The organism is Acinetobacter sp. YH01007, from assembly GCF_013420425.1.
Classification (GTDB): domain Bacteria; phylum Pseudomonadota; class Gammaproteobacteria; order Pseudomonadales; family Moraxellaceae; genus Acinetobacter; species Acinetobacter towneri.
Window position 1 is genome coordinate 1 of the sequence record NZ_VOYC01000018.1, and the last position, 57,671, is coordinate 57,671.

Genomic DNA, 57,671 nt, shown 5'->3' on the forward strand with positions numbered 1-57,671 from the left:
CTACTGTACCACGACCAGAAATAGAGAATACGTCTTCGATTGGCATTAAGAATGCTTGGTCGATTGCACGTACTGGCTCTGGGATGTAAGTATCAAGCGCTTCAACAAGAGCAACTACAGCATCTTCGCCATATTGACCTGATTCACCGTTAAGTGCAGCAAGTGCTGAACCACGGATTACTGGAGTGTCGTCGCCTGGGAAGTCGTAAGTAGAAAGAAGTTCACGAACTTCCATTTCAACTAATTCGATTAACTCTTCGTCGTCTACGATATCGCATTTGTTTAAGAATACGATGATGTAAGGTACACCTACCTGACGAGAAAGAAGGATGTGTTCACGAGTTTGTGGCATTGGACCATCAGTCGCTGAACAAACAAGGATCGCACCATCCATCTGAGCAGCACCAGTGATCATGTTTTTAACATAGTCGGCGTGACCTGGGCAGTCTACGTGCGCGTAGTGACGAGTTGGAGAGTCGTATTCTACGTGAGAAGTATTAATTGTAATACCACGTGCTTTTTCTTCTGGTGCAGAGTCGATAGCAGCGTAATCTTTCGCTTCACCACCAAACTTACGTGCACATACTGTAGCAATCGCAGCTGTTAAAGTTGTTTTACCATGGTCAACGTGACCGATTGTGCCCACGTTAACGTGTGGCTTATTACGTTCAAACTTAGCCTTAGCCATGTTCATCTTCCTCGTTTACGTCGAACACAATGCTGAGTAAAACTCTGCCCCGACATATCGCCTAAAAAACTAGACACCTAATACTTGAAAAGCAGACTAATAAGCCTGCTTTTTGAAAATCTTGTGCGAATAATCGCTAAACTGTATCTGGAGCTCTTATCGAGATTTGAACTCGAGACCTCTCCCTTACCAAGGGAGTGCTCTACCACTGAGCTATAAGAGCGACAAATCCTTCGATGGAGCGGGAGACGAGGATCGAACTCGCGACATGCAGCTTGGAAGGCTGCCGCTCTACCAACTGAGCTACTCCCGCATCTATGTTGGTAATTACCACTTCTATCGAAGTTAATGGTGGTGGGAGAAGGATTCGAACCTTCGAAGCTTACGCGGCAGAGTTACAGTCTGCTCCCTTTGACCGCTCGGGAATCCCACCATTTTCACACTTACTCAGTGTTCGTTCTTTACTTAACAACTCAAACTCCCTAAGATGGTGCCGGCACACGGATTCGAACTGTGGACCTACTGATTACAAGTCAGTTGCTCTACCAACTGAGCTATGCCGGCGTTTCTTAGTGTTTCGTACGTTTCGTATCGGAACGGTGTGCAGTTTAGCAAAACTTGAAATCCGTGCAAGTGTTTTTTTCAAAAAAAACGCTAAAAACTCATAAAATCAATCCATTTGATGATAATTCAACCGCTTTGATCACTGCGCGAGCTTTTATTTGGGTTTCATTCCATTCAGATTCAGGATTTGAGTCCGCAACTAGACCTGCGCCTGCCTGTACATAGACCTTATTTTGACGAATAACACAGGTACGAATCGCAATCGACATGTCCATTTCGCCATGCCAGCCTAAATAACCAACAGCACCACCAAAAACACCACGTTTTACAGGCTCAACTTCATCAATAATTTCCATGGCACGAATTTTTGGTGCACCCGAAAGTGTCCCTGCAGGGAAAGTTGCCTGAAAAACATCCAAAGCATCGACATCGTCACGCACTTCACCTTGCACATTGGACACAATATGCATGACATGCGAATAACGCTCGATCACCATTTGATCAGTCACTTGTACTTTACCAATTTTGGCGATACGCCCGACATCATTACGCCCCAAGTCAATCAGCATTAAGTGTTCGGCAATTTCTTTTTCATCCGACAACAAATCTTGCTCAAGTGCCAAATCTTCTTCTTTGGTTTTACCGCGCGGGCGTGTGCCTGCTAAAGGACGCACAGTGGCAATACCATTTTCCAAACGCGATAAAATTTCAGGTGATGAGCCGACAATATGAAATGGCTGATCATCGCCCAAAGTTTTGCCTTGTACCAAGAATAAGTACGGCGATGGGTTGAGATGGCGCAAAGCACGATAAACCTGTAACGGCTCACCATCAAAATCTGACACCATGCGATGTCCAGGCACCACTTGCATAACATCGCCTGCACGAATGTATTCTTTGACGGTATCAATGGTCGCCAAGAATTTTTCTTTGCCTGTAAGCGATTCAAAATGTGGTGGCGTATGTTTTTCTGCTTTTAGACTAATCGGGGTTGCTAAAATTTCTTCTAGTGCATCGAGTTGTTGTTGTGCCTTGTCATAAGCATCTGCCTGCGCTGCATCGGCATGCACAATTAAGAACAAGGTATCTTTTAAGTTATCAAACACGATGACTGTTTTAGACAACATCATCCAAATATCAGGCAAACCGACTGGATCTGCTGCAGGCACGTTTTTTAAACGCGGTTCGATATAACGCACTGCATCGTAACCAAAATAACCCACCAAACCACCTGTAAAGCTTGGCAATTCAGGCAAGTCAGCTTGCGTAGGCACTTTAAATTGCGCTTGAAAATCGCGGATATACTGAAACGGCTGTGCACAAGTTTGTTTTTCGATTGAACCGTCAGCATGTTGGATGGTGAGTTCACCCGCATTACAGGAGAAAACTGTAGATTCACCCAAACCAATAATTGAATAACGTGCCCAGTTTTCACCACCTTCTACAGACTCAAACAAATAGGCTTGTTGATGCTGCTTCAAACGTGCAAATACCGACAATGGAGTTTCGGTATCGGCCAAACGCTGGCGATATACAGGAATGAGGTTGTAGCCTGCTGCTTTAAGTTGTTCAAATTGAGTCAGAGTGGTCATGTGAAGCTCTCTATATTTCGATGTAGCAATGTTTTCGATAAGACGAAGTGAAGGACGGTTGTAGATTGACTAGCGTCGCCATCGAAATATGGGCATTACAGCCTGACTCATATTGATATCCTTTATAGCAATTAGCGTAAAATTATTTGATTTTTGAATCTTAAATATTTAACAATTCAGTTAAATTATCCACAATTTGTTGCGGCTGACAATTGGCAATCGGCTCACCATGATTATAGCCGTAGCTGACCACAATACAATCAATCCCCGCTCGACGCGCGGCTTCAACATCATTAGAAGAATCACCAATCATCAAGACTTGAGACTTCTCCACTTGATAATGTTCAACACAATGCAGCAATTGACGCGGGTGTGGTTTACGCTCCTCAAAGCGATCTCCACCAATCACATCAGCAAAATAGTGTTGCATCTCTAATGCTTCAACAATGGCACGAGCAGGTAGTTCAGGTTTATTGGTCACACAAACTAAGGTTTTTTGTTGTACTTTTGCCCAGTCCAAAAATTCAATAATGCCCGGGAATGGTTGTGTGTCGATACACGGATCGGCATTATAAATTTCTAAGAAGGTGTTCAGTAGCTGTTGTTGCTGTTCAGGATGAACTTCGCCCATTAAGTGCGATAAGACACTATTGCAAAATACCGCAGTTCCCTTCCCCACCCAAGTTCGCACTTGTTCCAGTGTTACCAAAGGCAGTTGCAGTGCATTTAAACTCATGTTCATGGCGCGGTATAAATCTGTCGCAGAATCGACCAAAGTGCCATCTAAATCAAATAAAATGACTTGACGTGTATCAAGCTGAGCAATAGACATTCTTCCCCCTAAATGAACAAAGGCATGCGATCGCATGCCTTGATTGTAAAGCAAAGGCTGCTTATTTAAACAATAGCCAAGCCAAAACTGCCAAAATCACCAAGACAATCAGTGAAATCAAGCCAACAGAAGCATTTTTTTGCTGTTCTTTCTCTTGTTCCACACGAGAAACAGGCTGCTCGACAGACACAGGTGTTGGCTCTGCTGGAACTGCATGAATATCCACGCCTTCTGGAATAGGTGCTGGTTTTGGTACTGCCACGCCTTGCGGCATACCATCACGGTTTAATTGCACAGAACTGTCACGTTGATTCAATTCAGGCATTCCCTGCTCGTTCATTTGCTGTGCAGGTGTTTTTTCTGTTTGTGCTGTGACTTTTTCAGCAGTTTCGGCGATATCTGCCGCATGTTCCAATTCAACCGCAGGCGCAAATACTGAAAACTTTAAGCTGGCAAATTGGACGATATCACCTTCTTTAAGTAAGGTTTCATCGGCAATGCGTAAATCATTTACAAAAGTGCCGTTGGAAGAATTTAAATCTTGCACATACAGCGCTTGTTCTTTAAGTAAAAAAGCCGCATGTTTACGTGAAATTTCTGCCGATTGCAGCACCAAATCTGCACTTTGATGACGCCCCACCAACATATCACGGTCGATACTAATTTCTTGGCCAGTAAATTCACCGCTAATTGCTTGTATTTTCCAAGTCATAAATAACTTCTCTCGTGTGATTTGGCGACATCATAACATGCCCTCAACCACAATCTGCGCAGGATACGATTAAGGTGTAGCGCGAATTGTGGTCGTAGTGACTGTATTTTTAGTTTTGCTGACTTCCTGCTGCGGCAAAACTACGTTTTGGCGCTGTACCGCAGGCTCAATCGCAACAGGGGTGCTCACCACCGTTGCTGTGCGGTTTGCAGACACTGCTGATGGTAAGGTTTGATAAGTTCCTGTTTGCGGCGCAACTCGAGATACAGGCAAACGCTGCTGATAAACATCGCTAACATTCTCAGGCAGTTTAGCAAAGCTACCATCGGCATCCATTGCCAACTGAAGGCTATACAATTGGCTATAACGCTGCTGCGAAATACGGCGAATATCCTGACTATCTCCCACAATGGTTGGGTGAATAAAAATCAATAAATTACGTTTTTGATTAGATTGACCATCGGAACGGAATAAACGCCCCAACCCTGGAATAGCACCCAAACCTGGCACAGCCTGACGACTATAAACCGAGTTATCAGAAATTAAGCCACCTAAGACAATGGTTTGTCCGTGCTCGGCCAAAATAGAAGTTTTAATTGCGCGTTTGCTGGTGACTAAATCCTGCGCCTGACCTTTATTGGCTTTGACATCTGACACTTCTTGTTCAACTTCCAAGCGTAGTGTTCCGCCTTCACCAATATGTGGCACGACTTTTAAAGTAACCCCGACATCTTTACGTTCAATAGTGGTATACGGATTTGCCACACCACCATTGGTAGATAATGAACCTGTTACAAAAGGAACGTTTTCACCAACCACAATATAGGCTTCTTCATTGTCCATGGTCACAATAGATGGCGTAGACAATAAATTGGATTTGGTTTTTTCCTTCAAGGCCTGAATCATCGCACCATATAGCTTGCGTGAACCATCACGACCTTCACGATAATCACCCAACACCAATGACGTACCTGCACCAATCGCACTGCCTGCGCCTGCTGCACCACTAGTTAAATAGCCTGCAGCAACATTTTTTAAACTTGCACCAATATTGTCAAAATTAATTAGACCGATACCGCTGCTTAAATCGCCCAATGCCCACTGCACACCCAATTGGTCGGCATCGGTACCTTCCACTTCTATAATCGCAGCTTCAATCAACACTTGTTGACGACGGGTATCTAGTTGCTGAATGGCCGATTCAATTTCACGCATCAACTGCGGATCGGCTTTGACCACCAAAGCATTTTGCGAGCCATCGGCAATAATACTGACACCATTACCATTAAAACTGGTGATGTTGTTTTGATTGTTGCTATTCGAGCTGCCACCCAAATTAATACTTGGGGTGGAAATAGTCGATGAATTACCTGTGTTGTTATTGGTGCTGCTTAAATTACTAGCACTGTTGTTGTTACTGTTGCTATTTGCATTAGAGCTGCTGCTCACCGCCTGTCCTGAAACCAGACCTTGCAATATTTCTGCTAAATTCTGTGCACTGGCATATTTCAAGCGAAAAACCTTCAAACCACCCAAACGATCTGCCGCAGGCACATCCATCATTTCAATCATTTGACGAATGCGTTTACGTGTTGCGGTATCGCCTTTGATGATAATACGATTGGTACGGTTGTCCGCCACAATACGCACACGCGAACCTTTAACATCTTTCGCTGCCCCTGTCGAACTCATCGACTCAAGCAAGCCAATGACTTCTTCGGCTTGACTGGATTGCAGGCTAATCGCTTCAATGTCATTTTGCCCCGTACCATCTAGGTTACGAATAATGCTTTCTAACTGATAAATGTTACTGGCACGATCAGACACGATTAGAGCATTGGTGCCCCCGACCGCAGACAAATGCGCAAACTGCGGCATGAGCGGACGTAAAGCAGGAATCAGGTCATTGGCATTGGTATTTTCTAGCCAAATCACTCGCGTTACAATTTGGTCACCACGCGCATTTTGACGACCATCATAGGGAATGCCTGAGCTTTTTACATTGCTGTCAGGTACAAGGCGAATGGTATTGCCTGATGGTATTGCCACCACACCATTCACATTCAATACGCCTAAAAACAGGTCATAGACTTCATTTTTATTCAGGGCTTTGTTGGAAATCACCGTGACATTGCCACGCACACGCGGATCGACTGCAAAGTTCTTACCCGTAATATCGGCCACTTCATTAATAAATGCAGTTAAGTCCGCATCACGTAAATTAATTTTCCAGGTTTGCGCATGACTTGCAGTACTCACCATTGCAACAAGCGGTGCAGCAGCCAGTAATGCCCAAAATGGACGCTCATAATTCAATAAAGCCATAATCTACTGTGTTTCCTAACCCTAAATATGTCTCTGCATGTAGTTACGATGCCGATCCATTTAAAAATTTTGTTGTATGGTCATCACTTGATCACCACGTTTTATTTCTAATTTCACTTGACCTTCACGACGTGCCTGTTCAAGCAATTGTGCATCGCTTTGTCCTTGCCCGACGTTTTGCCCATTTAAAGACAAAATACGGTCACCTGGCTGTAAACCCAGTTTATTTCTTAAAGCGGCTGGCGTACGTGTAGTCACTTCATAACCATTGCCCGTATTTGCTTCAACACCCATCTCTTTTAAGTATTGTTCGCGATCTTCCTGTATGCGCTGTACTGCCTGTCCAATGGCATTATTCGGTTGTGCGGACTGCGTAGGTGCAGTTACAGGAGCTTGATTACCACTTGGAATTAAAGGTGCGATAGGTTGATTTAAACCATTTTCAATACCTTTAAACAATACTTCACGCGTCGCGCCACTGCTATGACGTAAAATCACCCGATCCCAGTAAACTTCTGCCAATTGGTACTGACTCAAATCAATCACATCACCCACACGGTAACGCTCTGCCACCTCATTCACTTTAATGACCGCAGAAGAAAACTGACTCGGCTGCCCAACCACTACACCTTGCAAAGTCATATTTAATTGATCATCGGCAGTGTTGCTGCGCCCAAGTTCTTGAAACAATGCAAAGGAGGTAATATTCGGGATTTGTGGTTGCTGTGAACCCAACTCCACCCGATCAATTTGCATGACTTGGGGCGGCGCAACAACCCACCAAAATAAACTCGCCAGTTTCCAACACAGATACAAAATCAAAAAAGCTAAAAATACTGGCGCAGCACGATCAAACTGCTTCCAGTGCAAATTCCCTAATCGTTCAGAGAGTGTACGCATTAGAAACCTCCTTTTAATAGAGGTTGGCGAGTGCTGATCACATAGGTATCTAAGCCCGCTTTGCCTTCATAAGAGGCGATATTCATCAATAAGCGTTGCGTGAGTTGCACATCTAGCATCAAGCTTTGATCAAGCGCAATGTTCAACATCTTTTGTTCACGTTGATCGCGAATATCAAATAACAGTTTGCCATTTTCATCGGACAAGCTGCCTTTTAACGCGGGGATATTCATACGGTCTTGGCGCTGAGCAAAACGATACAGCAATTCACCACCCGCCCACTGCAGTTGTCCTTTGGCTTTGGTGAAGCCTTGTTGTTTTTTAAAATTCAAATGGATATCTTTGAGTTGAATTGCATTACTTGGCCACTGCCAGTCCACGATACTTTTTAAGGTTTCTGGCGCAACCTGTCCATCTAAAGATTGCACCAAGACGCTACCAAAACGATAGCCAACAATACCTTCGAGTTTAGTATTGCCACTATGCACTTCAACATCGGCAGCGACACGCAATAAAACTAAATCTAAAGGACGTGTATTCCAACTTAAAGAACCACGTAACTGTCCCTTATGCCAATCGGCTTGCCCCTTCCAGATATTGCCACTCACATTATGTAAGGTCTGATTATTTTTATAAAATTTTGAAATTAACCACGCTGCTGGAATTTGTAATAACACAAAAAACAAAAATGCAATGAGGGCGAAAATCCACCACGTGATGTATTTGGGTTTCTTTATCATGCCACCACGACCAACCTTACTAATTTTTCTATGAATGACTTTTTATAACACTCACACATTATGCACACTTTTTCGGCGTCGCCAATTGATACAGATAAAAAAACCAAGCCGTATTGCTTGGTTTTTGAACTCTAAGTCAAATCAATGACAAATTGATGAAGCTTAGATTAGAAAATCTTCAAGTTTTGCGCCTTTTTCTAATTCAGCGACTAACCAGCGTGGTTTTTTACCACGACCAGTCCAAGTATCTGTAGGATTTGTTTTGCTACGATAACGTGGCGCTACTGTTTTACGCGGGCTTTTCTTACGCTTGCTTTCGCCAACTTCCAAAATCTGCTCAATGCTTAAACCCAAATTGTCTGCAATCGCTAAAATTTGATTATAGGCATCTTCAATCGCTTGATCTTTTTTCGTGGCAATTAATGCTTCCGCTTCAGCTTGTAAACGCTTTAACTGTTCTACAGACAAATTGCTAATATCAGGCATCATACTTACTCCAAAAACTATGCTTTTTATATTCAGTTATTAAATTAAGCAGATTCATTCTATTTTTATCAAACCGAAGCGTCAATAAAAAATCCACTACTCTACATATAAATAACAGTCGGACATATTATGAACTGATTATTAAGATTTAATCAAGAATATGCTGTACGGTTTTTTCTATTTTATGAATACCCGCGCGTACATTTTCAGGGATTAAGGTTTTTTGCATATTGACGCGATCTACACATACAATCACCGCATCTGCCTCTGCCACCACCATTTGCTGTGCTTCACTGTAAATTAAATAATGCATACGCATGGCACTATTACGCAATTCTTCTACCCGAACACCAATTTTTAAAATATCAGGATAAACCACAGGGCGCATATATTTGCACTGATTTGAGGCAATCACAGTCAAAACATCTTGCTGTAAAATTTTTAAATGGTCTAAATAATATAAACGCGCACTTTCAATATAACGGTAATAGATCACATTATTGACATGCCCAAAAGCATCCATATCTCCCCATGCGACACGCTGCTCAAAAACAATTGGATAATCTGCTAGTGTTAACACAACTCACCTTTAAATTTTAATTTCGACAAAATTAGAATTATTTTCAAAGATTAAATTTAACTGTTTTAATAAATCAGGCTGATCTTTTAAATTAGATTTAACTCTTAAATAACTCATTAATACGTGTTCAGGATATAAATCCAGTAATTGCTCGGCTTCTGAATAACGCGCTGTTGCTGTAAAAATATGCCATTTGGCAAAACTAAATACAGGTAATGCAGGGTATTTCTGTTCCCACAGATTTATTTGCTTTTCAATTTTGGCATAATCAGGTTGTTGTTTTAACAACTGCTGTTGGAACCATAAATAAAACACTTCCTGATTAAACTGTTCACTCAACATCTGTACCGCAAGACGTTCATGTTGTGCGGCCAAATCAGGCAGACGCGACAATAACTTCAACCACAACACCTGAATGGCATAAGACTGACTGAAAATCTGCTCACTTAAATCACTATAACGCTGCTGCAAAGCCTGTAAATTTTCTGCATCAGCCTGCTCAAATTGGGTTAATAACTCAGTCAGCCACTTTTGCTTGGTGTCTGCATCTAAATGCCCGTATTTGGTCGAACGTAAATAATGCCAAGGATATTGCGTGGCAAATTCGCCCCACAAGGCAATTAGACGCTTTTGATAAGCCGTTTTGACTTTAAATAACCACGGCGATAATTCGTGCTGATTCAAAAACTCTAAATGCGTCAAAGCTTGTTCAGGTTGTTGCTGCGCCAAATAAATTTCAATACGCTGTATTTCTGCCAACTCAAACGCCATGGCACTGCTTTGATTTAAGGCAGCCAACGCTTGCGGATATTGCTGTTGGATGGAGTGCATACGTGCTTCCATCACTCCTTTGAGCAAACCTGACTGGGCAAACACCTGTCGAATAAACTGGTGTTGATCTTCTGCAGCATCTAGCAACCAAATGACCGCGAATTGCTCATAAGGATGCAGATTTTTAAAGTTAAATACTGTTTCAACCTTACGCTGCTCACGGCTAAAATAGCGCTTTAACAACAACCATAAAATTTGTAGTGAAACACTGATCGATAAGAAAAAGAACAACAACAACCAAATATTGGTTTGCAATTGCCATTCGCGCCAATACACATAAACATAGCCTGAACCATGCCCATAACTCAGTACGCTCAGCAAAGCGACCAGTACAATACTGACCACCACATAGGCGAGTAAAATCTGTTTCATTTATACCGCCCCCAATAAAGCACGTGTTTTTAAACTTGGCGTTGGAACGATATTTAAATTTTTAATTTTTTCTAATTGCTGAACCAATTGCTGTGCTTTCTGATCAGGCAATTGTTGTAATAACTGAATAATGTCATTCACTTCTTGTTGATATTGCACATATTGACCTTGTATAAAGATTTGTCGAGCCAGCAATAGACGCAATTGTGCTTCTTTTAAAATAATCTGGCGCTGCATCAACTGTGTCGCAGGTTGCTTGGCAGATTCAATACTCAGCCATTTTTGCCAAAAATAACGATCATCGACATCGGCAGGGTTCAGCTCAGGTTGTTGAGCTTGCTGTTTTAATTGTTGATCTAATTGCTGCAATAACTGACTTACTTGTTGATATTGCGCATCACGTGTTGTTATAAATTGTTGAATTTGTTTCTGATCTTGCTGAACAACTTGGTGCAAACTTTGTTTCAAAGCAGGAGCTAAAGCATATTCGTTTAACTCACGGTCTAAATGAGCTAGCTTTTCAGTCGCATAGTGAAACTGTTGTTGTTGTAAGGAAAATTCCACCAAGTCCAATTGCTGCGCCACCATATCTACTGGTTGAATCGCATCTTCTTGCTGCACAGCGCTGGATACTGCGGACTGTTCTGGCGCATCTTGGGTATAATTACGGCGCTGCAAAGCCACCAACTGATCATTTAAATTGGCATTGGTTTTTTCTGCAAGATGCAAACTTTGACTGAGTTGCTGTTGTTGCGCTGAAATTTGCATCACATCAAAACTTAATTTGACGATCCAGACCAAAGCGATCAACACCACTATCACAACCAGTTTTTTCATAGTTTTCCTTGCATGCGCATCATTTGCTGCAATATTAATTCTGTTTTTAAATGGGTCAACTTGAATACGTTATATTTTGTATGATGCTGCGTTTGATAATCGAGCAAAATTTTCTCTAAACGATCACCCAATACCCAATAATGACCTTTGTTCAGTAGATCGAAATCCCGCTGAATTAAGCTTAGCCAGTTTAACCAACTGGCTTCACTGCTGATCATCATGATAAATTCTGAAGATTGTATTAAACGCGCGCGTACTGCCTGCATTTTTTCAATAGAACTGGCAGGACACTCCCGCCGATACAACACAAAATTATGGATCTGCATCCCCTGATCAAGCAGCGTTTGCATCATGAATTGCCGCCCGCCCTCTCCACGCCAAAAGGCAATTTGTGTGCCGACTTTCAAATTTTGTAAACACGGCAAACTCAGCATCCCTTCGGAAGTTTCAACCTGCGGGACTTCACTGTGAAGACCATATCCACTTAAAACTTCTGCAGTTTTTTCGCCCACAGCCACCCAACGTATACGTTGCAAGTCCTGCAATGATATTTGGCTTTGGGCTAAATATTGCATCCCAATATCGACAGCAGTAGGACTAACCACCACAATGATATGCGTGTTAGGCAACTGGTCATATAAATTAGCCAGCTGCTCCGACCACGGCTGTGCAGAAAGCTGCAACAAGGGCAAATCAATGACTTCAATGTGTTGTTGCTGCAAAGCCTGAGTTAAGGCCTCTGCACGATCTTGAGGTCGGGTATTAATGAAGAGCATAGGCTTTTGACGCAATATGGACTATTGATACAAGGCTTTGAGCAATTCACCCGCACCTTGTGCCAATAAAGCTTTTGCCAATTCTTCACCTAGCATTTCAGCCTGCTCAGGTGCGCCATATTGCACAGCTTTAAGAATGGTTTGCCCATCGACACTACCAACACGACCTTCAATCTGCAACTGACCATTCTGCAAAGTTGCGTAGCCTGCAATTGGCACCTGACAACCACCTTCCAAATAGGCATTAAAGGCACGTTCCGCACGTACACACACATTGGTGTCTGCATCCATCAACGGTAAAATCAAATCCAATACCGCCTGATCTTGGCTACGACACTCCAAACCTAAAGCGCCTTGCCCAACAGCAGGTAAGCTCAGATCAGGCTGAATAGTATGACGAATACGCTGCTCCAAACCTAAACGTTTCAAACCTGCACTGGCCAAAATAATGGCATCATATTGACCATCATCCAGTTTAGATAAACGTGTTCCCACATTGCCGCGTAAATCTATAATTTCTATATCTGGGCGCGCTTTCAAAATTTGGCATTTACGGCGCAAGCTTGAAGTTCCAACTTTAGCGCCCTGTGGTAAATCTGCAAAACTGGCATAGTGATTCGATACAAAGGCATCAAGCGGGTCTTCACGCTCACAAATGACCGCCAAGCTCAAACCTTCAGGCAATGCCATGGGTACATCTTTCATAGAGTGTACGGCTAAATCGGCACGACCATCCATTAAGGCGGCTTCTAATTCTTTGACAAATAAGCCCTTCCCCCCAATTTTTGCCAATGGGGTATCTAAAATTTTATCGCCCTGCGTGACAAAGGTCACCAACTCAACAGTTAAATCGGCATGCATCGCCTCTAAGCGGGCACGAATGTGTTCAGCCTGCCATAACGCAAGCGGGCTTTGTCGAGTTGCAATTTTCAGGGTTTTCATCATAGTGGCTAAGCAAGATAAATAAGTTCATCTAAACTTAACCTGATCCCCTAAAAATGCAAGTCTATTTCTTTACCGATTTATCAATCTGTTGCGTATTCATCTGCGATGATGCTGACAAATTAGAGTTTTTGGATGCGTTCTCGCAATAAAGGCAAATGTCGTCGGCTAACAGCCAAACGCTCATCTAGCTCACGGCAACGTACCTGATACTGTCCTGAATTGACCACTTCTAGCCCCTCCAAAAACTGAATCGAGACCAAGGCATTTCGGTGAATCCGAATAAACTGATCACCAAACTCGGTTTCTAAATCTTTCAGCGTTTCATCAATCAGGACACTGCCATTTTTATGACGCACAGTGACATATTTCTGATCAGCTAAAAAATAGTAGATATTTTCTATTGGCACCAATTCTACACCGCGATAGGTTTTCGCCGCGATTTGGTGACGTTTTATTTTTAATTCGTCCATATTTTCTTTTTGTTTTAAATGACTCATCTGCGCTTGCGTGAGTTTTGTTAAATGATCTAAAACCTGTTGCAATTCCTGTTGCATTATCGGTTTTAACAAATAGCCTTCCGCATTGGATTTAAACGCATCAAGTGCGTGTTCATCATAAGCGGTACAAAACACAATGGCTGGCATAGGGTCAAGCTCACGCAAATGTTGAGCACAACTTAGACCATCCATTCCCGGCATTTGAATATCTAATAATATGACATCCGGCTGATGTTCATCCGCCAGTTCAATCGCCTGTTGCCCATGAGCTGCCGTTGCCACCACATGATGCCCCAGTTGAGTGACCAAACGTGATAATCGCTCTCTAGCTAGAGGCTCATCATCACAAATTAGGATGTCCATTTTTCCTCCTTTTTAAGTCAATAACTTTATTTTTATCAAGTCTAGAAAAATCAGAGCAATCACAGCTTATTTTATTTATAACGGTATTGCAGCACCGTGGTGTACATACCATTCCCCGCATAATTTTTGAAAGTAACACTGCGCCCATAATACGCTTTTAAGCGCTGTTCCACGTTTTGCAGTGCAATCCCATGTCCAGATCTTAAATTTATTTTATCGCTGACATACGGATTTGTAATGACAATATTGACTTGGTTTTGCAATATTTCGATCAATATACTTATCGTACTCTTTGCTAAAACTTTTTCAACTCCATGAAAAATACTATTTTCTAGCAAGGGTTGTAAAGTTAATAACGGAATTTGTACCTGACTGAGCAGTTGCGGTTGTTCAATTTTCCATTCTACCGCCAACCGATCACCCAAACGAATTTGTTCAATCTCTAAATATCGCTGGCAAAGTTCAATCTCATCTTTCAGGCTCACCAGTTTTAATTCCTGCAAACTGGCACGGAATAAACGTGATAAATTCAGCAGCATCTGCTCGGCTTTATCGGGATCAATTGCAATTAGACTGATCACATTATTTAAGCTGTTAAACAAAAAGTGTGGATGAATACGGGCCTGCATAGCATGCACCCGCGCTTGCAATTCGCTATGCCGCTGCTGAATAGCTTGTTCTCGGACATAGATATAACGAAAACAAAACGCACCCAAAATCACACCATAACTCAAATGCAGTCCAATCCCATGCATGAGTTCAGCCAGACTAAACTGCTGTAAATGAAAATTTTGCCCAAAATGCAATAAGGTATTTAAACTGAGTGTCGTGACCAATACGATGGTTTGCAGCAAGATAAAACTCACCATAAACGATAGCGCCAAGCCCATGCGTAAAAAACGTGCCTGAAAAAATTCAACCAAAGCCGCAAAACACAATACCACCCAGTTGATATACAAAATATATTGCAGCACCCGAGTAAAACTTAAACCTTGCCAGCCCTGTGCTTCAGCCAAAGCCAAGACCATTGCCAAAGCATTACTGCCAATAAATAGTTCAATTAGATATTGCCAACGCCCTATTTTCGTAAAAAAATACACATAATTTTGTTCTGCCTGCGTATCAGCATAAGTTTGATTGGCTTGTTCTTCGGCAAGTGAATCTGAATTTGTTATACTCTTGTCCAAATCACCGCTTTTTACTTTATTGAGCCGATATGACCACATCTTCTAATTCCTCAAATCCGTCACAAGCCCAAACTTCGGGTATGTGGGGCGGTCGTTTCTCTGAAGCGACTGATGCTTTTGTTGCTGAATTTACAGCATCTGTTCAATTTGACCAACGCTTTTATAAACAAGATATTGCTGGCTCAATTGCACATGCAACGATGCTTGCCAAAGTAGGCGTACTTACGACTGAAGAGCGTGACGATATTATTCAAGGTTTAAATACCATTCAGGCTGAAATTAAAGCAGGTCAATTTGAATGGCGTATTGACCTTGAAGATGTCCACATGAACATCGAATCACGCCTTACTCAACGTATTGGCATTACAGGTAAAAAATTACATACAGGTCGTAGCCGTAACGACCAGGTGGCAACCGATATTCGTTTATATGTCCGTGACGAAATTGATGCTATTTTAGAATTATTAAAAAAATTACAACACGGCATTTTGAGCTTGGCAGCCAAAAACACCCACACCATTATGCCTGGTTTTACCCATTTGCAAACCGCACAGCCTGTGACTTTTGGTCATCACCTTATGGCGTGGTTTGAAATGTTGGTACGTGACTCTGAGCGTTTAATTGACTGCCGCAAACGTGTTAATCGTATGCCTTTGGGTTCTGCTGCTTTGGCAGGTACCACTTACCCAATTGACCGTGCTTTTACCGCAGAATTGTTGGGCTTTGAAGCTGTATCTGAAAACTCGTTAGATGCTGTATCAGACCGTGATTTCGGGATTGAGTTTAACGCTGCTGCATCTTTAATTATGATGCACTTGTCGCGTATGTCTGAAGAACTGATTTTATGGACATCGGCACAGTTCAAATTTGTGAATATTCCAGACCGTTTCTGCACTGGCTCATCCATTATGCCGCAGAAGAAAAACCCAGACGTGCCTGAATTGGTGCGTGGTAAAACAGGTCGTGTTTATGGCGATTTAATGAGCCTGTTGACCCTGATGAAAGGTCAACCGCTTGCCTACAACAAAGACAACCAAGAAGACAAAGAACCTTTGTTTGATGCAATTGATACCGTGCGCGGCTCGCTCATGGCATTTGCCGATATGATTCCTGCTTTAGTACCAAACATTGCAGAAATGCGTGAAGCTGCATTACGTGGTTTCTCTACGGCAACTGACCTTGCAGATTACTTAGTAAAAAATGGCGTGGCATTCCGCGATGCACATGAAATTGTAGGTAAAGCCGTAGCATTGGGTGTACAAGAAGGCAAAGACTTGTCTGAGCTTAGCCTAGAACAATTACAGCAATTCTCAGATTTAATTCAAGCTGATGTATTTGAAAAAGCACTGACTCTTGAAGCCTCTATAAATGCACGTGATCATATTGGTGGTACTGCGCCTGCACAAGTTGCAGCGGCAATTGAACGTGCCCAAACACGTCTTGCTCAACTTTACGCATAATCAGGAAGTGAGAGATGTCTAAACAAGTATTTTGTCGTAAATATCAAACCGATATGGAAGCGATGGATTTCGCTCCTTTTCCGGGTGCCAAAGGTCAAGAATTACTTGAAACGGTATCTAAACAGGCTTGGCAGGAATGGCTAAAACACCAAACCACGCTCATTAATGAAAAGCGTTTAAATGTGTTTGAACCTGAAGCGAAAAAGTTTTTGGAAGAACAACGCGAGAAGTTTCTCAACAATGATGCCAGCTTGGAAGTCGCAGAAGGCTTAAAACCTCAAAACTAATCCAAGTACTGTTTTTCATTTTAGCAAGTACTGTTTTTCATTTTAGAAAATTCAAACCTTGTTCGCATTATCATTAAAAGAGTCTTTACGAAGGCTCTTTTTTTATAATCTTATTTATGATGAATTACAACAACAGTACTTTAAATAAATGAAAATAGATTCAAAAAGTTAAGCTAATTTCCTATTTTTATTTCTCGATTGAAGCGTATATTTTATAGTCACAACAAAACACTTAACAATAGATTAATTATTGATTTCAAAAAGAATAGTTTAAAAAATAATCACACTAAAAATAATGTAATTTAAAAATACATTTGCATATAAAACGCTACATTCCACTACAATAAACCACATGATTCTTGAGTGTGATTTCCCTATACTTATTTTCAAGGAGATAAGCAATTATCTCTCACTATAATAAATATCCCCGATTTCAATCTCAGATTTCCCCCAAAGTCTGAGATTTTTTTTATCCAAAATTCAGGTTATTTCAAAATCTTAAAGATCAGCAAAAATCAAAAAGACTCATTCAAGCCATAAAAAAAAGCCCCATCATTAGATGAGGCTGAATATTCAAAAAAAAGCTGAACTTAGCGTTCCTGTACTTTTTCTTCAATTTCTTTGACGCTGGTATGACGTACGTCAAAACCTTTGACCATATAAATCACTTGTTCTGAAATATTTCGTGCGTGGTCACCAATACGCTCTAATGAACGTAACACCCACATCACATTAATCACACGTGAAATATGACGCGGATCTTCAATCATATACGTCATAAGAGTACGTGTTGCAGATTGATATTCACGGTCAATATCGGCATCGGCAAGTAAAACACGCAGTGCTTGATCGACATCTAAACGTGCAAAAGCATCCAGTGCATCGTGAATCATGACGCGCACTTGGTTACCAATATGACGTGTTTCCATATAGCCGCGTGGCGAACCACCTTCTTCACATAAGTTTTGGGCAATACGGGCAATTTTTGCAGCTTCATCACCAATACGCTCTAAGTCAGTATTGGCTTTAGACATGGCAATCACCATACGCAAATCAATTGCGGCTGGATGACGACGCGCCAAAATCAACGTTAAGGCTTCATCAATTTCGGTTTCCATGCGATTGACAACATTGTCTTGGAACTGAACTTCTACCGCCAAGGCTGCATCGGTATCCAAGAGTGCGTGAATCGAGTTGGCAACCTGCTGCTCTACCAAACCACCCATGGCCATAAATTTGGTATTTACATCCTGCAAATCTTCATTGAACTGAGAAGAAATATGGTGACTTAACACAGGATTATTCGTACTCAAGGAATACACTCCACAACAAAAGGATAGACTGACGCAATGATTGAATATTAAAGCACAGCAATGATGACGTTTTTATGACATTTTCTCACCAAACTCTCAAGTCTGATCGTTTCTGTCTTTAAACAGCATAAGCCATTCAGATGACAAAATGACTTGGGTCTGTTGACATTTCGTCTATGTTTGCGGCAACGCATATTTTTTAGCTGATATAAGGCATGGGACAGGAAATTTAGTCATTCTAAATGACTGACTCATAAAGCAATAGTAGCAAAAATATGCTCGCCCCCTTGCGCAGCAAACAAAGCAACGCTTTGTTCTTGCTCATGTGGCTAAAACTTTCTCAGATTGCGTTATGAAACTTGGCAATAGTCTCGCTATTCCCTGCGTTTCATGCCTGATCTGCTCAGTTTTAGCCTACAGCGCAAGCCATTTATGAAATGTCAACAGACCCTATATGGCTTTCCGAATCAACCAAGCATTCATTTCCTGCACATCTTGTTCAGTCAATTGCCCAACGGCTGCTTTCAACTGTAACACATGCTTCAAATAGTCATACTGTGCATTGAGATAATCCTGCTTGGCAGAAAAGGCGTTACGCTGTGCCAACAGTACATCCACCATGGTTTTTAAACCTTCCTGATATTGCGCTTTGGATGCTCGTGCCACTAAATCTGCTGAATTCATTGCAGCCTGTCGCGCCTGCAATTTGGCTTGATCAGTTTCGACTTGTAAATATGCCTGTTTCACATCGGTATTGGCTTTACGGATTGCTGCATCTAGCTCGGCTTCAGATTTCTGTACCAAAACCACTGCTTTTTGCACATTTTTATTGACCCGCCCACCGCTAAACACATTCCAGTTCATTTCAATCCCGACCTGGTCGAACTGACCATCGGGCGACATGATACTTTCAGGGCTTTGTTTGGCATAACCATAACTGCCCACAGCTTCTACCTGCGGATAACGTGCTGCTTGTTCAACCCGACGTGCATCTTCGGCATATTGTCGCTGCAAACGTGCCTGTTGAATAGCCAAATTTTGAGTTTGTGCCAATTGCGACCATGCCTCTAAACTTTCAGGCACAGGTTTTTGAAATTGAAAGTCATCTCGCAAAACTGCCAAACTTTCTTGATATGGCCCAATCAATTGTGCCAACTGCTCTTGTGCCAAAACCAACTGCACATGTGTTCCAATCCTGTTCGCTCGTGCATTTTGATATTGCGCATTGGCTTCACTGACTTCACTTTTAGCCACCAAACCTTCACGCAGTTTGGCATTCATCATATTGAGCTGTTCCAACAAAGCTTTTTCTTCTTGTAAATATGCTGTTGTTAAAGACTGCTGTCTCAGCACATTAAAATACGCTTCTGATACATTCAAAATATGTTGCTGTTGTTGTAAACGTAAGGTGACTTCACTCAGGCTTAACGAGGTTTTGACTTGTTTCAGGGCTTGCCAAGCATCCCAACGAAATAAAGGCTGACGTGCTGTTAACGCGACTTGACGTGAAGTTGAAGATGAACTGCTTAAAAGCTCTGGCGAGGAACTGGCAATATTGACTCGACTCATTTCCTGACTTTTACGGGTGATATTGCCCGACAGAGTCACAGTTGGCAGTAAATTGCCTTGCGCAAGCCCTAAATTTAATTGATCGGCCTGATATTGTAATTGCTGTGCGCGCCAAGTCGGATCGCTATTTTGAGCACGCTGATAGGCTTGCATTAAATCCAAAGCAAAAGCGCTTGAACTCATCCAACATAAGCATGTCACTAACATCATTTTTTTCATTATTTTTCGATCAACCCACTCTGTAATTTCGTCAATCCTACTGCAATGTATTTTTACACCGCCCATACTAAAGCGAATTTGCATTTTTTTCGTATGATTTTCATTAATTTTGATAATTTTTCATATTATTTCAATTCATTGCAATAATTAAGCAAAGCCATACACGTGCTAACAATCGCTGCATAAAGTGGTACTTACTCACAGGCATGTAACCAAACTCTAGCAGAATACTACAATTTACTCCGTGGCTTTGACTTTACAATGCAAGCTCTCCCCTCGTCCTTCGACCCAAGCTTCTAAAACCGTGTGCCTCACAGCGGATATTTTAAATTTAGAATTTTGGTATGAATGACTCATTTTGAATTTTTGGAATCCATAGTGCCTAAATGAAGGCACTAGATGATGAATGAATACTCATGTTGAATTGCTGTAATGGTTAAATTTCTTCGCGCCAGTAAACTTGCCCTACTGCTTGGCAGTTGTCTGTATTTGCTCGCCTGCCAAAATTCAGATACACCTCCCGTAGCTGAACCACCAAAGGTACAGGCCAGTGCCAGCGAGCCTGTGGATTTGACCCAAATGTGTGAAAATATTCAGCACAATATGCAGCAAATTGACAATACCCGCACCACGTTTGCGCTAGAACAAATTAATCAGGATTTAAAAGTCTGCCTACCCTTGCTGCCTTTGAATGAGCAATTAAATTTGCTCAATCTTTCGACCCAAATGTATCAACGCTTTTTGCATGTAGAACGCAGCGCTGCAGAACAAGCTGCCTTTGACCAACACGCTTTTGATATGGCACAGCATCCGACCATTCAGCAAAGTCATTTTGAAAACTTTGCCTTGCGTGATCAATATTTATTGAAACATAAGGGACAAGCCTATTTAGAGCTATACGATGCAGGTGAAGCACAGTTGGTTTATCGTCGAAGCCCGCAATACTTAGCCATTATTTTTGCGCCTTACATGCCCGATGCCGAGCAGATTTTTATTGAAAGAATGGCCAATGACAATATGCAGCACAGCCTGCGTGATGGTGGACTCACCCTTGATGCTGCCGATTTGACTGAACGCGCCTTATTTTGGGAAGATTACGTGCAGCGTTATCCTAAAAGTCACTTTATACGGGATGCACGTTATCTAGCCGAAGTGTATGCCTTGCTGCTGTTTAAAGGCACAGTCAACAGTCCTGTTTCTCAGGATTATGTCGATGAATACAGTATCCAACCTGCCGTATTATTTGAAATTAAAAAACTGGCAAAGTTGCAAAAATCTCCCTTAGCACAGCAAGCGCGTAAATTCCTTGCCTTTTTACACATGAGCAGTGAACAACGACTCACTGAAATTGCAGCACAGCCCACTGCACGTGAACAGCGTGAATATGGCGATGATGCTTTAGTACATGCACAGTTGCATCAATATTTAAATTTAAAGAACATCTCCATCCATGCAAAACGCGATTGTTTTAGTGATGCCGTTTGTATTACTCGCTAATTATCCAAAGTCGCTTAAAGCTCAAATACTTGTCATTAGGCATCAAAGAATAAAAGCCGCGCGAAGCCTGCTTTTATACCAACAACGTGCTACTATTTATACAGCTTGACGGAGCGCGAGTAATTCCTCGCTGAGATTGTGTCCATTCTTTGTTGTTTGCCCAAAGGTCTGCAACACAGATTTAAACCCAAGTACCGTTGAACCTGATCAGGTTAAAACCTGCGTAGGAATCAAGCCACCTAAAAACCCCGCCACACGGTTAATGTTGAACTATTAAAGTTTCAACAACTCAATTGCAATGTTTTTGGTCGTGCTTGATTCGTTGATTTCATTCTTCAGGATCATTGCAATGAACCAATTAACGAATCTATCCCCTGCTGACATTTCTGCTCAACACGAGCAAGATGCCAAAGATTTAACCCGCATTTTGCCTGCATCGAAAAAAGTCTATATTCAAGGCTCACGCCCAGACATTCAGGTGCCAATGCGTGAAATTGAACTGACCGACACTCCAACAGGTTTAGGCGGTGAGCACAATCCACCGCTCATGGTGTATGACACTTCAGGTGTATATACCGATCCAAATGTTGAAATTAATCTGAACAAAGGCTTGCCGAACATCCGCGACAGCTGGATTGAAGAGCGCCAAGACACCGAAAAACTAGAAACCCTCAGCTCAGCCTTTGGTCAAGAGCGTTTACGCGATATTCGTACTGCAGAGATTCGTTTTGCCCATATTCAAAAGCCGCGTCGTGCCAAAGCGGGTAAAAACGTCACCCAAATGCACTATGCCAAACAAGGCATCATTACCCCTGAAATGGAATATATCGCCATTCGTGAAAACCAACGCCAACGCGAAGGTGTCGATATGCGTCAGCATCCAGGGCAAAACTTTGGGGCTAAAAACTTAACTGAAATCACGCCTGAATTTGTACGTCAGGAAGTGGCTGAAGGCCGTGCAATTATTCCTGCCAACATTAACCACCCAGAATGTGAGCCAATGATTATTGGTCGCAACTTCTTGGTCAAAATCAATGCCAATATTGGTAACTCGGCACTGGGTTCAAGTATTGATGAAGAAGTCGCGAAAATGACTTGGGCGACCCGTTGGGGCGCAGATACCATCATGGATTTATCGACAGGTAAAAACATCCATGAAACCCGTGAATGGATTATCCGCAACTCGCCTGTGCCAATTGGTACTGTACCTATTTATCAGGCACTAGAAAAAGTAAACGGCATTGCCGAAGACCTCACTTGGGAAATCTTTAAAGACACGCTGATTGAACAGGCTGAACAAGGTGTGGATTACTTCACCATTCACGCAGGCGTGTTATTGCGTTATGTACCACTCACGGCCAATCGCTTAACAGGTATTGTATCGCGTGGCGGTTCAATCATGGCGCAATGGTGTTTGGCGCATCATGAAGAAAACTTCCTTTACACACACTTTGATGAAATCTGCGAAATCATGAAAGCTTACGATGTATCGTTCAGCTTAGGTGATGGTTTACGTCCGGGTTGTATTCAAGATGCCAACGATGAAGCACAATTCAGCGAACTGCGAACTTTGGGTGAATTGACTCACCGCGCTTGGGAACATGATGTGCAAGTGATGATTGAAGGCCCGGGGCACGTACCAATGCACATGGTCAAAGAAAATATGGACTTGCAACTTGAAGTCTGTAAAGAAGCACCATTCTATACACTCGGCCCATTAACCACGGATATTGCACCAGGTTATGACCATATTACTTCTGCAATTGGTGCAGCGATGATTGGTTGGTACGGTACTGCAATGTTGTGCTATGTGACACCTAAAGAGCACTTAGGCTTACCGAACAAAAAAGACGTCAAAGACGGCATCATCACCTATAAAATTGCAGCACATGCGGCTGACCTTGCCAAAGGACATCCGGGCGCGCAAGCACGTGACAATGCCTTATCTAAAGCACGTTTTGAATTCCGCTGGGAAGATCAGTTTAACCTGAGCCTTGACCCAGATACCGCACGCAGCATGCATGATGAAACCATGCCAAAAGAAGCGCATAAATCTGCACACTTCTGTTCAATGTGCGGACCAAAGTTCTGTTCGATGAAAATCACGCAAAACGTGAGAGATTATGCACAAAATCAAAATGCTGCGAACAAAACGGAGCAAGTAGATGCAGAGGTCGAATCAGGTCTCAAAGCCATGAAAACCGCTTATCAGGAACATGGTCAAAAATTATACCATAAGCTCTAATTTGTTTAAAAAGCGTTTGTATTCAATAAAATCTCAGTTAGGATGAAATTATGCTTTGCTCATCCTGATGAGAATTTATGAAGATTATTCAACAAGCAACTTATGGACAACACGATGCACAGATTCACCAACGTGAATACCTGTATCGTGGTTTTATTCAGGTTGAAAAAGTCAGCCTGAGCCATCGCTTGTTTAATCAAACTACATATACCCCAGTCCTTCAGCGTGAACTCATTCAACGCCCTGAAGCGGCTGGGGTACTCATTTATGATGCACCACAACAAAAATTTGCCCTGATTGAACAATTCCGTATTGGTGCAATTGATGATTGCGACTCGCCTTGGCAACTCGAAGTGATTGCAGGCGTGCTAGATGGCAATGAATCACCTGAAAGTTGCATTCGTCGTGAAGCTTTGGAAGAATCGGGCTGTGAATTAAAAGAATTACAACATTTATTCAGTTTTTATCCATCTGCGGGTGCATGCGCAGAATTGTTCCACTTATATAGTGCGAGCACCACGTTACCACAGGAAGGTGGCGTGTTTGGTATGCCAGATGAAGGAGAGAATATTCAATTACACATTCTTGATTATCAGGAAATTCCAAACTTGCTGACCAATGGTCGGCTAAAAAACGCACCTGTCATCATGGCATTGCAATGGTTACAACAACAAATTAAAACCGTGAAGGATGTCTAAGGGGTCAGGCATGACTTTATTCTCAAACAATCACCAGCACCGCTGGACAATTGTACAAATTTCAGATACGCACCTCATGAATCAGGAAGATTTAGAGTTTGTGCACATGAATCCTGAACGCAGCTTTCACGCGGTAATGCACGATATTCAACAGCAATATCCGCAGCTCGATGCTATTTTCCATACAGGCGATTTAGCACAAATCCCTGTTGCTGAAACCTATCAGCGTTATTTGCAGTTTATGCAGACTTTGAATACGCCGCATTTCCAGATTCCGGGCAATCATGATGATGCCGCGGTTTTTCCATTCCATTTACAGTCCAATCAAGTTCATGCAATTGAGTTGGGCAATTGGAGTGTCATTTTACTGAATACTGCGGTTAAAGGTCGGATTGATGGCTGGATGGACGCAGCACAATTACAGCAGTTAGATCAGCTTTTACAGCAACATGCGCAGCAGCAGGTGATTATTGCCTGTCATCACCATCCTTTTGATATGCAATCGCACTGGATAGATCAGCACAAACTTAAAAATACCGAAGCCTTAATTGATGTATTGGCACGCCACAACAATGTCAAATTGGTGCTGTGTGGGCATGTGCATCAAGACTCATTAAATGAATGGCAAGGGATTCAATTTTACTCTACGCCTTCGACCTGCGTGCAATTTAAACCACATAGCCAGCACTTTGCGCTTGGGCCTGAGGCACCGGGTTACCGTGTGTTACATTTGAATGCAGATGGCAGTTTTAGCACCCAAGTGCATCGGGTTGAGCATGTCACACAACAAATAAATTTTGAAATTTCAGGTTATTAACTTTCCATTTTATTTTTTTTGCTTTACTTTATGCCTTCAACGAAAAAATGCGATAACACATCCAAACATCAAAGACTATCCATAATCAAAAAAAGTCTATATGATGACGTCCCCCGAAGATCGAATATTGTTCTTTGGGAGTGGATAAAAACACTTGCATATCACCACATTTTTCGCGTACCAATCGTGCGCATATGATGAGGAATGCCCTACATGGCGAATGACAACCAAAATCAAGTCTTGGACGAACAAACAGATCTTGTAGAAGAAAAAGCTACAAAACGCGTGCGTAAGGCAAAGCCAAAGGCTTTAGAGGGCGGTTCTACAGCTAGCTTATTTGGTATTGCACCTTATCAGCCTAAAAAAAATGAAGAATACATGTCTGAAGGACAGCTCGAGCATTTCCGTCAAATTCTCATGGCGTGGAAAGAAGAGTTAATGTCAGAAGTTGACCGCACTTTAAACACCATGCAAGACGAAAATACAGCCTTGCCAGATGTCAACGACCGTGCGACTCAAGAAGAAGAGTTTGCAATTGAATTGCGTACTCGTGACCGTGAACGTAAATTGATTCGTAAAATTGAACAATCTATTGAAGCGATTAAAAACGATGACTATGGTTTCTGTGAAACTTGCGGTATCGAAATCGGTTTACGTCGCTTAGAAGCGCGTCCAACTGCAACGTTATGTATTGATTGCAAAACTTTGGCAGAGATCAAAGAGAAGCAAAACAACGGTTAATCGTGACTGTTGAGAATTACCTAGCCGAACACAGTTCGGAGCTTGAGCAGCAGCGAAACGATGTTTCGCTCACTCGCTATATAGGTCGGTTTGCGCCATCGCCAACCGGCCCTTTGCATTTTGGCTCACTCATTACCGCAGTGGCCAGTTATTGCGATGCCAAAGCCCAGCACGGCACTTGGCTGGTACGTATTGAAGATACTGACATCCCACGCATTTACCCTGGCAGTGAAAATCATATCTTGCGTTGTATTGATGCCTTTCAATTTGAGCCGGATGCCGAAATTGTTTTCCAGAAAGATCGCCTCGATCTCTATGCAGCCGTGTTGCAACAATTGCAGCAACGCGACTTGGTCTATGCCTGTCAATGCACCCGCAAAATGCTTGGCTCCAATCATATTTATGCAGGGACTTGCCGCAATTTAGGTTTAGATTTTGCCAATCAAGCGATTCGAGTCAAAGTCACAGACCAAGAGATTTGCTTTCAAGACCGCCTGCAAGACAAACAATGTTCCAACCTTGCGCAGGACTTGGGCGATTTTGTCCTAAAACGGCGTGATGGCATTATCAATTATCAACTGGCAGTGGTGGTGGATGATTATTTGCAAGGCATTACCCATGTGGTTCGCGGCGCAGATTTACTCGACAACACCGCACGGCAAATCTATTTGGGGCAACTGTTAGGCTACCCTAAACTCAGCTACACGCACCTGCCTTTAGCCATGAATGCACAAGGGCAAAAACTGTCTAAACAGAACTTGGCACAAGCTTTAGATTTAGCCCAAGCACCGAAGCTGCTACAAGCCGCTTTAACTGCCTTAAATCAAGCCACTGTCGAATTAGACACCCCTGCACGCATGCTTACGCAAGCCATTCAGCAATGGGATCTTTCACGTATTCCTGCAGGCACAGCTTTACACGGCTATTATTTATAAAATTTAAAATTCAGTTATGCTCAAATTGAAATGGATCATTTGAGGTTGTGTCATGTTTTTTATTTTTGGTGTTGGACCGAAAACCAAAGTGGTCGAGAAAAGTCAATTTAGCTGCCCCGTTTGCCGCACTCGCAGTAGCTATGAACTCAGACAGCAACGACAATATTTTTCCTTATTTTTTATTCCCTTGTTTCCTATGTCTAAACAAAAAAATACTACAGTCAAGTGCTTACACTGCGGAACAGTCATGCCAAGCATGGTCTTGCACCATGCTCAGCCAGAAGCGAAATAGAAGGATAAATTCTAGAAGCTGGATTCTTCACGGCTAGGGTTAATCTCATGCGTGCTGGCTTCAATTTTCAGAATCAAACTCACCATCACTGCACACATAATTAACGATGAACCACCATAACTAATAAAAGGTAGAGTCAAACCTTTGGTAGGCAACATACCCATATTCATGCCTGCATTCACCATAATCTGTAATAAGAAGATAATGCTGATGCCATAAGCCAAATATCCTGCACGTAAGTACTGGTTTTTCAGGGCGCGATGACCAATTTTAATGCAGGCAATCAGCATAGCAAAAGACAAGCTCAACACCACAAAAATGCCTAAAAAGCCAAACTCTTCACCTAAGACAGCCAACATAAAGTCCGTATGTGCTTCAGGTAAATAGGACATTTTCTGGATACTATGCCCCAAGCCTACGCCTGCCCATTCACCGCGTCCAAATGCCATTAAGGCGTTAGACAACTGATAACCGACACCCAAAGGGTCATTCCACGGGTTTGAGAACGACATTAAACGCTCAAAACGATAAGGCTCAAATACCACCAAAAACACAAAGGCGGCAATAATCGCGCCAAAGGCAATACCAAACTGAATTAATGGCGCACCAGCTAAAAAGAAGACCCCTAACATGGTCAAGGCAATCACCACGGTCGCCCCCAAGTCAGGCTCTGCAATCACCAAACCTACCGTGACTGCCATAATCACTGCAAGACGAATCAGACCTTTAATGTTATTACGCACTTCTTCGGCACGGCGCACCACATAGTCAGCGGTAAAAATGGCCATCATCACTTTAGCGACTTCGGAAGCTTGCAGGGTAAAACCTGCGACCCGAATCCAGCGTTTAGAACCATTGACTTCAGTACCCACCAGCAACACTGCAGCCAACAAGGCAATGGTCACAATCCACAGAAAGAAGGTGTTGTTAAACCAGGTATTCAGCGGCACTCTATAGGCAATCACGGCAGCGATTAATGCCACCACAATAGAAATACCATGACGCAATACATAGTGAAAGGCATTTTCATGCATGCGCTCGGCATAAGGCATAGAAGCCGATGCCACCATGATTGAACCAATACATAACAGCGCCAGTACGCTAAAAATCAGTACATTGCGTACATTCACTTCCGCTGGCAGTTTGGGTAACCAGCGCTCATAGACCTGATTGAGTTTATTGATTGTTGTCTGAGCAAAGCCAGCCATATCTCACACCTTATTGTTGTTATACCAGTGCGTTGACATAAGCAACGAACTTGTGACCACGTTCTGGATAGCCCGAGAACATATCAAAACTTGCACATGCAGGTGACAATAACACCACATCATGCGCTTGTGTATGTTGTTGGCAGATTTCAACTGCTTGTTGCAAGGTATCTGCAGTTAAGAGTTGGGTTGTTCCCGCAACTGCTGTTTCAATTTTCGTAGCATCCTCACCAATCAACACTGCCAGTTTGGCATATTGTTGCAATGATTGGCGTAGCGCAGTGAAGTCCTGCCCTTTGCCTTGCCCACCTAAAATAATCGCAACCTTACCGCCTTGTGCCTGAATTGCTGCACCCAAGCCATCTAAAGCTGCCAAAGTTGCACCGATGTTGGTTCCTTTGGAGTCATTATAATAACGCACCCCATGTAATTCTTTGACGAATTCACAACGATGCTCCAAACCTTTAAAGGTTTTCAGCGTTTCCAGCATGCTGTGCATAGATAAACCAATGGCTTCACCCAATGCCAAACACGCTAATGCATTAGCAATATTGTGTGTGCCTTGAATATACATCTCGGTGCTTTTTAATAAACGCTCACGCCCACGTGCCAACCACATGCTGCCATCATCATCTTTTAATAAGCCGTATTGGTTTAGGTCAGGCGCATTTAAGCCAAAACTTTGCATAGGAGTCTGATCTGGCACCAACGGACGACTCAAAGCATCATCACGGTTAAACACCACTTTTTTCACACCCTGAAAAATACGATGTTTGGCGGTGTGATAACCGAACATATCGCCATGACGGTCTAAATGGTCTTCACTCATGTTCAGCACTACCGCCACTTCTGCATTTAAATTCGAGGTGGTTTCTAGCTGAAAACTGGAGAGTTCTAAAATATACAGTTCAGGATCATCTTTAATCAAATCCAGCGCAGGGCGTCCCAAATTTCCACCTACCGCGACTTTTTTACCTGCCTGCTCTGCCATTAAACCAATCAGTGTGGTAACGGTACTTTTCGCATTAGACCCTGTAATTGCCACAATAGGTTTGTCGGTCGCACGACGTAAAATCTGAATTTCACTCACCACAGGAATGCCCTGCGCCATCGCAGCCTGAATTTCAGGGAGTTTTGGATCTAAACCTGGGCTAATCACAATTTCTTCCGCAGACAGCAATAAATCCTGATCAAACTGACCAAAACGGGTTTCTACTTCGGCAGGAATTTGGTCATGCCCTGGAGGTGTGGGGCGAGAATCTGTCACAGCAACGCGGTAACCCTGATGATGTAAAAAATTAACGGCTGCAACACCAGAAATACCAAGTCCTGCAACGACTTTTAATCCACCACGTTGTATTAACATTTTTGCCCCATTTTGTGCGCTAATTTTGAAACAGACAAAATAGTAGCACTTTGCTGTTTTGAATGCTTTTTCTGTTTGCAGTTCCTGCAGTTTTTTTGTGTCAGTGCGTAAAAAAACCGTCATATTGCAGACGGTTTTTAAAAAGAATATTGCTAAAGTGAATAAACAAGCCTATTTCCACTTCACCGCTTGAACTTCAACTTGCTTTTCTGCGGGTTGATCTTGAGAATCACAACCACAACTGCCGCCACAGCCTGCCGCGGCTGCAGGTTTTAGCCATTTGGCCAAGCCATGCCAGCCTTTTTCAGTACAGAAATTGGAGAGTTTTAGAAAAACTGCGCCAGAAGTCTTGGGAAAGACTTTTTTAAAGACTACTACAGCACTCCACAGTACCAATGCAGCAACAATTAAAATTTCAACCATGTTCATCTACTCCTGTAGGTCAGGCATGTGCCTTAACCCAACAAATACGATGCCGTTTGATAAGTCAGGAATGACATGAAATAAGCCAAACCAAATAGATAGCAGGTCATAATACTGACCGTACGCCATGATCCTGTTTCGCGTTTTACCGTTGCTAAAGTTGCCAAACAATGCGGTGCATAAATAAACCACACCAATAACGATAAACCCGTTGCCAATGACCAGCCCAGTTCACCACCACCACTAATTAAAGCAGCCAAACCTTGGGACATGGCATCTTCATCCACTGCAGATAAGGCATAGACTGTGCCTAATGCAGCCACCACCACTTCACGCGCTGCCATCGCAGGAATCAAGGCAATCACGATCTGCCAGTTAAAGCCCACAGGAGCAAAAATTGGCTGTAATACATGCCCCAGCATCCCTGCAAAACTATAGTCAATTGCAGGCATGGTCGCGCCTTCAGGCGGCTGCGGGAACGTACACAAGAACCACAATAAAATCGACAGTGCAAAAATAATGCCACCGACACGCTTTAAGAAAATTTTGGCGCGATCTAGCAAACCAATCCAAACACTTTTTAGGTCTGGAAAACGGTAACTTGGTAGCTCCATCAACAAGACATGCTCAGATTTATCTTTTTGCAAAAATTTAAGCACAAAAGATACGCCCAAGGCACTCACAATGCCTGCCATATACAGACCGAACAAGACCAGACCTTGTAAATTAAACATGCCCCATACGGTTTGATTGGGAATGAATGCTGCGATGAGTAAGGCATATACAGGCAAGCGCGCAGAACAAGTCATTAACGGCGCAACCATAATCGTGGTTAAACGATCACGTGGGTCAGCAATACTACGTGTTGCCATAATGCCTGGCACTGCACAGGCAAAACTAGACAGCAATGGAATAAAGGCACGACCACTCAAACCTGCGCTAAACATCAGCTTATCGAGCAAGAATGCGGCACGTGGCAAATAACCCGATTCCTCTAAAATTAAAATAAACAGGAACAGAATTAAAATTTGCGGCAAGAACACCACCACACCGCCTGCGCCCGCAATAATGCCATCCACAATCAAGCTGTTCAGCAAGGGATGGCTAATGTTTTCGCCAATCACTTCACCTAGCCAGCCAAATAAACTTTCGATGCCATCCATAAACGGTGCAGCCCAAGCAAATACCGCTTGGAAGACAACAAACATCATCACCGCAAGGCTGACTAAACCGAATACAGGATGTAAAAAAATTTTATCGAGGAAGTCGGAGCGTTTGTCTTCTTGATCTACAAAGTGCACCACATCATGCAAAATGGTTTGAATCCGTTGATGCTGACTGCCTGTTAAGCCTGTCAATTCTGTCTGCGGAACAGCAAATTTGCCCTGATCTAAGGCATGCATTAAGTTTTGAATACCTGAATCACGCACTGCCACGGTTTCCACCACAGGTACACCCAAACGCTCAGACAATTTTTGCGTGTTGATTTGCATGCCACGACGACGCGCCTCATCCATCATGTTGAGTACCAACAAAATCGGACGACCCAGTGCAATCATTTCCAAAACCAAGCCCAAATGCAATTTCAGGTTGGTGGCATCCACGACACAAAGAAAGGCATCTTGCTGACCTTCTTCGGCTATTTTGCCTTGTACCACATCTCGAGTAATGGCTTCGTCGGGACTGGTGGCTTCTAAACTATAAGTTCCGGGCAAATCCAACACCCGCACCGCCTGTCCCGAAGGCAAGGTGAATTGCCCGACTTTACGCTCTACGGTCACGCCTGCGTAGTTGCCAACTTTTTGACGTGTCCCTGTCAAATGGTTAAATAAAGATGTTTTACCGCAGTTTGGATTCCCTACAAGTGCGATACGTAAGGCATCGCTCATGCGGACACCCCTTGTTCAATTTCAATGCGTTCAGCTTCTACTTTGCGCAAAGCAAAACGGGTAAATCCCACTTGAATCAAGATTGGATCACCACCAAAAATACCTTTGGTAATCACCTGCACCTGCGTACCCGGCACAAAACCCAGTGTTTCTAAGCGGTTTGCCACTAAGTCACTAAGGGATGTTCCACCATCGGCAGTACGTAATACCTGACGGATGATGGCTGTTTGTTTTGCTTTAAGTTCTGACAAACGCACCGTGAAATTCCTATACCATTTTGCACATTATAACATGCAAATGAGAACAATTAACAAATAAGGTCGACTTACATTTAAATGCTTTATATCACATCGACAGCCCTGCTGAATTGGATTAGAGTAGAAAATAACGCTGCTTATTATCGAATTTCTCAATTAATTTTGTGATTTCGCCTGTGATTCCTATGCTGAACAAAAAACCTCGTATTCCTGCTGCAATACAGATTCCAGAAGCTTTGAGCTTTTTGGAAGGCTATCGCAACGATTTAATCGCACAAAGTGTCAGCCCGCATACCCGCAATGCCTATCTGTCCGATTTAATTCAATGCAGCGACTATGTCAGCAAACCCATGCCTGAATGGAATCATGACGATATTTCAGATGTACTCATCGAACTCACCAAACAACAAAAAAGCCCCCGCTCTATTGCGCGCTGTCTGTCTGCACTACGTTCTTTTTATAAGTTTTTAAGAGAGCACAAACTGCGCTCTGACAACCCTGTTGCTGCGCATAAAACCCCAAAATTAGGTCGTGCCTTACCCAAAGATTTATCTGAAGCCGATGTTGAAGCCTTAATTCACGCTCCTGACATCAACACTGCACTCGGATTACGAGATCGTGCCATGCTTGAAGTCTTATATGCTTGCGGTTTACGAGTGACGGAATTGCTGAATTTACGTTTAGAATTAATCAACCTAAAACAAGGCTATTTACGAATTGTAGGTAAAGGCAATAAAGAGCGTTTGGTGCCTATGGGACAAGTCGCTTGTGAATGGATAGAAAAATATTTAACCGAGTCGCGTCCGCAACTGTATAAAAGTGCCACCGATTATCTATTTTTAACAGTTCATGGCGGCATTATGAGCCGACAAAATTTTTGGTATGCCATTAAACGCTATGCCCTGCAAGCAGGCATTCAAGCCGAGTTATCGCCACACACGTTAAGACATGCCTTTGCCACGCACTTACTCAATCATGGGGCAGATTTACGTGTGGTACAAATGCTGCTCGGGCACAGCGATTTATCCACTACACAAATTTATACCCACGTTGCACAAATCCGTATGCAGCAATTGCATGCCCAACATCATCCACGGGCTTAAAACAAAAACGACGTCGAAGCATAAGATCTACTGAAACTTCGTCTATGAACGCAAGCCATTTATGAAATGGCAACAGACCCTAACGATCACGAATATTTTTTGTTATGCTAACGCTCTATTTTTTATGCCAACAAGAAAGGGTTGTTTATGACATTTACCCGCTCGACACTTTTGATTGCCTGTTCACTGGCAAGTGCTTTTGCAATCACCGCATGTTCAAATGCAAACAATGAAGATAAAAAGCAAACCACACTCACCGCCAGTGCGCCTGCAACGGGTGAAGCATCAACCCTGATTGAACGCAATGCACAACAGCGTTTAAGCACGACCTTGCAGCAACATTTTAAAACTGCAGGCATCAACGCCAAAATTACCGACATTAAAGCCACGGAAGTCCCAAATTTATTTTGGGTGAGTCTTGAAGGCATGTCATCGGTCTATGCCACCAGTGATGGCAAATACATTATTCAAGGCGATGTGATCCGTTTAGGTGACAAAGAACTGCATAATGTCAGTGAAAACTTGCAAGCAGGCGTGAACAAGAAAATTTTTGCTGAATTAAAACAGGAAGATTTATTGGTATTCCCTGCCAAAGGTAAAACCAAACACGTCATTTATGTATTTACCGATGTCAGCTGTCCATATTGCCATCGTCTACATGAACAAATGGATGAAATGAATGGCAAAGGCATTGAAGTCCGTTACATTTCTTGGCCGCGTGGCGAACAGCACATGCCTGCCATGGAAGCAATTTGGTGTAGTGAAGATCGTCATGCTGCCTTTAATCAAGTTATGAATGGCGCACAAATTGCACCTGCCAACTGTAAAAACCCTGTTCGTGCTCAGTATCAATTGGGCTTAAATATGGGCGTCAATGGCACACCTGCAATTTATAATGCCGAAGGCGTATATTTAGGCGGCTATCTGTCTACCGCTGAATTGATCAAGCGCTTAGACAAATAAAAATAGAGGTTTTGTAGATGCTGCATCATCCCAATACACCAAGACGTAGCATCTATGAAGCCAATATAAATAACGATTTTTTATGCGTTATTTTACTTTTTTTTATACTGTGAAGATAAGTGAGATCTGCCCTAGAGTCAGCGCGTTTTTTTAGCTATGATCTAGGCTTGCTTAAAGTTATTAAAATATGGAGTGTGACGTGAAACCAGTTCGTCTGGCAATCCTCGGTCTTGGTACTGTGGGTGGTGGTGCCCTTAAACTATTAAAAGAAAATGCTGCTGAGATTAGACGTCGCACCGGTCGTGAAATTGAAATCACTTATGTGGGAACACGTCGTCCGCGTCCTGACCTAAACTTGCCTGAATCGGTCAAGCAAAGCTCCGACTTGATGGACATTGTCCGTCAACCCGATGTAGACGTGGTGGTTGAAGTGATGGGCGGTATTCACCCTGCTTATGACGTGATCATGGAAGCCATGAAGCACGGCAAACAAGTAGTGACAGCCAACAAAGCCCTACTTGCAGAACACGGCAATGAGCTATTTAAAGCAGCTGAAGACAATGCCGTACAAATTGCCTATGAAGCTGCGGTTGCAGGTGGTATTCCAATTATTAAAGTCATCCGTGAAGGTTTGGCTGCCAACAAAATTGAATGGTTGGCAGGCATCATCAACGGTACAGGCAACTTCATTTTAAGTGAAATGCGTGAAAAAGGTCGTGCATTTGAAGACGTACTGAAAGAAGCGCAAGAGTTAGGCTATGCCGAAGCCGATCCGACTTTTGACGTCGAAGGTATTGATGCTGCACACAAACTGACTATTTTGGCTTCATGTGCATTTGGTATTCCACTACAGTTTGACAAAGTCTTTACCGAAGGTATTGGCAAAGTGACCGCACAAGATGTGAAATATGCCGAAGAACTCGGTTTCCGCATCAAACACTTGGGGATTGCCCGTCGTACCGATAAAGGTATTGAATTGCGTGTTCACCCAACTTTAATTCCTGAAGAAGAATTGATTGCCAATGTTAATGGCGTGAAAAACGCGGTCTTGGTACAAGCCAATGCGGTTGGTCCAACGCTCTATTATGGCGCAGGTGCAGGTGCAGGCCCAACAGCCTCTGCAGTAGTTGCAGATGTCGTTGATATTGTCCGTGACATTTCTTATACCGAAGATGGCGCAGGTACAATTCCGCAATTGGCATTTGAAGCCTTAACCGACTTGCCAATTTTAAGCCGTGAAGAAATGACCACGGGTTACTACATTCGCATTAATGCCGAAGACCAAACTGGCGTACTTGCTGATGTGACCACTATTTTAAGCCGCGCGGGAATCAGTATTGATGCCATCATGCAGCAATCACGCTTAAAAGACCTTATTCCTATCGTGATTCTGACTGACCCAGTCCTAGAATCAAAAATGGATGAAGCGTTACAACAAATTCAAGCATTGCCAACCATTCATGGCGAAATTGTACGAATTCGTTTAGAATCGCTTGATAATTAATCGGGTGGAGGGGAGTATTTCCCCTTGCCAAGCTCTACACACAATTGGAACATCATCATGTCGAATGCCAATCGTTATACTGGTTTAGTTGACCGTTATCGTGACCGTTTACCAGTGTCTGCAACCACACGTGCAATCTCTCTAGGCGAAGGAAACACGCCACTGATTAAGCTTGAGAATATTCCACGCATTATTGGTAAAGATGTTGAAATTTATGTGAAGTATGAAGGCTTAAACCCGACAGGTTCATTTAAAGACCGTGGTATGACCATGGCAGTTACTAAAGCAGTTGAAGAAGGTTCAAAAGCCATTATTTGTGCATCTACAGGTAATACTTCTGCTGCTGCTGCTGCCTATGCTGCACGTGCAGGCATCAAAGCATTCGTTTTAATTCCTGAAGGCAAAATTGCCATGGGTAAAATGGCACAAGCGATGATGTACGGTGCCATCACCATGCAAATCCGCGGTAACTTTGACGATGGTATGCGTCTAGTTAAAGAAGTTGCTGACCAAGCACCTGTGACCATTGTGAACTCGATCAACCCTTACCGCCTACAAGGTCAAAAGACCATTGCGTATGAAATTGTAGATGAGTTAGGTCGTGCACCAGATTACCACTGCTTACCTGTAGGTAACGCAGGCAACATTACTGCACACTGGATGGGTTATACCGAAGCGGTTGCCAACCAATCTGCCGATCAATTCGAGCAAGTGGTCTATGACGCAGCAACGGACAAATTCACAGGTCCAAACCCTGAAGGCCGCCCAATCATGGTGGGTTATCAAGCGTCTGGCGCTGCGCCATTCTTACGTGGTGCGCCTGTAGAAAACCCTGAAACTGTTGCAACTGCAATTCGTATTGGTAACCCACAAAGCTGGAACCATGCCAAAGCCGTTGTACGCGATTCAGAAGGTTGGTTTGATGAGCTAACTGATGCTGAAATCTTAGAAGCACAACGCATGCTTTCAATGTATGAAGGCGTATTTGTTGAGCCTGCATCTGCTGCGTCTATTGGTGGTGCAATGCGCGACATCAAAGCAGGTAAAATCAAAGAAGGTTCTGTGATTGTATGTACCGTAACAGGTAACGGTCTGAAAGATCCTGACACTGCAATGAAACAATGTGCAGATGCGGTGATGCTCTCTATTGATGCTACAATGCAACAAGTAAAAGACTCTATCCTTTCAAACATGTAAGTTTTGAATCGTGATCAAAAAAACCTGCATTAGCAGGTTTTTTTGTATTTGGAATCATGCAACTTTAACGGAAGTTGAGTCGTACGATTGATAACTCAACGCTCCAAGCTGAATGTGCTCTTAAATACGTTTAGGTAACTGGCTTGCCCAACTCATTAAGCGAGTTGCATCATTGGTACGTGCTTGTGAAGTATCTGCACCCAAAAGCACCACCACTGCAGGACGGTTATTCAAAGTGGTATGCATCACCACACAACGCCCTGCTTCATTGATATAGCCTGTTTTAGACAGATTAATATTCCAACCACCATTACGTACCAGTGCATTGGTATTGTTAGATTTTAAAACACGATAACCCAAGTTAAAGTCATAGGTTGGCGTGGTTGAGAATTGGCGAATCAAACCATATTGCGAAGCGGTGCTGACCAAAATACCCAAATCACGCGCAGAAGATACATTACGTGGGTCTAAGCCTGTTGCTTCGGTAAAACGGGTAGAATGCATGCCCAATTCACGCGCTTTAGCATTCATTGCGGCTACAAAGGCATTTTTCCCACCTGGATAAGTACGTGCCAACGCTGCTGCTGCAGGATTTTCAGATTTCATTAATGCAAACAGTAACGCTTCGGCACGGTTTAACTTGTCGCCCACACGCAAAGTTGAGCTTGAGTTTTTACCTGCTGCACCTGCAAAATCAATCGATTGCAAAGTGATTTGTTCAGACATATTCAAACGTGCATCAGAAGTCACCACGGCAGTCATCACCTTGGTCACAGATGCAATAGGTAATGCCACATTGGTATTTTTGCTATACAGCACTTCACCTGTTTGCGCATCCATCACCAAAGCCGCACGTGCATTAACTGATGGTTGGTTGCTATAAGCAGAGGTATCTAAAATACGGACTGTTTTAGGCGCAGTGGAAGCAGGTGCAACACCATTGCTACTACGCACTGTAGTGGTAATTTTCGTTGAACCTGGCGGAGTAGGTTCAGCAACATAGCTCTCTGGCGCAGCCTGAGCGCTCGCACTGGTACTTTCCAGATCACCATTTAAGAATTGATCGGCTTGCTCCGAAGACCAACTTAAGGTCGCCTGACCGTCGCTCCCAGAGGAAGGATTGATGACAAGTTCAGCAAAACTGACAGAACTTAGGCTGAACATCATAGATGCGACCAGCACATGCATGAACGACTTCTTAGAATTTTTCACGACTGCTTACTCAACTCAGGGAGGTAAGATACATTTGCGTATTACCTCAAATATGCCTTACATTTAAAAATACAACAATGAATCGTTTTTGACACCATATTGTGCAGAACTTTTCATTCTAGATTAAGAATAGCATTGCTAATTTTGTCGTTTCATTGCAAGCTAATTTTGCTTTATGTAACAAAAAAGATGATTTTTTCAAAGGGAGAGTGTAGGTGATCACAGTTTTAGTAGTCGACGATCATGAATTGGTACGTACTGGGATTTGCCGTATGCTCGAAGACCATGCCGATGTGCAGGTGATTGGACAAGCTGAATCGGGTGAAGAAGCGATTACCTTAGTGCGTCAGCATCATCCCAATGTGGTGTTGTTAGATGTGAACATGCCTGGGATTGGAGGCGTAGAAACCACACGTCGTCTATTGCAAACTGCACCAGACACTAAGGTCTTGGCGGTGAGTGGTTTGGCAGAAGAACCCTACCCTTCTTTATTGCTGAAAGCAGGTGCAAAAGGCTATATCACCAAAGGTGCACCTGTCAGTGAAATGGTACGTGCCATTAAAAAAGTCATGCAGGGCGGTAAATACTTCAGTGCCGACATTGCCGAACAACTGGCAAGTTCATACTTATCTGACACACAACAATCGCCTTTTGATAGTCTTTCAGAACGTGAAATGCAAGTGGCGATGATGGTGGTGAATTGTATTAGCGCACAGGAAATTGCCGATAAGTTGTTTGTCAGTGTAAAAACCGTAAATACCTATCGTTACCGTATTTTTGAAAAATTAAATATTGATAGTGATGTCAAACTGACTCACCTTGCCATTCGTTATGGACTGATTAAACCCTAAATTTTCAACGCTGTTGATGCACAAATAAGACCTTTACGATATGCCAGATTTAAAACAACATTCTGAGTTAAATCAGTATCATCTTGGCATGTGGTATGGTACTTACCGACTGCTGATTGCCTTTTGTTTGCTGCTGATTACCCTGCTCACCTTTCAGCAGCTTGGCACACAATATCAGCACCCGGGTTTATATCTGTATACCTTGGTCTGCTATTTTATTTTTAGCTGCCTGCAACTGATCAGCTATAAATATATTCCTTTTAAAAGCACGCAACAACTGACCCTGTTTTTTGCAGTCGATATTATCGCGCTGAGTAGCCTGACTTTTGCCAGTGATGGCCCTAATTTATATTTAAGTCTGCTGTTTGTGATCACGATTTTTGCAGCCTCTCTCTTGCTGCAAAAGCGTAAAGCCTTAGCCATTACCCTCATCGCGATGATTATGGTGATTTACCAACACTTTGTTGGGAGTTTGCTGGACTTTTCATCGCTAAATAATATTGGTCAAAGTGCGCTATTGGCATTTTTATTTTGGGTGGTTTATGGCAGTGGACGTATTGCAGTACGGCGTTTCCAAATTTTAGAAAATCTAAATTTTTCGCAATCTTTGGAATTAAACCGCCTACAAAATATCAACCGTTATATTTTAGAACAAACCGAAATGGGCTATTTGGTTTTAGATGAAAATTGCTATGTCGTCCTCAGCAACCCTGCAGCCTGTCATCTGTTGGGGATTCATCCTAAATATGCGCACGCGACCTATCCATTGTATAAAATTCAGCCCGATTTATTTGATCTGTTCAAATTTGATCAATTGCAAGATGGAGAAAAATTTCAATTCGAGTCGCAACTGAGTCATTTTCATGTGCATATTCAGGTACAAAAACTCAAAGTGCCACATCAAACGCTGACTTTATTGGCGCTGCAGGATGGACGTAAAATCAATCAGCAAGTCCAGCAACTCAAATTAGCCGCCTTAGGACAACTCTCTGCCAGTATTGCGCACGAAATTCGCAACCCGTTGGCAGCCATTGTACAAGCCAACAATTTATTTACAGGCAGTGATGCTGCACAGCAACAATTGCTGTCGGACATGATCAGCAAACAAGCGACACGGATTGATAAGATTATTCACGACACGCTGAGTATGGTCAAAAATAAACAAACCACGCCTGTCGCGATTCAGCTCAATCAATTTTTGCCACAATTCATTCAGGAAGATTTACCTGATGCAGCGAGTCAAATTCAGCTTACACTGACCGAACCACTGAGCATCCAGTTTGATGAATCACAGTTTCGCCAAGTGCTGATTAACCTGATTCGTAACGCCATTCGACACAATGCTGCACAGCAGCCCATTGAGATTACGGTCTACCCGCAAACAACTTATATTTATATTGATGTGCGGGATTTTGGTGCAGGTGTCGCCAGTCAAGATCTCCTCTATCTGTTCCAGCCATTTTTCAGTACCGAAATCAATGGAACTGGTTTAGGATTGTATCTATCGCATAGTTTTTGCGAGGCGAATCAAGCCAAGCTGAGCTATGTAGAACAAGAACAAGGCGCATGTTTCAGGATGAAATGTCTACGTGCCATTGAATAAACGCGATTGATATTGGATCAATCTTGTTGCTGTGGTTTTGATTTAATTTTGTGTGGTTTTGGGGAAAATATGCACGCTGTTCAACCTTTGGTTTTATTGGTCGATGACGAAGAAGACCTTTGTACCCTCATGCAGATGACTTTGGCACGTATGGGGATTCAAACCCATGTCGCGTATCGTTTAGTGCAAGCCAAGCAGTTATTGGCAGAACATCAGTACGATGCTTGCTTAACCGACTTAAACCTGCCCGATGGCAATGGCTTGCAACTGGTTGAATGGATTTCCGAACAATATCCGAATGTGCCTGTTGCCGTATTGACCGCTTACGGCAATATGGATATTGCGATTGCTGCTTTAAAAGCAGGTGCATTTGACTTTGTCAGCAAGCCTGTCAATCAAATACATTTACAGCAACTCCTTGAAAAAGCACTGAATAAACCTTTCGACACCACCGATCATCACAGCCAAGATCAGCTTGAATATAAAATGTTGATTGGGCAATCTTTGCCTATTCAGCAATTGCGCAGCACCATCAAAAAAATTGCGCGCTCGCAAGCGCCTGTATTTATTACAGGCGAATCAGGTACGGGGAAAGAAGTTGTCGCCAATTTGGTTCACCGTTTAAGTAATCGCAACGAAGGACCATTTATTGCAATTAACTGTGGTGCAATCCCCACCGAACTCATGGAAAGCGAGCTATTTGGACACAAAAAAGGTAGCTTTACAGGAGCGACTCAAGACAAACAAGGTCTGATTCAATCTGCACATGGTGGCAGCTTATTTTTAGATGAAATTGCCGAACTGCCACTGAGCATGCAAGTCAAACTGCTGCGTGCCGTTCAGGAAAAGCGCATCCGTCCTGTGGGTTCAGATAGTGAAATTGATGTCGATTTTCGAGTGATCAGCGCCAGTCATCAGGACTTAGAAAGTTTGGTTCAGCAAGGACGTTTCCGTCAGGATTTATTCTTCCGTATTCACGTGATGGATTTGGTCTTGCCTGCCTTGCGTGAACGTGGACAAGATATTCTGTTATTGGCAGACCACTTCATTCAAAAAGTTGCACAAGAATGGGACATTCCTGCCAAACAACTGACACCTCGTGCCCAGCAATTTTTATTAGAACAGTACTATCCAGGTAATGTGCGTGAGTTACGCAATATTATTGAACGTGCCATTACCCTGAGTGATGATGATGTTATTGATCTCAAACACTTACAAACCGCACCCTTGCGCCAATTCAGTATGAGCAATACAGCAACCACTGAACCACAACCTACAGCAGAAACACCACAGCAGATCGTGACAGATGTATTGCTGACAGGACGCAAACTGCCTGAAGAAGGTTTAGAAGCCTACTTGGAAAAAGTAGAAAAAGACATTTTACTGAATGCGCTGCACCTGACCCACTGGAACCGTACATTGGCAGCAAAAAAATTGGGCATGTCTTTCCGTTCTTTGCGCTATCGTCTGAAAAAGTTTGGATTAGATACTGAAGATGAGTAAACGCTAAACAATGAAGACTGTCTAAAAATACGTGTTACTCAGATGAGACTTAACGGCGGCTCAGCAGTAAATCTGCCACATGCTCAAGATAAGCCTCTTCTTTCATTTCAGGACTTTGAATATATTGCTGATTCGGCTGAATCCCAACCCCTTCAATCATTTGCTCGCGTGGGGTGTAATAATGCGAAACCGTCATTTGTAAGGCAGCACCATCGCTAAGTGGGAACAGCTTTTGCACCACCCCCTTGCCATAACTTTTTTCGCCCATCACCCAAGCGCGTGAATGGTCTTTTAAAGCACCGGTAAAGACTTCTGCCGCAGATGCAGAGCGATGATTAATCAGTACTCCGACTTTTAAATTTTGAAATTCAAAGCTAGGTAACGCCTGAAATTGTTGATCGCCTTCAGAACGACTTTTGGTCGATACAATCACACCCTGATTTAAAAATAAATCGGCAGATTCCACCGCAGCAGACAGTAAGCCTCCTGGGTTATTACGCAGATCAATCAATACGGCTTTTAAGCGTGGCGTGCTATGTTCTTCAATTAAGCGTTTAATTTCATTGGCGGTGTCTTGCTGAAACACACGTACTTTTAACAACAAGACCTGATTAGAAAGCATCTGCGCCTGAATATCGGTTTCTACTTTTTTGTTGCGTACCAACATAATTTCAGGCTGATTGGCTGCACGTTGTACGCTTACAGTCGATCCCACTGAGCCTGTGAGCAGGTTATTGACCTGATCTGCACTCAGCTTTTTCAGTTCTTGGTTATCAATTTTAAATAGGCTGTCGCCATTCTTCAGCCCTTGTTTAGCCGAGTCGGCATTGGCACTTAAATTTTGAATGACCCAATGTTGCTGGGCAGCGTCATAGCGCAAAGTAAAATCAACCGAGGCCAAGTCGCCTTCGGTATATTGTAAAAGTTGTTTATATTCTTCAGCAGTTAAATAGCGTGAATAACGGTCTAAACCGCTCACCAAGCCACGAATGGCTTGCTGAAACAAGGCATCATCACTTTTTTCAGTCACATAGTTGTCTTTGACAATGCCATAGATTTGTACAAATTCCTGTATCGACTCTACAGGCACATCGACATAGTCCTGTTGTAGTGTAGGGCCATCTAACTCCCAATCTGGCGCAGCCCAAACACTCGAATGACTGGCACACAACACGCTTGCCAACACAACCGCATAAATTTTGTGAGCCGTCATTCCATCATCTACCTGTATCGAGGGTTATGCCTGTAAGCGAATTAAGTTGCGACCTTGCATATCTGCTGGCACTGGCAATTGCATCAAATTCAATAAAGTTGGTGCAACATCTGCCAACACACCACCTTCCAAAATGGTGGCCTGAGTTGGGCCTACATAAATGAATGGCACCAATTCAGTGGTGTGCTGAGTATGTACCTGACCACTGTCATAGTCTTGCATTTGCTCGACGTTACCATGATCAGCTGTAATAATCATGTGACCTTGTTTCGCCATCACCGCTTCATAAACGCGACCTAAGCAGGTATCTACCGCTTCAACTGCTTTGACAGCTGCATCAAACACACCAGTATGACCGACCATATCGCCATTGGCATAGTTCACCACCAACAAGTCATATTCACCTGAGTTAATGGCTGCAACCAGTTCATCAGTCACTTCATAAGCGCTCATTTCAGGTTTTAAGTCATAGGTTGCTACATTTGGCGATGGGATCAGGATGCGTTTTTCACCCGGATATTCATCTTCACGGCCACCACTAAAGAAGAACGTCACGTGTGCGTATTTTTCAGTTTCAGCAATACGCAATTGCGTTTTGCCCAAGTCTGATAAATATTCACCAATGGAGTTTTTCAAATCTTCTGGCATGTACGCCACTGGTGCAGCAATGCTGGCTTGATAACGGGTTAGCATCACAAATTTAGACAATTGCGGCACAACTTTACGTTCAAAACCAGCAAAGTCTTGTTCCACAAAAGCTTTGGTCAATTCACGCGCACGGTCAGCACGGAAGTTCATAAACACCACGCTGTCGCCATCTTGAATTTTGGCAATTTCACCAATACGGGTGGCTTTCACAAACTCATCACTTTCCTCTGCCGCATAAGCCGCTGCCAAGCCTTCTACCGCGGTTGCCGCAGTACGTACTGCCTCACCTTCGGTAAGTAAACGATAGGCTTGTTCTACACGATCCCAACGGTTGTCACGATCCATCGCATAGTAACGACCAATCAGGCTGGCAATACGACCTTGATTTGGATATTGTGCAAATAATGCGTCCAGTTTTTCCAAAGAAGGCTGCGCGCTTTTTGGTGGCGTATCACGGCCATCTAAAAAGGCATGTAGATAAACTTTTGCACCACGTTTTAATGCCAATTCTGCCATCGCCACGATATGATCTTCATGCGAATGCACACCGCCTTCAGACAATAAACCAAGCAGATGCACTGCACCGTTGGCTGCTTTGGCTTTTTCTACCGCATCGACCAACACTTCATGTTCAAAGAAAGCGCCTGTACGAATGTCTTTGGTAATACGGGTAAAGTCTTGGTACAACACACGTCCTGCACCCAAGTTCATGTGACCAACTTCAGAGTTACCCATTTGACCATCTGGCAAGCCCACATCTTCACCTGAACCAGAGATCAAACCATGCGGATGCTTTTCCTGCATAGCAGTCAAATTTGGTCGTTTCGCTGCTAAAAACGCGTTGTCTTCGACCGCTTCGCGATGACCCACACCATCCATAATCACCAATACGTGAGGGATTTTGCCAGCAGTTGCATCCGCCATAATCAATACTCTTTTTCGTCTACAAATTAATCATGCTATCTTAACGAATTTTGCGTCAAGACTCTATGTTCAGAAGATGGTTTCCGCCACTGATTCAGATAGGTTTACCCAATCATACGGAAAAAGCAGCAGCATCGGCCCGCACTTAACGCGCACGATGCAGTAAGTAACCGCCGATGACAAACATCAGAATAATAGGAATAAATACGAACCACGCAGGCGATGGTGCATAGACCAAGCTGGCATAGCCCAAGAAATCCTGTAAATAAAAGAAGGTTAAGCCGACAAATAAAGCAATCACCAAACGGAAACCCATAGATTGCTGACGTAACGGCCCAAAAATAAAGGAGCAAGCAATCACCACCAAAGCAATCAGCGCAAAGGGTGCACCAAGTTTTTGCCAGAACGCCAGTTGGTAGGTTTTGGGTACTTGGCTGTATTCATGCATATAACTCATGAAACTGACCAATTGACTTGGGGATAAATCTTCAGGGTCGATGGTGACCATGTGCACATATTTCGGTTGCAATGCTAAAGCCAAAGCCTGTTCGCTGTTTTTAGCTAAAGTCGCGTTGCCCGCCTGCAAAATATCCATCTGTTCAGTTTGATTGAGCAACCAACTACCGTCTTTAACAAACTGTCCCTGATCTGCAGACAATGTACCACGCAAGCGATAATTATCATCAAAATCGACCACTTGTACATTTTTGAGCTGCCCTTGGGCATTGGCGTAGTCAATATAAATAAAACGATTGCCTTCGCGCGACCAATAGCCACGAACTTCACCCAGCTCAGCGACGCTACGGTGACTTTTAACACTTTTGGCTTGTTCATTGGTGTATGGAATCACCCATTCACTGAGCACAAAAGACAGCAGTACCAATACCATGGCGGAACGAATCACCCATCCCACAATACGCCACAGGCTAATCCCTGCAGAACGCATCACAATCAATTCGCTGTTGGATGCCAACGTACCCAAGCCTAACACTGCGCCAATCAAGGCAGAAATCGGCAAAATTTCATAGAGATAATTTGGCGCACCCCACAATACATACAGCAATGCCTGCCATGCACTATAGTTTTCATTGAGTGAACCCAATTCGCCTAAATAGGTAAACAACACCTGCAAACCAGACAAAATTGCCGTTGCACCAAACATAGCCAGTGCAGTGGTCTTGGTGACGTGTTTTGCAACTATACGACGTGCCAACATCTTAAGACCTCACTCGCTGAATTTGCTGCTTAATTTTAGGTGCTAGTTTTTGTTTACGTGAGAACAAGGCTGCCGCAATCGCATAAGCCAACAACACCAACGGATAAGCAATCATGCCCATTTCTTGTTTGCTGATACGGGTTTTAACCGCCATGAGCGCCACAATCAAACTGGCGAAAATTAACAAGGCAGGAAACAGTTTTAAATAACGCCCCTGACGCGGACTAACTTCTGACAATGCCACGGCTAAAAACAACGCCACCACAATCGCAAAAGGCACAAAAATACGCCATCCCAGTTCACTTGCGACCACAGGGTCTGCACGGTTTTTCCAAAGTTGCGAGGTGGTTAAGGCTTCTACTTCGGCACTTTCAAATTTAGCTTCTTTGTCATTCTCTAAACGTAAACGATAACTTTGGAATTCTGCCTGTGAATATTTGGCTGTGCCCGGAAATATTTCATAACGACGCCCTTCGACCAAATCCACCACATTGGCAGGATCATTTTCCAGCTCTACCCGTGTCGCTTCTTTTGCCAGAATCATGACATCAGGACGACCTGCTTTTTCTGCACGTTGATAGAAGAAAATATCTTTCAGGTTTTTACGATCTTCAGATAGATCACCTGCGTAAATGGTATATGGCCCTGAAGAAATAAACTCTTTGGGTCGCACCAAATCAAAACCTGTGCGTACCGCCTGACTGGTGGTCAATGCTTCAAACTGACGCAGTCCCCACGGTGATGCCCACAGCATTAAAAAGCCTTGGACAATTAGAAATACCAGCGTCATTGGCACCAATAAACGTGCCAATTGATGCCGACTCACGCCACTGCTGTTGAGCACTGCCATTTCATGGTCGACATATAAACGACCAAATACCAACATCAAGCCAATAAAGAAACCCAAAGGTAAGATCAGCGTCAAGAATTCAGGCAAGCGATAGCCAATGATGCTGAATAAAATACTCGCATCCAAACGCCCTTGTGCCGCCACGCCAAAATACTTGATCAAGCGACCACCCATCATGATCAAAGTCAGTAAGGCAATCACAACCAAGGATGTCGACACAACTTGCTTGACCAAATAACGCCGAATAATCAAATTATTTCTTCCAAAATGTGAGGGAATCCAATTCGCGTTAGTTTACCTGAATGTTAAAAATATAAAACCTATCGCCTTGTTATACATTGAAACTCGACGCATAAAAATGTTTCAATGGTTGCATAGTTTGCACATTTAGATAGGCATAAAATCCAGTGATTAAATTTAGCTTAAGTCCCGCATTCCAAGAACACAGCGCGAGTGAATCTTTGTCAATTTTAGTGGCTGCAGAACAGGTGCCACAGGCAACTGCTGCTTATCAAATCAAGGATTTAGACAGCATTATTCAAGCGACACAATTTAAAGCAGGCTTTAATGAAAGTTTAAGTTTGGTGGCTAGCGTTGTTGAATGCGCCAATAGCAACCTGATCGGTTTGGGTAAAACCGAAGAATTACCAGCCGCAAAGCTGGCAAAAATTGCACAAAGCATTATCAAATCTTCACAAAAAAAATTTAAACAGATCAGCATTGATTTGTCTGCTCTGCCTAGCGAGCTGCATTATGTATTTGCACTCAGCCTGACCCAAGCAGCCTATGCTTTTGATGAATACAAAAGCAAAAAGAATGAGTTTCAGCTTGAACAAATCCATTTCATTGCCAACAACAGCCCACTCAGCGCAGATCAACTTCAATTGATTGAAGCCATGCAATCGGGTCAAAACATGGCACGTGACTTGGGCAACCGTCCGGGCAACATTTGTTTCCCTGAATATTTGGCAGAACAAGCACAAGCACTTGCGGCAGAATATCCAGACCTACTCAAAGTCACCATTTTAGATGAAGCAGAAATGGCAGAATTAGGCATGGGCGCTTTCCTTGCAGTCAGTCAAGGTTCAGATCGTCCAGGGCGCATTATTAGCCTCGAATATCAAGCACAGCGTGATGAAGCACCTGTGGTATTGGTCGGTAAAGGCATCACCTTTGATACAGGCGGCATTTCACTCAAACCCGGCTTAGGGATGGATGAAATGAAATTTGATATGTGTGGTTCTGCTTCAGTTTTAGGCACCATGCGCGCGCTGTGTGAAGCACGTTTACCTATCCATGTGGTCGGCACGATTGCCGCTGCAGAAAATATGCCGTCAGGCAAAGCCACTCGCCCGGGTGATATTGTGACCAGTATGAGCGGCCAAACCATCGAAATTTTAAATACCGATGCCGAAGGTCGTTTGGTGCTGTGCGATACCCTAACCTATGTGAAACGCTTCAACCCTGCTTTGGTGATTGATATTGCGACTTTAACAGGCGCTTGCGTGGTTGCACTCGGTTCGGTACTGACAGGCATGTTTACCCCAGATGATGAACTTGCGGCGGAATTAGATGCTGCGGGACACACTGCATTTGACCGTGTATGGCGTATGCCCGTGATTGACGATTACCAAGAACAACTGGATTCACCATTTGCCGATATTGGCAATATTGGTGGGCCTAAAGCAGGTTCAGTTACTGCAGCATGCTTCTTGCAACGCTTTACCCGTGACTATCGCTGGGCGCATCTAGACATTGCAGGCACTGCATGGAATTCAGGCAGCAATAAAGGCGCAACAGGTCGTCCTGTACCGTTATTGATGCAGTTCCTCGCACAACGTGCAAGCAATAATGGCTAAAGTTAGCTTTTATTTGTTTGAAAAAAGTCCTGAACGGCAAGTGGAAAGCACTTGCCGTTTATGCCGCAAAATTTTGCGGCAGCAGGCACGCATTTGGCTGCATTGCCCTGATCCAGAGTTACAGCAAATATTGGATGAGCGTCTGTGGAGTTTTGATGCCAGCAGCTTTATTCCACATGGCATTAACCAAACACAGGCCAGCGTATGTATTTCTGCCGAATTACCGCAGCAATCGGACTGGATTGTGTTTAATTTTAACAGTCAGGCACTTGAAGCCTATGCAAAATTTAGTCACATTATTGAGATTATTGAAAATCACGAAGCAGCTAAAGTGCTTGGACGTGAAAAATTTAAACAATATCGACGTTTGGGCATAGAACCACAGACGTTTAAGCTTTAATTTTAAAACGTTTTTTTAAAAATACTGCTCAAAATAAGGAGAGATGCGGTGACTTTAAATGTCGGCTCAGATTTTAAACAGCGCTGGTTAACCGCGCCTCAGGCTGTGCGCCAGACATTTATGGATGATCTGCATCGAATTTGTGAGGTCTTGCAACCTGAAACGCAATTACACAACTGGATTGCAGAAGATCAGCGCGCTCAGCAACAATCACAGGAAAAAATTGAACAAGCCTATGCTGACCTGAAAGCACGTTTGATTGAAGAAGCACGGCAACGTCGCCAATTGGCACTCGAACTCAAATTAGAACAGCAACGTGCAGAACAAGCCGCTTATGCTGCACAGCTACAGCAAGATGAAGCGCAACGCTTTGCAGAACAAACTCAAGCACTTGAGTTGATGCGTCAAAGTCTGGATCAGGAAATTTCAAACTATACTGCACGTTATGAGCAAAATCCTGAATTACCTGCAGTGACTTTTAATCAAGCCGCAACTGCGGTAAGTGATGATCAAATTGTTTCTGAACTTGAAAGTGTACGTTTGCGTTTAGAGCTAGAAGCCGAAACTCAAATTGAGCAGGCGGTAACGATCTTTCGTGCGCGACTACATGCTGCAGCCCAAGAAGAAATTGACTATATCTTAAAAAATTCAAATTTTTCTAAAGAATAATTTTACTTTTTATCCCCAATTAGCCCAAAGTCTTAAACCCAATGTCATCAAAATGAAATAATTTTGTCACATGATAATCATCCAGAAAAAGTTGAATTCTCAACTTTTATCTCCTTTAAATGACTTTTGTAATCATGGGTTTTAAATGGATATCTTGACGAAAATTTCAGGCAAAATCGACCATCTTAATGCGGGCGAACAGTGGAGTATTCGTGCTCAGGATTTATGGATCAGTCGTGCAGATTTCCAATCATTAAGCATGTACTTGTCTAAAGAAGCGGAAAAGGGTGAGTTTTCAATTCAAAGTAACGATACTTTTAGCCCGCGCTTGGGTGGCACAGAATTAATTGTCACCAAACACTAAAACTGAACAATATCAAAAGTCCACACGGTGGGCTTTTTTTGTGGCCATCAATCCACTTTTTTAGTTATCGCGGTGGATTTAGAATAAGAAAATAGAAAAAATGAGGAATTTAAATCCAATCACCCAACCAAGACAAAATATTACCCAAGCCATAACCTATTGCCATTAAAGAAAAAATCCATACGGCAGCACCCACCACATTATAAAAACTAAAGGTCGCCAAAGGCATGTGCCCTGACCCTGCAGCAAATGGTGCAAATGAGCGTACAAACGGTATAAAACGCGCCATTAAAATAGTTTTGCCACCATGTTTCATAAAATAATGGTTGGTTTTGACAATATATTCAGGTTTGAAATAACGTGAATGTTGATGAAAATACTTCACCCCTAGAATTCGTCCAGTGTAATAGTTGACGCTATATCCCAAGACTGCCGCGACAAAAAGCAAAATCCCCATATAGTGCAAATGCACCACGTCAGTGGTGGAACACAAGGCACCAATTGCGATCAGCAAACTATCGCCTGGTAAAAAGAACATGAACACAGAACCTGTTTCTGCAAAAATAATCAGAAACAAAATGGCATAGATCCACAGACCATAATTATCGAGTAATAATGGCAGCCAGTGTTCCAAATTCATTAAAAAATCAATCATCTACATTAAACCAAAGGGGTGTTTATGATGAAAAAAACATCTTTATCTTTTTAATTATCCCTAAAAACAAAAAAACAGTCTAATTTTTCAATCAGACTGTTTAAATTTCATTCGGCTCTGTGCTTATTTTAAAAAGCCATTTTCAGCCAAGAATTCCATGCTAATTTTAGATTGCTGCGTAGTTTCTGCAGCTTTATCACCCAAGAGCAAACGCTCAATATAACGCGCCAAGACATCCACTTCTAAATTGACCTTGCTGCCAACTTTCCATGTGCCAATATTGGTACGCTCTGCCGTGTGTGGAATTAAATTCAGACTGATAACACTGCCGCGTAAATGGTTAATGGTCAGGCTGATGCCATCGACGGTCACCGAACCTTTTTCTGCCAAATATTTGGCAATTTCTGCAGGTGCAGTCACTTCATAGTAAATTGAACGTGCATCTTCACGTACCAGCGTAATTTCACCGACTGCATCAACATGGCCACTTACGATATGTCCACCAAAACGTGTGGTCGGCAACATGGCTTTTTCGACATTGACAGGCTGACCCACTTTCCATGTGCCTAAAGTGGTACGGTTCAAACTTTCACGGGACACATCTGCGGCATACCAATTGTCGCCCCACTCGATCACAGTCAGGCAAATACCATTGGTGGCAATTGAATCCCCCAAATGCACATCTGACATATCTAAATCTGTCTGAATACGCAAACGTACATCACCGCCCACACTTTGCAGGCTTTCTACTTTACCTAAACTTTCAATAATGCCTGTAAACATAATCTTTTCTCTCATTCACTGAGGATTTGTGGATTTACCACAACGCCAATTGGGTACTCACACCTGAGGTATCTACACCACCCAATTCTGCAAAATGGTAAAGTTGCCCTAACAACTGGCGAATAGGTGGGCCTGACTTGGCATGCGTATCGGTAATCACAATAAATTCCAGCACGCGCGCACGCTCGGACTGACGCTGTTTACTCACGCGATAACGCGGAACATCTTGCGTCAATAACGTCACTCGACCGCGTTTTAAATTGGCTTGCAACAAGTCTGTGGCACTAATATTACCATCGGTAGAATAACTGGTCAGAATAAAACGTGCATTAATGGTGTCCAATAAGGTTTCATACGCCTCTTTGGCGTACTTAGATGAGTTGTATGGACTTGGACGTTCTTTGCGCCATGCACGGTCAATACCACTTTTAAAGCCTTTGGTGTCTGGGGTTGGTAAATCGACCTGATCCCACAAGGTTAAGGCATTTAAGACATGATAGTTACTGCTATAAGCATGTTGATTATACGGTGGGTCTAAATAAGCCACATCCACCTCAAAACCACTCATTTGATTGGCAAGATGCTGTGCATCGACACACCACATTTCTGCAGCAGGTTTATTTGGTTCACCAATGTCACAAAAACGACTTGGCGTGAGCCACAATAATGATTCTATTCGTTCGAGTGCAGTTTGAGTTTTGCCACCCCAGCCGTGGTGGAAGCTTTTAAACACCCCACTGGTATTACTGACAAAACTGGCAGAGTACAACAACGGCGCCAACAATGCCGACATCTCAACATCATCAATGGCACCCTGCGCTTGCCACGTAGCAATTTGCTGACGAATCGCATCTATGCGCATACCGTTACGACGTTTAAAGAATAAACGGTCACGACTTGGGTCATAAATTTCGTCATTGCGCGGACACAAATTATGCGTCACCCAGCCTTTGACTTCAGGCAAACGGTTCAAATAATCAATGGCTTTTTGATAGCCGCCTAATTCTTTAAACGCAGGTGCTTCAGTGCAGGCCAAAATCGCATGGTTTAAGGCATGGCTGTACGGTTCCCAGTCATTGGCAATCACCCGATAACCATTTTGACGCGCCAAACGTGATACCACTCCTGAACCTGCAAAAAAATCGGCAAAAATTGGTGCACGACCATTTTTAGGATGTAGCGTTCCTGTCTGTTCAAGTGCTTCTAAAATCAGATGCAGTAAACGGCGTTTATTGCCCAAATAAGGCACTAACTGATGGAATAAGTATTCATCAGTGGTGCGTGCCGCATGACGACGTTTGTGATAAACCGTTGACTCTGAACTCATAGTGTCTCTTGAGAAGGAATTAACCTAAGGCGCACGTCATCACCCAATTGAGTGACATCGCAAAGTTTAAATCGAAGTTGCTCTGCCATCTGTTCAAATTCTGCATTAAACATGGCACGAGCCGAGCGCCCTAACAATGTAGGTGCCACATAGCTGATCACTTCATCAACCCAACCTTCCTGTAAGAAAGCGGTCGATAAGGTTGCACCCGCTTCAACCAACACATCATAAATTTGATGTTGCTGTACCAATTGGGCAAGTAAGGTGGCTAAAGGTTGCGGTTCCAATTGTAACACGCCCAAAGCAGCCAACTCTGCACGATACGGTCCCATCACCATCACCGTTTCAGGCTGCTGCAAAATTTGTGCGCTCAAAGGCAAACGACCTTGGCGATCTAAAATAATCCGTTTGGGTTGTACTACGCTGTGGATGTCATCTACACCCTCTAAGTGGCGTACATTAAGCAGACAGTCATCGGCCAGTAACGTGTCGATCCCCGTTAATACTGCAGCAGAAATTGCCCGCCAATGCTGCACATCGGCACGTGCAGCCGTGCCTGTGATCCATTTGGATTCACCCGAAGCCATTGCCGTACGACCATCCAAACTAGAAGCAATTTTTAAACGCACATAAGGCATGCCTGTAGCCATGGCTTTTAAAAAGCCTGCATTTAACTGCGCTGCTTCAGCTTCTGCCACGCCCACGCTAACCTGAATACCTGCATCCTGTAAAATCTGAACGCCTTTACCTGCCACCAATGGATTCGGGTCTGGACAAGCCACAACCACTTTAGCCACGCCTGCATCGACCAAGGCTTTGGCACATGGTGGTGTGCGCCCATAGTGTGCACAAGGTTCCAAAGTCACATAAGCAGTTGCACCCTGCGCTTGTTCAGCGGCCTGACGCAAAGCAAAGACTTCGGCATGTGGCTGTCCTGCACGAGGATGGAAACCTTCGCCCAATAATTGGGCATCTTTAACAATAACGCAGCCCACGTTCGGATTTGGCTTAGTGCTGTATTGCCCCAAACGTGCCAGTTCAATGGCACGACGCATCCAAAAAAGATCATCGGGTTGCGCGTCAGTATTGAGTTCAATCATGGATGGTTGCTGTGGAATAGATGATGGCATTGCGCTTTATTGCTCACGCGACTGCATTTGTTCAATTTGGCGACGGAATGCTTCGACATCCTGAAAGTCTTGATACACCGAGGCAAAACGTACATAAGCAACATGATCCAATGCAAATAAAGCCTGCATAACAACCTCACCAATGGTACGCGATTTCACATCACGCTCTCCCAAACGGCGAATTTGCAGTTGGATGTCACTAAGTACCGTTTCAATTTGCTCTTGGGTCACAGGACGTTTTTGCAAAGCATGCATTAACGAACGACGCAACTTGGCTTCATCGAAAGGCTCACTTTTACCATCGGATTTAATTACCCGAGGCATGACCACTTCATAACTTTCAAAGGTGGTAAAGCGTTCACCACAGCCAATACACTCACGACGTCGGCGAATTTGGCAGCCTTCTGCCGCCAAACGTGAGTCAATCACTTTACTGTCTGCAGTGTTGCAAAATGGACAATGCATAGCGGTTTAATTGCACAAATTTAAATGAAAATGCAGTGTAGCAAAATTTCCAAACTTTGTAGAGTTTTACGCAACATATAGAAAAAAAACAGCCCCGAAGGGCTGTTTTACACAATATATTGATTATGTGCTGTCTGAATTATTCTACACGTTCACCATGTTGGCTTAAGTCGAGTCCCATACGCTCATCTTCTGCAGCCACACGAATACCGATGGTTAGATCAATTACTTTTAAGATGATGAAAGTCAGTATAGCTGAGTAAGCAATGGTCGCTAACACACCTTCAACTTGCACCCAAAGTTGGCTCATCAAGTTGCTTGGTGCAGCATCGCCCATAATAAACTCGCTGGCAAAGAAGGCGGTTAAAATTGCACCGACAATACCACCTACACCATGTAGTCCAAAGGCATCTAGAGAGTCATCAGCTTTCAGGGCGCGTTTTAAGGCAGTAATACCCCAGAAACATACGACACCACCAATTAAACCCATCGCTAATGCACCACCAACAGTCACAAAACCTGCTGCTGGAGTAATCACCACCAAACCTGCAACAGCACCCGATGCAGCACCTAATACCGAACCTTTACCACGTACCAGTTTTTCAACAACAAGCCATGCGATTGCTGCGGCTGCGGCTGCCACTTGAGTCACAACTAAGGCATAACCCGCTGCACCATTCGCGCCTAAAGCAGAACCACCGTTGAAACCAAACCAGCCCACCCAGAGTAAACTGGCACCCAGTACAGTCAAAGTCAGGTTATGCGGAGCCATAGATTCACGGCCCAAGCCCATACGTTTGCCCAACATGTATGCAGCAACCAAACCTGCAACACCCGAGTTAATATGAACAACAGTACCACCAGCAAAATCAAGTGCACCATCATTGCCTAACCAACCACCACCCCATACCCAGTGGGTAATTGGTGCATAGACCACGACCACCCAGATCGCGATAAAGGCAACAAAGGCACCAAACTTCATTCGTTCTGCAATTGAACCACTGATAATTGCCACAGTAATAATGGCAAAGGTCATTTGGAATATCACAAATAGAATTTCAGGAATACTGCCACTGAGCGCATCGGTACCAATGCCCGCCAGCATGACTTTGTCTAGACCACCAATAAAGGCATTACCTTCACCAAAAGCCAAACTATAGCCCACTGCCACCCAGGCAATACTGACCACGGCTGCTGCTACAAAGCTATAGGCCATAGTATTGAGTACGTTTTTCTTGCGTACCATACCGCCATAAAACAGTGCCAAACCAGGAATGGTCATGAGTAAAACTAAAGCAGTCGAAACTAAAATCCAAGCGGTATCGCCTGTATCTAATACAGCTTCTGGTTCAGCAGCTTCGGGCGTGCTGACTTCTGCTACAGCTGCAACTTCTGTTGCATTTGGTGTTTCGATAGGAGATGTTTCGGCAGTTTCAAGCACTGCAACATCTGAAGTTGGTGCGGTGGCTGTTACGGCTTCTTCAGCCCAAGCAACAGAACCACCAAGAAGTGCGCCTGATAGACTCAGCGCGAGTAGCATTTTTTTCATTTGTGTCCCCCGACCTTTGTTTTTGTGAGTTATTAGGTACTCAGCAAACTTCGTGCCATTTTCTTAAACAGCGTCTGCACCCGTTTCACCTGTACGAATACGGATGACTTGTTCGAGGTTAGTAACAAAGATTTTGCCATCACCAATCTTGCCTGTACTAGCAACACGAGTGATTGACTCAATCACCGAATCCACCATTTCATCGCTAATTGCGATTTCAATTTTAACTTTAGGCAAGAAGTCAACGACGTATTCAGCGCCACGATAAAGTTCGGTGTGACCTTTTTGGCGACCGAAGCCTTTGACTTCTGTTACGGTGATCCCTTGAACACCAATTTCAGATAATGCTTCACGCACATCATCTAATTTAAAGGGTTTTACAATTGCAGTTACGAGCTTCATGTTTGTTTTCCTTCGGCTTAATTCACCAGTAAGGTTTTATGTTCAAATTCCATGCCAAAGTTCTAAGGTCGGGGGAAATTAGAAACCGTGACATGAGTTTTCTTTATACCTTATTTTATACATTTATATGGTTTTCATCTTCAAAAAATAGACATATTTACTAGAAGATTTACGATTTTACTCATCGAATAAATCCATATTTCGTCTGAAATGCTATAGTCTATTAAAGACCAGTGCTACACTGCCTACCTTTGTCCATCTGTGTGGAAACAACAATGATTGAAACTTTATTACAAGCCATTTTGGAACAAATTGAACAACCCAAAAAAGATTTAGAACATAATTTACGTGCTTTACTGAATGAAGCCGTGACAAAAATGGATTTGGTCTCTCAAGATGAGCTAGATCGTCAGCGTACTGCGCTGAATAATGCCAATTTGCGTTTAAATGAATTGTTAAAACAAGTCGAAATGCTCGAACAAAAGATGCAGCTCAAAAAATAAGCACCAATTTAGTGCCATAAAAGACCAAACACCTATAAAAATAACGCACCAAAACGGATCATAATAATAATGTCTTTTGCCAAAGTTTATACACGGGGGCTATTGGGTCTGCACGCCCCTGCCATTGAAGTCGAAGTCCATTTAAGTCAGGGTTTACCCTCTTTGACGATTGTCGGCTTAGCCGAAGCGGCAGTCCGTGAAAGTAAAGATCGGGTACGCTCTGCCATTATCAATAGTGGTTTTCAATTTCCAAGCAAACGTCTAACCATTAATTTAGCACCAGCAGACTTACCTAAAGATGGTTCTCGCCTTGACCTTGCCATTGCTTTGGGCAT

56 protein-coding genes, 4 tRNA genes and 1 riboswitch (1 of these 61 running past the window's edge) are annotated in these 57,671 nt (G+C 43.2%); of the genes, 22 read left to right on the plus strand and 38 right to left on the minus strand.

The genetic code is table 11. The features are described from left to right. The 19 genes from FTT74_RS10210 to FTT74_RS10300 all read right to left on the minus strand — a co-directional run. On the minus strand, window positions 1-688 hold a 688-nt coding region (locus tag FTT74_RS10210; protein ID WP_179988986.1), incomplete at its 3' end, for a GTP-binding protein. Between the two features lie 148 nt (window positions 689-836). Further along, window positions 837-911: transfer RNA gene (locus FTT74_RS10215), tRNA-Thr, on the minus strand. A 14-nt stretch (window positions 912-925) separates the two neighbouring features. Then, a tRNA-Gly gene (locus FTT74_RS10220) sits at window positions 926-1,001 on the minus strand. A gap of 36 nt (window positions 1,002-1,037) precedes the next feature. Further along, window positions 1,038-1,121 (minus strand) — tRNA-Tyr (locus FTT74_RS10225). A gap of 55 nt (window positions 1,122-1,176) precedes the next feature. After that, window positions 1,177-1,252: transfer RNA gene (locus FTT74_RS10230), tRNA-Thr, on the minus strand. A gap of 98 nt (window positions 1,253-1,350) precedes the next feature. Then, window positions 1,351-2,844 (minus strand): anthranilate synthase component I, encoded by a 1,494-nt coding sequence (gene trpE, locus FTT74_RS10235; RefSeq protein WP_104852931.1) that lies wholly within the window; start codon window positions 2,842-2,844, stop codon window positions 1,351-1,353. 160 nt (window positions 2,845-3,004) lie between these two features. After that, window positions 3,005-3,676 (minus strand): phosphoglycolate phosphatase, encoded by a 672-nt coding sequence (locus FTT74_RS10240; protein WP_179988987.1) that lies wholly within the window; start codon window positions 3,674-3,676, stop codon window positions 3,005-3,007. 61 nt (window positions 3,677-3,737) lie between these two features. Further along, on the minus strand, window positions 3,738-4,388 hold the full coding sequence (locus tag FTT74_RS10245; RefSeq protein ID WP_179988988.1) for an FHA domain-containing protein: 651 nt from the start codon (window positions 4,386-4,388) through the stop codon (window positions 3,738-3,740). Between the two features lie 69 nt (window positions 4,389-4,457). Further along, window positions 4,458-6,713 carry a type II secretion system secretin GspD gene (gene gspD / locus FTT74_RS10250; protein ID WP_179988989.1) on the minus strand — a complete coding sequence of 752 codons (2,256 nt, stop codon included), beginning with the start codon at window positions 6,711-6,713 and terminating at the stop codon, window positions 4,458-4,460. Window positions 6,714-6,773: 60 nt separating this feature from the next. Further along, complete coding sequence (locus FTT74_RS10255) at window positions 6,774-7,613, minus strand: type II secretion system protein N (protein WP_004975757.1); 840 nt, start codon at window positions 7,611-7,613, stop codon at window positions 6,774-6,776. Further along, the gene (gene gspN / locus FTT74_RS10260; RefSeq protein ID WP_096901906.1) at window positions 7,613-8,353 is read right to left on the minus strand and encodes a type II secretion system protein N; all 741 of its coding nucleotides are present in this window, start codon (window positions 8,351-8,353) and stop codon (window positions 7,613-7,615) included. The genes FTT74_RS10255 and gspN overlap by 1 nt, the downstream gene beginning before the upstream one ends. A 162-nt stretch (window positions 8,354-8,515) precedes the next feature. Further along, window positions 8,516-8,842, minus strand: a complete 327-nt coding sequence (locus FTT74_RS10265) for an H-NS family nucleoid-associated regulatory protein (protein ID WP_070155499.1) — start codon at window positions 8,840-8,842, stop codon at window positions 8,516-8,518. A gap of 145 nt (window positions 8,843-8,987) precedes the next feature. Further along, window positions 8,988-9,419: a thioesterase family protein gene (locus FTT74_RS10270; protein ID WP_179988990.1), complete on the minus strand. Its 432-nt coding sequence runs from the start codon at window positions 9,417-9,419 to the stop codon at window positions 8,988-8,990. 9 nt (window positions 9,420-9,428) lie between these two features. Continuing rightward, the gene (locus FTT74_RS10275; RefSeq protein ID WP_179988991.1) at window positions 9,429-10,622 is read right to left on the minus strand and encodes a heme biosynthesis protein HemY; all 1,194 of its coding nucleotides are present in this window, start codon (window positions 10,620-10,622) and stop codon (window positions 9,429-9,431) included. Further along, entirely contained in the window at window positions 10,623-11,459 is an 837-nt protein-coding gene (locus FTT74_RS10280) for a hypothetical protein (protein WP_004975747.1), read from the minus strand. Further along, the gene (locus FTT74_RS10285) at window positions 11,456-12,235 is read right to left on the minus strand and encodes a uroporphyrinogen-III synthase (protein ID WP_131260981.1); all 780 of its coding nucleotides are present in this window, start codon (window positions 12,233-12,235) and stop codon (window positions 11,456-11,458) included. Before FTT74_RS10285 ends, FTT74_RS10280 begins: the two co-directional genes overlap by 4 nt. A 21-nt stretch (window positions 12,236-12,256) precedes the next feature. Then, window positions 12,257-13,177: a hydroxymethylbilane synthase gene (gene hemC / locus FTT74_RS10290; protein WP_131261008.1), complete on the minus strand. Its 921-nt coding sequence runs from the start codon at window positions 13,175-13,177 to the stop codon at window positions 12,257-12,259. 122 nt (window positions 13,178-13,299) lie between these two features. Beyond that, window positions 13,300-14,040 carry a LytTR family DNA-binding domain-containing protein gene (locus FTT74_RS10295; RefSeq protein ID WP_104852924.1) on the minus strand — a complete coding sequence of 247 codons (741 nt, stop codon included), beginning with the start codon at window positions 14,038-14,040 and terminating at the stop codon, window positions 13,300-13,302. A 71-nt stretch (window positions 14,041-14,111) separates the two neighbouring features. Further along, a complete protein-coding gene (locus FTT74_RS10300; protein ID WP_131260983.1) occupies window positions 14,112-15,266 on the minus strand; it encodes a sensor histidine kinase in 1,155 nt (384 codons plus the stop codon). Here FTT74_RS10300 and argH point away from each other — a divergent pair. Further along, the gene (argH, locus tag FTT74_RS10305; RefSeq protein ID WP_179988992.1) at window positions 15,257-16,687 is read left to right on the plus strand and encodes an argininosuccinate lyase; all 1,431 of its coding nucleotides are present in this window, start codon (window positions 15,257-15,259) and stop codon (window positions 16,685-16,687) included. The two genes, FTT74_RS10300 and argH, sit on opposite strands and share 10 nt — an antisense overlap. Before the next feature lie 14 nt (window positions 16,688-16,701). Then, a complete protein-coding gene (locus tag FTT74_RS10310; RefSeq protein ID WP_004975738.1) occupies window positions 16,702-16,974 on the plus strand; it encodes an oxidative damage protection protein in 273 nt (90 codons plus the stop codon). Between the two features lie 590 nt (window positions 16,975-17,564). On the opposite strand, the gene phoU is transcribed toward FTT74_RS10310, so the two are convergent. Further along, window positions 17,565-18,287, minus strand: coding sequence for a phosphate signaling complex protein PhoU (gene phoU, locus FTT74_RS10315; RefSeq protein WP_004975736.1), 723 nt, complete (start codon window positions 18,285-18,287; stop codon window positions 17,565-17,567). A 450-nt stretch (window positions 18,288-18,737) separates the two neighbouring features. Beyond that, window positions 18,738-20,075, minus strand: coding sequence for a TolC family outer membrane protein (locus FTT74_RS10320; RefSeq protein WP_104852922.1), 1,338 nt, complete (start codon window positions 20,073-20,075; stop codon window positions 18,738-18,740). 432 nt (window positions 20,076-20,507) lie between these two features. On the opposite strand from FTT74_RS10320, the gene FTT74_RS10325 reads away from it, so the two are divergent. The 7 genes from FTT74_RS10325 (at window position 20,508) to FTT74_RS10355 (ending at window position 27,300) form a co-directional block, all read left to right on the plus strand. Then, complete coding sequence (locus FTT74_RS10325; protein WP_104852921.1) at window positions 20,508-21,572, plus strand: hypothetical protein; 1,065 nt, start codon at window positions 20,508-20,510, stop codon at window positions 21,570-21,572. Between the two features lie 99 nt (window positions 21,573-21,671). Continuing rightward, window positions 21,672-21,819, plus strand: a riboswitch (TPP riboswitch). A gap of 102 nt (window positions 21,820-21,921) precedes the next feature. After that, complete coding sequence (thiC, locus tag FTT74_RS10330) at window positions 21,922-23,817, plus strand: phosphomethylpyrimidine synthase ThiC (protein ID WP_179988993.1); 1,896 nt, start codon at window positions 21,922-21,924, stop codon at window positions 23,815-23,817. A gap of 77 nt (window positions 23,818-23,894) precedes the next feature. Next, window positions 23,895-24,515, plus strand: a complete 621-nt coding sequence (locus tag FTT74_RS10335) for an NUDIX domain-containing protein (RefSeq protein ID WP_004975729.1) — start codon at window positions 23,895-23,897, stop codon at window positions 24,513-24,515. A gap of 10 nt (window positions 24,516-24,525) precedes the next feature. Beyond that, complete coding sequence (cpdA, locus tag FTT74_RS10340) at window positions 24,526-25,332, plus strand: 3',5'-cyclic-AMP phosphodiesterase (RefSeq protein ID WP_179988994.1); 807 nt, start codon at window positions 24,526-24,528, stop codon at window positions 25,330-25,332. Window positions 25,333-25,545: 213 nt separating this feature from the next. Then, on the plus strand, window positions 25,546-26,073 hold the full coding sequence (gene dksA, locus FTT74_RS10345; RefSeq protein ID WP_004975725.1) for an RNA polymerase-binding protein DksA: 528 nt from the start codon (window positions 25,546-25,548) through the stop codon (window positions 26,071-26,073). Between the two features lie 2 nt (window positions 26,074-26,075). After that, window positions 26,076-27,008, plus strand: coding sequence for a tRNA glutamyl-Q(34) synthetase GluQRS (gene gluQRS, locus FTT74_RS10350; RefSeq protein WP_179988995.1), 933 nt, complete (start codon window positions 26,076-26,078; stop codon window positions 27,006-27,008). A gap of 52 nt (window positions 27,009-27,060) precedes the next feature. Continuing rightward, window positions 27,061-27,300, plus strand: a complete 240-nt coding sequence (locus FTT74_RS10355; protein ID WP_104852920.1) for a zinc-ribbon domain-containing protein — start codon at window positions 27,061-27,063, stop codon at window positions 27,298-27,300. Between the two features lie 11 nt (window positions 27,301-27,311). On the opposite strand, the gene ftsW is transcribed toward FTT74_RS10355, so the two are convergent. The 5 genes from ftsW to FTT74_RS10380 form a co-directional block, all read right to left on the minus strand. After that, complete coding sequence (gene ftsW, locus FTT74_RS10360; protein WP_004975720.1) at window positions 27,312-28,508, minus strand: putative lipid II flippase FtsW; 1,197 nt, start codon at window positions 28,506-28,508, stop codon at window positions 27,312-27,314. A 19-nt stretch (window positions 28,509-28,527) separates the two neighbouring features. Continuing rightward, a complete protein-coding gene (murD, locus tag FTT74_RS10365) occupies window positions 28,528-29,874 on the minus strand; it encodes a UDP-N-acetylmuramoyl-L-alanine--D-glutamate ligase (RefSeq protein WP_104853279.1) in 1,347 nt (448 codons plus the stop codon). Window positions 29,875-30,045: 171 nt separating this feature from the next. Continuing rightward, entirely contained in the window at window positions 30,046-30,297 is a 252-nt protein-coding gene (locus FTT74_RS10370) for a DUF6587 family protein (protein WP_154321146.1), read from the minus strand. 32 nt (window positions 30,298-30,329) lie between these two features. Then, window positions 30,330-32,186, minus strand: a complete 1,857-nt coding sequence (locus FTT74_RS10375; protein ID WP_131260988.1) for a ferrous iron transporter B — start codon at window positions 32,184-32,186, stop codon at window positions 30,330-30,332. Continuing rightward, the gene (locus FTT74_RS10380) at window positions 32,183-32,443 is read right to left on the minus strand and encodes a FeoA family protein (RefSeq protein ID WP_004975713.1); all 261 of its coding nucleotides are present in this window, start codon (window positions 32,441-32,443) and stop codon (window positions 32,183-32,185) included. Before FTT74_RS10380 ends, FTT74_RS10375 begins: the two co-directional genes overlap by 4 nt. A 185-nt stretch (window positions 32,444-32,628) precedes the next feature. Here FTT74_RS10380 and xerD point away from each other — a divergent pair, with 185 nt between their 5' ends. The 4 genes from xerD (at window position 32,629) to thrC (ending at window position 37,210) form a co-directional block, all read left to right on the plus strand. Next, window positions 32,629-33,546 carry a site-specific tyrosine recombinase XerD gene (gene xerD / locus FTT74_RS10385; RefSeq protein WP_004975712.1) on the plus strand — a complete coding sequence of 306 codons (918 nt, stop codon included), beginning with the start codon at window positions 32,629-32,631 and terminating at the stop codon, window positions 33,544-33,546. Between the two features lie 147 nt (window positions 33,547-33,693). Beyond that, the gene (locus tag FTT74_RS10390; RefSeq protein ID WP_179988996.1) at window positions 33,694-34,509 is read left to right on the plus strand and encodes a DsbC family protein; all 816 of its coding nucleotides are present in this window, start codon (window positions 33,694-33,696) and stop codon (window positions 34,507-34,509) included. 199 nt (window positions 34,510-34,708) lie between these two features. Then, a complete protein-coding gene (locus tag FTT74_RS10395; RefSeq protein WP_004975708.1) occupies window positions 34,709-36,013 on the plus strand; it encodes a homoserine dehydrogenase in 1,305 nt (434 codons plus the stop codon). 57 nt (window positions 36,014-36,070) lie between these two features. Beyond that, complete coding sequence (thrC, locus tag FTT74_RS10400; RefSeq protein ID WP_004975706.1) at window positions 36,071-37,210, plus strand: threonine synthase; 1,140 nt, start codon at window positions 36,071-36,073, stop codon at window positions 37,208-37,210. 120 nt (window positions 37,211-37,330) lie between these two features. On the opposite strand, the gene FTT74_RS10405 is transcribed toward thrC, so the two are convergent. After that, complete coding sequence (locus tag FTT74_RS10405) at window positions 37,331-38,422, minus strand: serine hydrolase (protein WP_131260992.1); 1,092 nt, start codon at window positions 38,420-38,422, stop codon at window positions 37,331-37,333. Between the two features lie 215 nt (window positions 38,423-38,637). On the opposite strand from FTT74_RS10405, the gene FTT74_RS10410 reads away from it, so the two are divergent. The 3 genes from FTT74_RS10410 (at window position 38,638) to FTT74_RS10420 (ending at window position 42,379) form a co-directional block, all read left to right on the plus strand. After that, complete coding sequence (locus FTT74_RS10410; protein WP_004975702.1) at window positions 38,638-39,273, plus strand: response regulator; 636 nt, start codon at window positions 38,638-38,640, stop codon at window positions 39,271-39,273. Between the two features lie 40 nt (window positions 39,274-39,313). After that, window positions 39,314-40,876 (plus strand): PAS domain-containing sensor histidine kinase, encoded by a 1,563-nt coding sequence (locus FTT74_RS10415; protein WP_131260993.1) that lies wholly within the window; start codon window positions 39,314-39,316, stop codon window positions 40,874-40,876. Between the two features lie 69 nt (window positions 40,877-40,945). After that, complete coding sequence (locus FTT74_RS10420; protein ID WP_179988997.1) at window positions 40,946-42,379, plus strand: sigma-54 dependent transcriptional regulator; 1,434 nt, start codon at window positions 40,946-40,948, stop codon at window positions 42,377-42,379. A 49-nt stretch (window positions 42,380-42,428) separates the two neighbouring features. On the opposite strand, the gene FTT74_RS10425 is transcribed toward FTT74_RS10420, so the two are convergent. The 4 genes from FTT74_RS10425 to lptF all read right to left on the minus strand — a co-directional run bounded on the left by FTT74_RS10425 (window position 42,429) and on the right by lptF (window position 47,482). After that, window positions 42,429-43,592, minus strand: a complete 1,164-nt coding sequence (locus tag FTT74_RS10425; protein WP_004975690.1) for a S41 family peptidase — start codon at window positions 43,590-43,592, stop codon at window positions 42,429-42,431. A 24-nt stretch (window positions 43,593-43,616) separates the two neighbouring features. Further along, window positions 43,617-45,164 carry a 2,3-bisphosphoglycerate-independent phosphoglycerate mutase gene (gene gpmI, locus FTT74_RS10430; RefSeq protein ID WP_104852912.1) on the minus strand — a complete coding sequence of 516 codons (1,548 nt, stop codon included), beginning with the start codon at window positions 45,162-45,164 and terminating at the stop codon, window positions 43,617-43,619. A 145-nt stretch (window positions 45,165-45,309) separates the two neighbouring features. Beyond that, window positions 45,310-46,380: an LPS export ABC transporter permease LptG gene (gene lptG, locus FTT74_RS10435; protein ID WP_004975683.1), complete on the minus strand. Its 1,071-nt coding sequence runs from the start codon at window positions 46,378-46,380 to the stop codon at window positions 45,310-45,312. A gap of 1 nt (window position 46,381) precedes the next feature. Then, entirely contained in the window at window positions 46,382-47,482 is a 1,101-nt protein-coding gene (lptF, locus tag FTT74_RS10440; RefSeq protein ID WP_004975682.1) for an LPS export ABC transporter permease LptF, read from the minus strand. A 158-nt stretch (window positions 47,483-47,640) separates the two neighbouring features. On the opposite strand from lptF, the gene FTT74_RS10445 reads away from it, so the two are divergent. The 4 genes from FTT74_RS10445 to FTT74_RS10460 all read left to right on the plus strand — a co-directional run bounded on the left by FTT74_RS10445 (window position 47,641) and on the right by FTT74_RS10460 (window position 50,522). Then, entirely contained in the window at window positions 47,641-49,089 is a 1,449-nt protein-coding gene (locus tag FTT74_RS10445; RefSeq protein WP_179989008.1) for a leucyl aminopeptidase, read from the plus strand. Then, window positions 49,082-49,489: a DNA polymerase III subunit chi gene (locus FTT74_RS10450; protein ID WP_131260997.1), complete on the plus strand. Its 408-nt coding sequence runs from the start codon at window positions 49,082-49,084 to the stop codon at window positions 49,487-49,489. The genes FTT74_RS10445 and FTT74_RS10450 overlap by 8 nt, the downstream gene beginning before the upstream one ends. Window positions 49,490-49,537: 48 nt before the next feature. Next, complete coding sequence (locus FTT74_RS10455; RefSeq protein ID WP_004975677.1) at window positions 49,538-50,158, plus strand: hypothetical protein; 621 nt, start codon at window positions 49,538-49,540, stop codon at window positions 50,156-50,158. Between the two features lie 145 nt (window positions 50,159-50,303). Next, window positions 50,304-50,522, plus strand: coding sequence for a hypothetical protein (locus FTT74_RS10460; protein ID WP_096901968.1), 219 nt, complete (start codon window positions 50,304-50,306; stop codon window positions 50,520-50,522). 109 nt (window positions 50,523-50,631) lie between these two features. Here FTT74_RS10460 and FTT74_RS10465 read toward each other — a convergent pair whose 3' ends face one another. From FTT74_RS10465 to glnK, 7 genes are all read right to left on the minus strand, one after another. Then, a complete protein-coding gene (locus tag FTT74_RS10465) occupies window positions 50,632-51,177 on the minus strand; it encodes a VTT domain-containing protein (RefSeq protein WP_004975673.1) in 546 nt (181 codons plus the stop codon). Between the two features lie 123 nt (window positions 51,178-51,300). Continuing rightward, complete coding sequence (locus tag FTT74_RS10470) at window positions 51,301-51,960, minus strand: riboflavin synthase (protein WP_104852910.1); 660 nt, start codon at window positions 51,958-51,960, stop codon at window positions 51,301-51,303. 34 nt (window positions 51,961-51,994) lie between these two features. Further along, window positions 51,995-53,287 (minus strand): DNA adenine methylase, encoded by a 1,293-nt coding sequence (locus tag FTT74_RS10475; RefSeq protein ID WP_004975669.1) that lies wholly within the window; start codon window positions 53,285-53,287, stop codon window positions 51,995-51,997. Continuing rightward, window positions 53,284-54,387, minus strand: coding sequence for a bifunctional diaminohydroxyphosphoribosylaminopyrimidine deaminase/5-amino-6-(5-phosphoribosylamino)uracil reductase RibD (ribD, locus tag FTT74_RS10480; RefSeq protein WP_154321290.1), 1,104 nt, complete (start codon window positions 54,385-54,387; stop codon window positions 53,284-53,286). The genes FTT74_RS10475 and ribD overlap by 4 nt, the downstream gene beginning before the upstream one ends. 36 nt (window positions 54,388-54,423) lie before the next feature. Beyond that, a complete protein-coding gene (gene nrdR, locus FTT74_RS10485; protein ID WP_096902237.1) occupies window positions 54,424-54,882 on the minus strand; it encodes a transcriptional regulator NrdR in 459 nt (152 codons plus the stop codon). A gap of 139 nt (window positions 54,883-55,021) precedes the next feature. Further along, on the minus strand, window positions 55,022-56,431 hold the full coding sequence (locus FTT74_RS10490; protein WP_131261709.1) for an ammonium transporter: 1,410 nt from the start codon (window positions 56,429-56,431) through the stop codon (window positions 55,022-55,024). A gap of 63 nt (window positions 56,432-56,494) precedes the next feature. Further along, the gene (gene glnK / locus FTT74_RS10495) at window positions 56,495-56,833 is read right to left on the minus strand and encodes a P-II family nitrogen regulator (RefSeq protein WP_004650081.1); all 339 of its coding nucleotides are present in this window, start codon (window positions 56,831-56,833) and stop codon (window positions 56,495-56,497) included. A 275-nt stretch (window positions 56,834-57,108) separates the two neighbouring features. On the opposite strand from glnK, the gene FTT74_RS10500 reads away from it, so the two are divergent. After that, window positions 57,109-57,336: an accessory factor UbiK family protein gene (locus tag FTT74_RS10500; RefSeq protein WP_136143898.1), complete on the plus strand. Its 228-nt coding sequence runs from the start codon at window positions 57,109-57,111 to the stop codon at window positions 57,334-57,336. A gap of 69 nt (window positions 57,337-57,405) precedes the next feature. Then, a protein-coding gene (locus tag FTT74_RS10505) for a YifB family Mg chelatase-like AAA ATPase (RefSeq protein ID WP_179988998.1) crosses the window boundary here: on the plus strand, window positions 57,406-57,671 show its beginning. It continues 1,222 nt past the right edge of the window; the window shows 266 of its 1,488 coding nt (coding positions 1-266); it begins with the start codon at window positions 57,406-57,408; its stop codon lies off the right edge, out of view.

Bases quoted from the DNA above. Each gene is read 5' to 3' on its own strand.
- trpE (WP_104852931.1), bottom strand. From the start codon at position 2,844: ATGACCACTCTGACTCAATTTGAACAACTTAAAGCAGCAGGCTACAAC.
- FTT74_RS10240 (WP_179988987.1), bottom strand. From the start codon at position 3,676: ATGTCTATTGCTCAGCTTGATACACGTCAAGTCATTTTATTTGATTTA.
- FTT74_RS10245 (WP_179988988.1), bottom strand. From the start codon at position 4,388: ATGACTTGGAAAATACAAGCAATTAGCGGTGAATTTACTGGCCAAGAA.
- gspD (WP_179988989.1), bottom strand. From the start codon at position 6,713: ATGGCTTTATTGAATTATGAGCGTCCATTTTGGGCATTACTGGCTGCT.
- FTT74_RS10255 (WP_004975757.1), bottom strand. From the start codon at position 7,613: ATGCGTACACTCTCTGAACGATTAGGGAATTTGCACTGGAAGCAGTTT.
- gspN (WP_096901906.1), bottom strand. From the start codon at position 8,353: ATGATAAAGAAACCCAAATACATCACGTGGTGGATTTTCGCCCTCATT.
- FTT74_RS10265 (WP_070155499.1), bottom strand. From the start codon at position 8,842: ATGATGCCTGATATTAGCAATTTGTCTGTAGAACAGTTAAAGCGTTTA.
- FTT74_RS10275 (WP_179988991.1), bottom strand. From the start codon at position 10,622: ATGAAACAGATTTTACTCGCCTATGTGGTGGTCAGTATTGTACTGGTC.
- FTT74_RS10280 (WP_004975747.1), bottom strand. From the start codon at position 11,459: ATGAAAAAACTGGTTGTGATAGTGGTGTTGATCGCTTTGGTCTGGATC.
- FTT74_RS10285 (WP_131260981.1), bottom strand. From the start codon at position 12,235: ATGCTCTTCATTAATACCCGACCTCAAGATCGTGCAGAGGCCTTAACT.
- hemC (WP_131261008.1), bottom strand. From the start codon at position 13,177: ATGAAAACCCTGAAAATTGCAACTCGACAAAGCCCGCTTGCGTTATGG.
- FTT74_RS10295 (WP_104852924.1), bottom strand. From the start codon at position 14,040: ATGGACATCCTAATTTGTGATGATGAGCCTCTAGCTAGAGAGCGATTA.
- argH (WP_179988992.1), top strand. From the start codon at position 15,257: ATGACCACATCTTCTAATTCCTCAAATCCGTCACAAGCCCAAACTTCG.
- FTT74_RS10300 (WP_131260983.1), bottom strand. From the start codon at position 15,266: ATGTGGTCATATCGGCTCAATAAAGTAAAAAGCGGTGATTTGGACAAG.
- FTT74_RS10310 (WP_004975738.1), top strand. From the start codon at position 16,702: ATGTCTAAACAAGTATTTTGTCGTAAATATCAAACCGATATGGAAGCG.
- FTT74_RS10320 (WP_104852922.1), bottom strand. From the start codon at position 20,075: ATGAAAAAAATGATGTTAGTGACATGCTTATGTTGGATGAGTTCAAGC.
- FTT74_RS10325 (WP_104852921.1), top strand. From the start codon at position 20,508: ATGGTTAAATTTCTTCGCGCCAGTAAACTTGCCCTACTGCTTGGCAGT.
- thiC (WP_179988993.1), top strand. From the start codon at position 21,922: ATGAACCAATTAACGAATCTATCCCCTGCTGACATTTCTGCTCAACAC.
- FTT74_RS10335 (WP_004975729.1), top strand. From the start codon at position 23,895: ATGAAGATTATTCAACAAGCAACTTATGGACAACACGATGCACAGATT.
- cpdA (WP_179988994.1), top strand. From the start codon at position 24,526: ATGACTTTATTCTCAAACAATCACCAGCACCGCTGGACAATTGTACAA.
- dksA (WP_004975725.1), top strand. From the start codon at position 25,546: ATGGCGAATGACAACCAAAATCAAGTCTTGGACGAACAAACAGATCTT.
- FTT74_RS10355 (WP_104852920.1), top strand. From the start codon at position 27,061: ATGTTTTTTATTTTTGGTGTTGGACCGAAAACCAAAGTGGTCGAGAAA.
- ftsW (WP_004975720.1), bottom strand. From the start codon at position 28,508: ATGGCTGGCTTTGCTCAGACAACAATCAATAAACTCAATCAGGTCTAT.
- murD (WP_104853279.1), bottom strand. From the start codon at position 29,874: ATGTTAATACAACGTGGTGGATTAAAAGTCGTTGCAGGACTTGGTATT.
- FTT74_RS10370 (WP_154321146.1), bottom strand. From the start codon at position 30,297: ATGGTTGAAATTTTAATTGTTGCTGCATTGGTACTGTGGAGTGCTGTA.
- FTT74_RS10375 (WP_131260988.1), bottom strand. From the start codon at position 32,186: ATGAGCGATGCCTTACGTATCGCACTTGTAGGGAATCCAAACTGCGGT.
- xerD (WP_004975712.1), top strand. From the start codon at position 32,629: ATGCTGAACAAAAAACCTCGTATTCCTGCTGCAATACAGATTCCAGAA.
- FTT74_RS10390 (WP_179988996.1), top strand. From the start codon at position 33,694: ATGACATTTACCCGCTCGACACTTTTGATTGCCTGTTCACTGGCAAGT.
- thrC (WP_004975706.1), top strand. From the start codon at position 36,071: ATGTCGAATGCCAATCGTTATACTGGTTTAGTTGACCGTTATCGTGAC.
- FTT74_RS10415 (WP_131260993.1), top strand. From the start codon at position 39,314: ATGCCAGATTTAAAACAACATTCTGAGTTAAATCAGTATCATCTTGGC.
- FTT74_RS10420 (WP_179988997.1), top strand. From the start codon at position 40,946: ATGCACGCTGTTCAACCTTTGGTTTTATTGGTCGATGACGAAGAAGAC.
- FTT74_RS10425 (WP_004975690.1), bottom strand. From the start codon at position 43,592: ATGACGGCTCACAAAATTTATGCGGTTGTGTTGGCAAGCGTGTTGTGT.
- gpmI (WP_104852912.1), bottom strand. From the start codon at position 45,164: ATGGCGGATGCAACTGCTGGCAAAATCCCTCACGTATTGGTGATTATG.
- lptG (WP_004975683.1), bottom strand. From the start codon at position 46,380: ATGTTGGCACGTCGTATAGTTGCAAAACACGTCACCAAGACCACTGCA.
- FTT74_RS10450 (WP_131260997.1), top strand. From the start codon at position 49,082: ATGGCTAAAGTTAGCTTTTATTTGTTTGAAAAAAGTCCTGAACGGCAA.
- FTT74_RS10460 (WP_096901968.1), top strand. From the start codon at position 50,304: ATGGATATCTTGACGAAAATTTCAGGCAAAATCGACCATCTTAATGCG.
- FTT74_RS10465 (WP_004975673.1), bottom strand. From the start codon at position 51,177: ATGATTGATTTTTTAATGAATTTGGAACACTGGCTGCCATTATTACTC.
- FTT74_RS10470 (WP_104852910.1), bottom strand. From the start codon at position 51,960: ATGTTTACAGGCATTATTGAAAGTTTAGGTAAAGTAGAAAGCCTGCAA.
- FTT74_RS10475 (WP_004975669.1), bottom strand. From the start codon at position 53,287: ATGAGTTCAGAGTCAACGGTTTATCACAAACGTCGTCATGCGGCACGC.
- ribD (WP_154321290.1), bottom strand. From the start codon at position 54,387: ATGATTGAACTCAATACTGACGCGCAACCCGATGATCTTTTTTGGATG.
- nrdR (WP_096902237.1), bottom strand. From the start codon at position 54,882: ATGCATTGTCCATTTTGCAACACTGCAGACAGTAAAGTGATTGACTCA.
- FTT74_RS10490 (WP_131261709.1), bottom strand. From the start codon at position 56,431: ATGAAAAAAATGCTACTCGCGCTGAGTCTATCAGGCGCACTTCTTGGT.
- glnK (WP_004650081.1), bottom strand. From the start codon at position 56,833: ATGAAGCTCGTAACTGCAATTGTAAAACCCTTTAAATTAGATGATGTG.
- FTT74_RS10500 (WP_136143898.1), top strand. From the start codon at position 57,109: ATGATTGAAACTTTATTACAAGCCATTTTGGAACAAATTGAACAACCC.